At 68.0% G+C, this 56,922-nt stretch carries 50 protein-coding genes and 1 tRNA gene (2 of these 51 only partly in view); 24 read left to right on the top strand and 27 right to left on the bottom strand.

The genetic code is table 11. The features are described from left to right. Positions 1–178, top strand: partial view of a carboxymuconolactone decarboxylase family protein gene (locus M1D55_RS16225; protein WP_006576349.1) — the end only. It extends 344 nt beyond the left edge of the window; the window shows 178 of its 522 coding nt (coding positions 345–522); its start codon lies beyond the left edge, outside the window; its stop codon occupies positions 176–178. Positions 179–359: 181 nt separating this feature from the next. Continuing rightward, complete coding sequence (locus M1D55_RS16220; protein WP_064573347.1) at positions 360–935, top strand: GNAT family N-acetyltransferase; 576 nt, start codon at positions 360–362, stop codon at positions 933–935. 95 nt (positions 936–1,030) lie between these two features. Here M1D55_RS16220 and ispF read toward each other — a convergent pair whose 3' ends face one another. Together ispF and ispD are read right to left on the bottom strand one after the other, a co-directional pair. Continuing rightward, the gene (gene ispF / locus M1D55_RS16215; protein ID WP_456282597.1) at positions 1,031–1,540 is read right to left on the bottom strand and encodes a 2-C-methyl-D-erythritol 2,4-cyclodiphosphate synthase; all 510 of its coding nucleotides are present in this window, start codon (positions 1,538–1,540) and stop codon (positions 1,031–1,033) included. Then, positions 1,537–2,328, bottom strand: a complete 792-nt coding sequence (gene ispD / locus M1D55_RS16210; protein WP_456282596.1) for a 2-C-methyl-D-erythritol 4-phosphate cytidylyltransferase — start codon at positions 2,326–2,328, stop codon at positions 1,537–1,539. Before ispD ends, ispF begins: the two co-directional genes overlap by 4 nt. A 116-nt stretch (positions 2,329–2,444) precedes the next feature. On the opposite strand from ispD, the gene mfd reads away from it, so the two are divergent. The 8 genes from mfd to M1D55_RS16170 all read left to right on the top strand — a co-directional run bounded on the left by mfd (position 2,445) and on the right by M1D55_RS16170 (position 15,128). After that, on the top strand, positions 2,445–6,020 hold the full coding sequence (mfd, locus tag M1D55_RS16205; protein WP_156526377.1) for a transcription-repair coupling factor: 3,576 nt from the start codon (positions 2,445–2,447) through the stop codon (positions 6,018–6,020). Between the two features lie 255 nt (positions 6,021–6,275). Next, positions 6,276–7,490 carry an acetylornithine deacetylase gene (argE, locus tag M1D55_RS16200; RefSeq protein ID WP_064573343.1) on the top strand — a complete coding sequence of 405 codons (1,215 nt, stop codon included), beginning with the start codon at positions 6,276–6,278 and terminating at the stop codon, positions 7,488–7,490. 183 nt (positions 7,491–7,673) lie between these two features. Beyond that, positions 7,674–9,116: an amidohydrolase gene (locus M1D55_RS16195; protein ID WP_456282595.1), complete on the top strand. Its 1,443-nt coding sequence runs from the start codon at positions 7,674–7,676 to the stop codon at positions 9,114–9,116. Between the two features lie 196 nt (positions 9,117–9,312). Continuing rightward, a complete protein-coding gene (serB, locus tag M1D55_RS16190) occupies positions 9,313–10,167 on the top strand; it encodes a phosphoserine phosphatase SerB (RefSeq protein ID WP_456282594.1) in 855 nt (284 codons plus the stop codon). A 317-nt stretch (positions 10,168–10,484) separates the two neighbouring features. Beyond that, positions 10,485–10,760, top strand: coding sequence for a hypothetical protein (locus tag M1D55_RS16185; protein ID WP_456282593.1), 276 nt, complete (start codon positions 10,485–10,487; stop codon positions 10,758–10,760). Continuing rightward, positions 10,757–11,041 carry a hypothetical protein gene (locus M1D55_RS16180; protein WP_006576342.1) on the top strand — a complete coding sequence of 95 codons (285 nt, stop codon included), beginning with the start codon at positions 10,757–10,759 and terminating at the stop codon, positions 11,039–11,041. Before M1D55_RS16185 ends, M1D55_RS16180 begins: the two co-directional genes overlap by 4 nt. Positions 11,042–11,051: 10 nt before the next feature. Further along, positions 11,052–12,683 (top strand): PepSY-associated TM helix domain-containing protein, encoded by a 1,632-nt coding sequence (locus M1D55_RS16175; protein WP_456282592.1) that lies wholly within the window; start codon positions 11,052–11,054, stop codon positions 12,681–12,683. A 210-nt stretch (positions 12,684–12,893) separates the two neighbouring features. Continuing rightward, positions 12,894–15,128: a TonB-dependent siderophore receptor gene (locus tag M1D55_RS16170; protein ID WP_456282591.1), complete on the top strand. Its 2,235-nt coding sequence runs from the start codon at positions 12,894–12,896 to the stop codon at positions 15,126–15,128. A gap of 96 nt (positions 15,129–15,224) precedes the next feature. On the opposite strand, the gene M1D55_RS16165 is transcribed toward M1D55_RS16170, so the two are convergent. The 9 genes from M1D55_RS16165 to phaC all read right to left on the bottom strand — a co-directional run bounded on the left by M1D55_RS16165 (position 15,225) and on the right by phaC (position 26,003). Next, positions 15,225–16,160 (bottom strand): Rpn family recombination-promoting nuclease/putative transposase, encoded by a 936-nt coding sequence (locus M1D55_RS16165; RefSeq protein WP_456282590.1) that lies wholly within the window; start codon positions 16,158–16,160, stop codon positions 15,225–15,227. Positions 16,161–16,326: 166 nt separating this feature from the next. Continuing rightward, the gene (locus tag M1D55_RS16160) at positions 16,327–17,568 is read right to left on the bottom strand and encodes a cystathionine beta-lyase (protein WP_456282718.1); all 1,242 of its coding nucleotides are present in this window, start codon (positions 17,566–17,568) and stop codon (positions 16,327–16,329) included. 133 nt (positions 17,569–17,701) lie between these two features. Further along, entirely contained in the window at positions 17,702–18,079 is a 378-nt protein-coding gene (locus M1D55_RS16155) for a hypothetical protein (RefSeq protein WP_456282589.1), read from the bottom strand. A 2-nt stretch (positions 18,080–18,081) separates the two neighbouring features. After that, on the bottom strand, positions 18,082–19,266 hold the full coding sequence (bktB, locus tag M1D55_RS16150; protein ID WP_456282588.1) for a beta-ketothiolase BktB: 1,185 nt from the start codon (positions 19,264–19,266) through the stop codon (positions 18,082–18,084). Between the two features lie 132 nt (positions 19,267–19,398). Beyond that, positions 19,399–20,811: a 30S ribosomal protein S12 methylthiotransferase RimO gene (gene rimO, locus M1D55_RS16145; RefSeq protein WP_456282587.1), complete on the bottom strand. Its 1,413-nt coding sequence runs from the start codon at positions 20,809–20,811 to the stop codon at positions 19,399–19,401. A 175-nt stretch (positions 20,812–20,986) separates the two neighbouring features. Then, the gene (phaR, locus tag M1D55_RS16140) at positions 20,987–21,556 is read right to left on the bottom strand and encodes a polyhydroxyalkanoate synthesis repressor PhaR (RefSeq protein WP_023264416.1); all 570 of its coding nucleotides are present in this window, start codon (positions 21,554–21,556) and stop codon (positions 20,987–20,989) included. 433 nt (positions 21,557–21,989) lie between these two features. Beyond that, positions 21,990–22,730 (bottom strand): 3-ketoacyl-ACP reductase, encoded by a 741-nt coding sequence (locus M1D55_RS16135; protein ID WP_006577377.1) that lies wholly within the window; start codon positions 22,728–22,730, stop codon positions 21,990–21,992. A 98-nt stretch (positions 22,731–22,828) separates the two neighbouring features. After that, on the bottom strand, positions 22,829–24,007 hold the full coding sequence (locus tag M1D55_RS16130; RefSeq protein ID WP_456282586.1) for an acetyl-CoA C-acetyltransferase: 1,179 nt from the start codon (positions 24,005–24,007) through the stop codon (positions 22,829–22,831). A 178-nt stretch (positions 24,008–24,185) separates the two neighbouring features. Continuing rightward, positions 24,186–26,003 (bottom strand): class I poly(R)-hydroxyalkanoic acid synthase, encoded by a 1,818-nt coding sequence (gene phaC, locus M1D55_RS16125; RefSeq protein WP_456282585.1) that lies wholly within the window; start codon positions 26,001–26,003, stop codon positions 24,186–24,188. A gap of 312 nt (positions 26,004–26,315) precedes the next feature. Here phaC and M1D55_RS16120 point away from each other — a divergent pair, with 312 nt between their 5' ends. Then, complete coding sequence (locus M1D55_RS16120; protein ID WP_006577374.1) at positions 26,316–26,552, top strand: hypothetical protein; 237 nt, start codon at positions 26,316–26,318, stop codon at positions 26,550–26,552. Between the two features lie 71 nt (positions 26,553–26,623). Here M1D55_RS16120 and pgeF read toward each other — a convergent pair whose 3' ends face one another. Together pgeF and M1D55_RS16110 are read right to left on the bottom strand one after the other, a co-directional pair. Continuing rightward, entirely contained in the window at positions 26,624–27,484 is an 861-nt protein-coding gene (gene pgeF / locus M1D55_RS16115; RefSeq protein WP_456282584.1) for a peptidoglycan editing factor PgeF, read from the bottom strand. Next, positions 27,471–28,694 carry an RluA family pseudouridine synthase gene (locus M1D55_RS16110; RefSeq protein ID WP_456282583.1) on the bottom strand — a complete coding sequence of 408 codons (1,224 nt, stop codon included), beginning with the start codon at positions 28,692–28,694 and terminating at the stop codon, positions 27,471–27,473. Before M1D55_RS16110 ends, pgeF begins: the two co-directional genes overlap by 14 nt. 16 nt (positions 28,695–28,710) lie before the next feature. Between M1D55_RS16110 and M1D55_RS16105 the strand changes: the two genes are divergently transcribed. Then, positions 28,711–29,544, top strand: a complete 834-nt coding sequence (locus tag M1D55_RS16105) for an outer membrane protein assembly factor BamD (RefSeq protein WP_023263940.1) — start codon at positions 28,711–28,713, stop codon at positions 29,542–29,544. A gap of 130 nt (positions 29,545–29,674) precedes the next feature. Here M1D55_RS16105 and M1D55_RS16100 read toward each other — a convergent pair whose 3' ends face one another. From M1D55_RS16100 to M1D55_RS16090, 3 genes are all read right to left on the bottom strand, one after another. After that, a complete protein-coding gene (locus tag M1D55_RS16100; protein WP_456282717.1) occupies positions 29,675–31,849 on the bottom strand; it encodes an ATP-dependent DNA helicase in 2,175 nt (724 codons plus the stop codon). Positions 31,850–31,919: 70 nt separating this feature from the next. After that, positions 31,920–32,123 (bottom strand): DUF465 domain-containing protein, encoded by a 204-nt coding sequence (locus M1D55_RS16095; protein WP_006580152.1) that lies wholly within the window; start codon positions 32,121–32,123, stop codon positions 31,920–31,922. A gap of 35 nt (positions 32,124–32,158) precedes the next feature. Next, positions 32,159–32,965, bottom strand: a complete 807-nt coding sequence (locus M1D55_RS16090) for a hypothetical protein (protein WP_456282582.1) — start codon at positions 32,963–32,965, stop codon at positions 32,159–32,161. Positions 32,966–33,126: 161 nt separating this feature from the next. On the opposite strand from M1D55_RS16090, the gene M1D55_RS16085 reads away from it, so the two are divergent. Both M1D55_RS16085 and M1D55_RS16080 read left to right on the top strand, forming a co-directional pair. Then, positions 33,127–35,481, top strand: coding sequence for a Tex family protein (locus M1D55_RS16085; protein ID WP_456282581.1), 2,355 nt, complete (start codon positions 33,127–33,129; stop codon positions 35,479–35,481). A 183-nt stretch (positions 35,482–35,664) separates the two neighbouring features. Beyond that, positions 35,665–37,815 carry a hypothetical protein gene (locus tag M1D55_RS16080; RefSeq protein WP_456282580.1) on the top strand — a complete coding sequence of 717 codons (2,151 nt, stop codon included), beginning with the start codon at positions 35,665–35,667 and terminating at the stop codon, positions 37,813–37,815. A 63-nt stretch (positions 37,816–37,878) separates the two neighbouring features. Here M1D55_RS16080 and M1D55_RS16075 read toward each other — a convergent pair whose 3' ends face one another. The 10 genes from M1D55_RS16075 to M1D55_RS16030 form a co-directional block, all read right to left on the bottom strand. Continuing rightward, complete coding sequence (locus tag M1D55_RS16075; RefSeq protein ID WP_456282579.1) at positions 37,879–38,568, bottom strand: DUF799 domain-containing protein; 690 nt, start codon at positions 38,566–38,568, stop codon at positions 37,879–37,881. Continuing rightward, a complete protein-coding gene (locus M1D55_RS16070) occupies positions 38,569–38,970 on the bottom strand; it encodes a DUF4810 domain-containing protein (protein ID WP_456282578.1) in 402 nt (133 codons plus the stop codon). A gap of 21 nt (positions 38,971–38,991) precedes the next feature. Beyond that, on the bottom strand, positions 38,992–39,636 hold the full coding sequence (locus tag M1D55_RS16065) for a CsgG/HfaB family protein (protein WP_456282716.1): 645 nt from the start codon (positions 39,634–39,636) through the stop codon (positions 38,992–38,994). 286 nt (positions 39,637–39,922) lie between these two features. After that, on the bottom strand, positions 39,923–41,821 hold the full coding sequence (locus M1D55_RS16060) for a potassium transporter Kup (RefSeq protein ID WP_456282577.1): 1,899 nt from the start codon (positions 41,819–41,821) through the stop codon (positions 39,923–39,925). 390 nt (positions 41,822–42,211) lie between these two features. Further along, a complete protein-coding gene (locus tag M1D55_RS16055) occupies positions 42,212–42,913 on the bottom strand; it encodes an ABC transporter ATP-binding protein (RefSeq protein WP_043437435.1) in 702 nt (233 codons plus the stop codon). Positions 42,914–42,918: 5 nt separating this feature from the next. After that, positions 42,919–43,776, bottom strand: coding sequence for an ABC transporter ATP-binding protein (locus M1D55_RS16050; protein ID WP_456282576.1), 858 nt, complete (start codon positions 43,774–43,776; stop codon positions 42,919–42,921). Continuing rightward, positions 43,773–44,846 (bottom strand): branched-chain amino acid ABC transporter permease, encoded by a 1,074-nt coding sequence (locus tag M1D55_RS16045; protein ID WP_006575834.1) that lies wholly within the window; start codon positions 44,844–44,846, stop codon positions 43,773–43,775. Before M1D55_RS16045 ends, M1D55_RS16050 begins: the two co-directional genes overlap by 4 nt. A gap of 4 nt (positions 44,847–44,850) precedes the next feature. Next, a complete protein-coding gene (locus M1D55_RS16040; protein ID WP_064573315.1) occupies positions 44,851–45,717 on the bottom strand; it encodes a branched-chain amino acid ABC transporter permease in 867 nt (288 codons plus the stop codon). Between the two features lie 102 nt (positions 45,718–45,819). Then, on the bottom strand, positions 45,820–47,019 hold the full coding sequence (locus M1D55_RS16035) for an ABC transporter substrate-binding protein (RefSeq protein WP_064573313.1): 1,200 nt from the start codon (positions 47,017–47,019) through the stop codon (positions 45,820–45,822). A 240-nt stretch (positions 47,020–47,259) separates the two neighbouring features. Then, complete coding sequence (locus M1D55_RS16030) at positions 47,260–48,921, bottom strand: benzoate-CoA ligase family protein (RefSeq protein WP_456282575.1); 1,662 nt, start codon at positions 48,919–48,921, stop codon at positions 47,260–47,262. Between the two features lie 313 nt (positions 48,922–49,234). Here M1D55_RS16030 and M1D55_RS16025 point away from each other — a divergent pair, with 313 nt between their 5' ends. From M1D55_RS16025 to M1D55_RS16010, 4 genes are all read left to right on the top strand, one after another. After that, the gene (locus M1D55_RS16025; protein WP_043439160.1) at positions 49,235–50,164 is read left to right on the top strand and encodes a helix-turn-helix transcriptional regulator; all 930 of its coding nucleotides are present in this window, start codon (positions 49,235–49,237) and stop codon (positions 50,162–50,164) included. 228 nt (positions 50,165–50,392) lie between these two features. Then, positions 50,393–50,788 (top strand): antitoxin Xre/MbcA/ParS toxin-binding domain-containing protein, encoded by a 396-nt coding sequence (locus tag M1D55_RS16020; protein ID WP_370639503.1) that lies wholly within the window; start codon positions 50,393–50,395, stop codon positions 50,786–50,788. Then, complete coding sequence (locus tag M1D55_RS16015) at positions 50,748–51,506, top strand: RES family NAD+ phosphorylase (RefSeq protein WP_023264174.1); 759 nt, start codon at positions 50,748–50,750, stop codon at positions 51,504–51,506. The genes M1D55_RS16020 and M1D55_RS16015 overlap by 41 nt, the downstream gene beginning before the upstream one ends. A 78-nt stretch (positions 51,507–51,584) precedes the next feature. After that, positions 51,585–51,661 (top strand) — tRNA-Met (locus M1D55_RS16010). A gap of 136 nt (positions 51,662–51,797) precedes the next feature. On the opposite strand, the gene M1D55_RS16005 is transcribed toward M1D55_RS16010, so the two are convergent. Further along, positions 51,798–52,178: a tautomerase family protein gene (locus tag M1D55_RS16005; RefSeq protein ID WP_456282574.1), complete on the bottom strand. Its 381-nt coding sequence runs from the start codon at positions 52,176–52,178 to the stop codon at positions 51,798–51,800. A gap of 82 nt (positions 52,179–52,260) precedes the next feature. Between M1D55_RS16005 and M1D55_RS16000 the strand changes: the two genes are divergently transcribed. The 6 genes from M1D55_RS16000 to M1D55_RS15975 all read left to right on the top strand — a co-directional run. After that, complete coding sequence (locus tag M1D55_RS16000; protein ID WP_456282573.1) at positions 52,261–53,118, top strand: LysR family transcriptional regulator; 858 nt, start codon at positions 52,261–52,263, stop codon at positions 53,116–53,118. A gap of 87 nt (positions 53,119–53,205) precedes the next feature. Next, positions 53,206–53,790, top strand: a complete 585-nt coding sequence (locus M1D55_RS15995; RefSeq protein WP_006577459.1) for an NUDIX hydrolase — start codon at positions 53,206–53,208, stop codon at positions 53,788–53,790. Between the two features lie 89 nt (positions 53,791–53,879). Beyond that, positions 53,880–54,629 (top strand): leucyl/phenylalanyl-tRNA--protein transferase, encoded by a 750-nt coding sequence (gene aat, locus M1D55_RS15990; RefSeq protein ID WP_064573309.1) that lies wholly within the window; start codon positions 53,880–53,882, stop codon positions 54,627–54,629. Positions 54,630–54,675: 46 nt separating this feature from the next. Next, a complete protein-coding gene (locus M1D55_RS15985; protein WP_006577461.1) occupies positions 54,676–55,428 on the top strand; it encodes an arginyltransferase in 753 nt (250 codons plus the stop codon). Between the two features lie 194 nt (positions 55,429–55,622). Then, on the top strand, positions 55,623–56,657 hold the full coding sequence (locus tag M1D55_RS15980; protein WP_456282572.1) for a quinone-dependent dihydroorotate dehydrogenase: 1,035 nt from the start codon (positions 55,623–55,625) through the stop codon (positions 56,655–56,657). 87 nt (positions 56,658–56,744) lie between these two features. After that, a protein-coding gene (locus M1D55_RS15975) for an aldo/keto reductase (protein ID WP_456282571.1) crosses the window boundary here: on the top strand, positions 56,745–56,922 show its 5' end (the start). Its footprint extends 881 nt past the window's final position; the window shows 178 of its 1,059 coding nt (coding positions 1–178); it begins with the start codon at positions 56,745–56,747; the stop codon falls past the right edge of the window.

The raw sequence follows: 56,922 nt of genomic DNA, 5'->3' as shown, positions 1-56,922 counted from the left end.
GCGCCGCTTCGAGATGTACGCGCTGGCCGCGTCGATCGTCGGCAAGTGCCATTTCTGCATCCGCTCGCACTACGAGCTGCTGAAGAACGAGCAAGGCATGACCTCGCAGCAGTTGCGCGATGTCGGCCGGATCGCGGCCGTGATCACCGCCGCGGCGAACGTGATCGCAGCCGAGTAAGGTCGGACCGCGAGTCCTGACCGGGTCCCGCGCACGCGGGCATCCCGGATGATCGATGGCCGCCCCGCGCGGCCATCGTCATTTCCGGCGCGCCGACGCCACCGCGCGTCCGCATTTCTCCGACTGCATTTGTGCACGGTCCGGCCTACAATCGAGGCAGATTCTGCTTCGCGGACCGTCCATGAGCCAACTGCCCTCGCCCTCCTCGCCGCATTTCCACTATCGCCTCGCCACCGCTTCGGACTGGGGCCAGATCGCCGCGGTCACGCAGGAAGCGTATGCGCAGTACGAGCTCGAGATCATGGAAGACTGCCGCGCGTCGTTCCAGCAGGGCATGCGTTCGGTGCTCGCGACCAAAACGTCCGACATGGAATGGTGGGTCGCCGAGGCCGATCACGGCATCAGCGGCGCGGTGCTGTTCTGCCATCCGGGCGCGACGCTGCAGGCGCTGGACGGCAGCACGGTGACACTGGCCCTGCCCGAGGCGCGACTGCTGTCAGTCAGCCCGCAGGCACGCGGGCTGGGGCTCGGGCGGACGCTGATGCAGATCTGCATCGAGCGTGCGCGCGATATCGGCGCGCAGGCGCTGGTGGTGCGCACGATGCCGGAAATGGGTGCCGCCAACCGCCTGTGCCAGCAGATGGGCTTCGTCAAGCGGACCGAGGCCGGGGCGCGTTCGGGGCCGCTGGAACGGTTGGTCGACTACGTCTACGCGATCGAGCCGAAGGAAGCCGACGCGCCGCAGCCGGGCCTGTAGCGGCACGCATCGCGCCGAAACCACGACGCCGCGCTCTCGCCGCGCTCTCGCCGCGCTCTCGACGCGCTCTCGACGCGCTCTCGACGCGCCGGCGCTCAGTCCTGCGGCGCGACGATCGCGCCGCGCCACAGCAGCACCACCGCCTGCGCGACAATCCCCTCCTGGCGCCCTTCGAAGCCCAGCTTCTCGTTGGTCTTGGCCTTGACGTTGCAGCGGCCGGCCGCGATGCCCAGATCCTCGGCCAGATTGGCCACCATCGCGCCAATATGCGGCGCCAGCTTCGGCGCCTGGGCGATCACCGTCGCATCGACATTGCCGACCTCATAGCCGGCCTCGCGCACTCGTCGCACCGCCTCGCGCAGCAGCGCGCGGCTGTCGGCGCCGGCAAAGGTGGGATCGGTATCGGGGAAATGCCTGCCGATATCGCCCAGGCCCGCGGCACCGAACAAGGCGTCGGTGATCGCATGCAGCAAGGCATCGGCATCGGAATGGCCGAGCAGGCCGCGGTCGTGAGGAATCTCCACGCCGCCGAGCACCAGCTTGCGGCCCGGCACCAGCGCGTGCACGTCGTAGCCTTGTCCCACGCGGATATCGAAGGGCATCATCGCGATCGGTCTCCAGAATAACCAGAAGAAGCGGCGGCGGACGGGCCGCCGAGCAGGACTTCGGCCAGCCCGAAGTCCTCGGGATAGGTCACCTTGAAATTGCGCAGCGAGCCGTTGACCAGCCGTGGCTTCAGGCCGAGCCGCTCGATCGCGCTAGCCTCGTCGGTCACGACCGCGCCGCTGACAAGCGCGTCTTCCAGCGCCTGGCGCAGAACGCCGACGCGGAACATCTGCGGGGTCTGCGCCTGCCACAACCCTTCGCGCGGCACCGTGCCGCCGATGCGGGACGGCTGCGAGGGATGCAGCGGTTCCGCCTCGGCACGCTTGAGCGTGTCGGGTACCGGCACCGCCAGGATGCCGCCGATCGCCGCGTCGGGCCCATCGCCATCGTCCCCTTCGACCGCGCGGATCAGCGTATCGATCATCAGCGGCGTCAGGCCGGGGCGGGCGGCGTCGTGGACCAGCACCCAGTCCTGATCCTCGGCGCCCAGCTGGACCAGATGTCGCAGCCCGTTCAGCACCGATTCATGGCGCGACTGGCCGCCGACGAAGGCCGTATCGAAGCGCAATCCGGCAAAGGCCGCCGAGCCGAAGCGCGCCTCCAGCGGCAGGTCGTCGGGCGCCAGCACCAGCGCGGTGGCGCTGATCGACTCGCACGCCGAGAACGCGGCGAGCGCGTACCAGATCATCGGATGGCCGGCCAGCTCGCGATATTGCTTGGGCAGGCCCGCGCCCGCACGGCTGCCGCTGCCGGCACAGGGAATCAGGGCAAATCGTCGTTCGGACATGCGGCGGACTGGCGGAACAAGGCGGATAACGCGGATAACGGAATGGGGCGGCACCAATTGGGCCACCGACTGCGGCACCGACTGCGCCACCGAAGGCCGCATCAAAGCGGCACCCGATGGCCGGGCGCTGCGCATTCTATAATACGACCCTCTTCTCGACACCCCCGCCCGCGCTGCCGGCGGGGCGTCGTCGTTTGATCCGAACCGCTTTTATGTCCGACGCCAACTCGCTTTCCGCGCTTCCCGTTTCCACTCAGCTACCGCTGATCAAGGCGGGCCAGCGCCACCAGATCGCCGGCCTGCACGGCTCGGCCGATGCGCTGGCGCTGGCCGCCTATGCCCGCGCGCATCACGACAAGGGGCAGATGCCGATGCTGGCGGTGATCTGCGCCAACGCGGTCGACGCGCAGCGGCTGGCCGACGAGATCCCGTGGTTCGCGCCGGAGCTGCGCGTGCGCGTGCTGCCCGACTGGGAGACGCTGCCTTACGACAGTTTCTCGCCGCACCAGGACCTGGTGTCCGAACGCCTCGCGACGCTGCACGATATCCAGACGGGCCAGTGCGACGTGATGCTGGTGCCCGCGCAGACCGCGCTGTACCGGCTCGCGCCGCCGGCCTTCCTGGCCGCCTACACGTTCTTCTTCAAGCAGGGCGAACGCCTCGACGAGGCCGCGCTGAAGGCGCAGTTCACGCTGGCCGGCTACGAACACGTCAGCGCGGTGATGCGGCCCGGCGAATACAGCGTGCGCGGCGGCCTGATCGACCTGTTCCCGATGGGCTCGGCGCTGCCCTACCGGATCGACCTGTTCGGCGACGAGATCGAGACGATCCGCGCGTTCGATCCGGACACGCAGCGCAGCCTGTATCCGGTCAAGGAGGTGCGCCTGCTGCCCGGCCGCGAGTTTCCGCTGGACGAGGCCGCGCGCACCGCGTTCCGCGGCCGCTGGCGCGAGGTGTTCGAGGGCGACCCGAGCAAGTCGCCAATCTACAAGGACATCGGCAACGGCGTGCCGTCGGCCGGGATCGAGTACTACCTGCCGCTGTTCTTCGAGTCGGCCGCGACGCTGTTCGACTACCTGCCGGCCGGCACGCAGCTGGCCTATGTCGGCGCGATCGACGACGCGATCCGCCGCTTCTGGACCGATACGCAGCAGCGCTACGACTTCATGCGGCACGACCGCGAACGGCCGCTGCTGCCGCCCGCGCAGCTGTTCCTGAACGAAGAGCAGTTCTTTACCGCCGCCAAGCCGCTGGCGCGGCTGGTGCTGCAGCAGGGCCCGGCCGGCGCCGATGCAGCGCCGCTGTCGGCCGCGCTGCCCGACGTCTCGGTCAATCGCCGCGCCGAGGACCCGCTGGTCAACCTGGAGGCGCTGCTGCTGCGCAAGCAGGCACGCGTGCTGATGTGCGCCGACTCGGCGGGCCGCCGCGAGACGCTGCTGCAGCTGTTCGCCGACAGCGGCCTGCGTCCGCACCCGGTCGAGGACTGCGCGGCCTTCCTCGCCAGCGACGCGACGTTCGCGATCGCGGTGGCACCGCTGCAGAGCGGCTTCGTGCTGCCCGGTGCCGACGGCCATCCCGATCTCGCCTTCGTCACCGAGGCCGAGCTCTATGCGAATACCGCGCGCCGCGCCGGCCGCCGCAAGCAGGAGCAGGCCAGCAGCGTCGACGCGATGGTGCGCGACCTGGCCGAGCTGAAGATCGGCGATCCGGTCGTACACAGCGAGCACGGCATCGGCCGCTACCAGGGCCTGGTCACGCTCGACATGGGCCAGGGCGATGAGGAATTCCTGCATCTGGACTACGACAAGGGCAGCAAGTTGTATGTGCCGGTCCACCAGCTGCATGTGATCTCGCGCTATTCGGGCGCCGACCCGGAGACCGCGCCGCTGCATTCGCTCGGTTCGGGCCAGTGGGAACGCGCCAAGCGCCGCGCCGCGCAGCAGATCCGCGATACCGCCGCCGAGCTGCTGAACCTGTACGCGCGCCGCGCGCTGCGCGAAGGCCATGCGTTCGCGCTGTCGCCGAAGGACTACGAGACCTTCGCCGAGAGCTTCGGCTTCGAGGAGACGCCGGACCAGGCCGCGGCGATCGCGGCGGTGATCGCCGACATGACCTCGGGCAAGCCGATGGACCGGCTGGTCTGCGGCGACGTCGGCTTCGGCAAGACCGAGGTGGCGCTGCGCGCGGCCTTCGTCGCGGTGATGGGCGGCAAGCAGGTCGCGATGCTGGCGCCGACCACGCTGCTGGCCGAGCAGCATTTCCAGACGCTGTCGGACCGCTTCGCCGACTGGCCGGTGCGCATCGTCGAGCTGTCGCGCTTCAAGACGAAGAAGGAGGTCGAGGCCGCGATCAAGCAGATCAACGACGGCACCGTCGACATCGTGATCGGCACGCACAAGCTGCTGTCCGACGACGTGCGCTTCCAGCGGCTGGGCCTGGTCATCATCGACGAGGAGCATCGCTTCGGCGTGCGACAGAAGGAGGCGTTGAAGACCCTGCGCGCCGAGGTCGACGTGCTGACGCTGACCGCGACGCCGATCCCGCGCACGCTCGGCATGGCGCTCGAAGGACTGCGCGACTTCTCGGTGATCGCCACCGCGCCGCAGAAGCGGCTGGCGATCAAGACGTTCGTGCGGCGCGAGGAAGACGGCGTGCTGCGCGAGGCGATCCTGCGCGAGCTCAAGCGTGGCGGCCAGGTCTACTTCCTGCACAACGAGGTCGAGACCATCGAGAACAAGCGCGCGCGGCTGGCCGAGCTGGTGCCAGAGGCCCGCATCGCGGTCGCGCACGGACAGATGCACGAGCGCGAGCTCGAGCGTGTGATGCGCGATTTCGTCGCGCGGCGCGCCAATATCCTGCTGTGCACGACGATCATCGAGACCGGCATCGACGTGCCGTCCGCCAACACGATCCTGATCCACCGCGCCGACAAGTTCGGCCTGGCGCAGCTGCACCAGCTGCGCGGCCGCGTCGGCCGCTCGCATCACCAGGCCTATGCCTATCTGCTGGTGCACGATCCGGAAGGCTTGACCAAGCAGGCACAGCGGCGGCTCGAGGCGATCCAGCAGATGGAGGAACTGGGCTCGGGCTTCTACCTGGCGATGCACGACCTCGAGATCCGCGGCGCCGGCGAGGTGCTGGGCGACAAGCAGTCGGGCGAGATCCACGAGATCGGCTTCCAGCTGTACACCGACATGCTGAACGCCGCGGTCAAGGCGCTGAAGGCCGGCAAGGAGCCGGACCTGATGGCGCCGCTGGCGGCCACCACCGAGATCAACCTGGGCACGCCGGCGCTGCTGCCGAACGACTACTGCACCGACGTGCACGAGCGGCTGTCGCTGTACAAACGGCTGGCCAACTGCGAGCGGCCCGAGCAGGTCGACGACATCCACGAGGAACTGGTCGACCGCTTCGGCCGCCCACCGGCGCAGGCGCAGGCGCTGATCGAGACGCACCGGCTGCGCATCGCCGCGGTGCCGCTGGGCGTGCGCAAGATCGACGCCGGCGAGGCCTCGATCAGCGTGCAGTTCGTGCCCAACCCGCCGATCGACGCGATCCGCATCATCGACCTGGTGCAGAAGAACCGGCATATCAAGCTGGCCGGCCAGGACAAGCTGCGCATCGAGGCGAAGATGCCGGACGTGGCGGTGCGCGCGCAGACGATCAAGCAGACGCTGCGGCAGCTGGCTTGAGCGGATGATGGGCTGTGGGATGACGGGCGGCGGTTGCCCTGTCCCCCACCCTCTCCCGTAAGGCGGGAGAGGGAAGCGTCCTGCCTGCAATCGGGCGCAGGAGTTCTGCAGCGAAGGCCGCAGCTGAAGCGCTCGCGTTCGGCCCCCTCTCCCGCTTGCGGGAGAGGGTTGGGGAGAGGGCCGCCCACTGGGCAAAGTGGACCCCACCACATATCCGGGTGTAGGATCGGACATCCAACAGCGTGATCCTGCCGCATGCCTGCCCATACCCCTGCCCCCGCCGACGCCCTCGCCGATGCCCCCGAACACTCCGCCCTCGACTGGACCCGCCGGCTGATCGAGTTCGACACCACCAGCCGCGAGTCCAATCTCGGCCTGATCGAAACGGTGCGCGACCACTTCGTCGCGCAAGGCCTGAAGCCCCACCTGAGCTACAACCCGCAGCGCAACAAGGCCAATCTGCATGTCATCGTGCCCGCCGCCGACGGCAGCGAGCAGCGCGGCATCGTGCTGTCCGGGCATACCGACGTGGTACCGGTGGACGGCCAGGACTGGAGCACCGATCCGTTCCGGCCCGCGCTGCGCGACGGCCGGCTGTACGGCCGCGGCGCCTGCGACATGAAGGGCTTCATCGGCACCAGCCTGGCGCTGCTGCCCACGCTGCTGCAGGCGCGGCTGCGCGAACCGGTGCACTACGCGCTGTCGTTCGACGAGGAAGTCGGCTGCATGGGCGCCCCCTATCTGATCGACGACCTGCGCGAGCGCGGCATCCAGCCCGCGGGCTGCATCGTCGGCGAGCCGACCAGCATGCGCGTGATCGTCGCGCACAAGGGCATCAACGCCTATCGCTGCTGCGTCAAGGGCCAGGCCGCGCATTCCTCGCTGACCCCGCGCGGCGTCAATGCGATCGAATACGCGGCGCGGCTGATCTGCTTCATCCGCGACCTCGCCGACGAGTTCCGCGCCAAGGGGCCCTACGACGATGCGTTCGACGTGCCCTTCACCACCGCGTCGACCGGCACGATCCAGGGCGGCATCGCGCTGAACACGATTCCCGCGCTGTGCGAGTTCGTGTTCGAGTACCGCAACCTGCCGGGCGTCGATCCGGAAGCGATCCGCGCGCGCATCGAGGCCTATGCCAACGATGTGCTGCTGCCGCGCATGCGCGCCGAGCATGCCGACGCGGACCTGAGCATCACGCGGATCGCCGCGGCACCGGCGCTCGACGCCGCCGAGCGCGATGCGATCACGCAGTTGGTGCGCGCGCTGACCGGCGACAACGCGATCAGCAAGGTGGCCTACGCCACCGAGGGCGGCCTGTTCCAGCGCGCCGGCATCCCGGCCGTGGTCTGCGGCCCCGGCGACATCCAGCAGGCCCACAAGGCCGACGAGTTCGTCGCGCTGGAGCAGCTCGCGCAATGCGAGGCCTTCCTGCACAAGGTCGTCGACAGCCTTCGCCTCGCGGCCTGACGGCTCCCGTCCAACGCCAGGACACCGAAGACACCAGTCCCCGGAAGCGCATCGCGCTTCCTCACCGATGGCCTGAACGGCCGGGCCGCGCATGGTCCGGCCGGATCGACAAGGGGCACGCAGAGGCCCCGTTGCAGCATGCACCGCAACACCAACCACAACGACACCAAAGGAGAACTCGACATGGCAGCACGCCGCTCCCCCGCTCCCGCCCGCACCCAACGCTTGCTGACGCTGCCAGCCGCCCTCTCGGCGCTGGCAGCGGCCACCGGCCTGCTGTGCGGCTCGGCCCTGCTTTCGCCGTCAATGGCGCAGACCGCATCGCCGGCCCCGTCTTCAAACACGGCAAGCGCGACAAGCACCGGCGACCCTGCGCTGCACGCGCAGATCGAGACGCGCGCCAAGGCCGCCGAGGCGCGGCTGATCGCCTGGCGGCGCGACATCCACCAGCATCCGGAGCTCGGCAACTACGAGACGCGCACCGCGAAGCTGGTCGCCGACCATCTGCGCAAGCTCGGCATGGACGTCAAGACCGGCGTCGCCAAGACCGGCGTGGTGGGCCTGCTCAAGGGCGGCAAGCCGGGACCGGTGGTGGCGCTGCGCGCCGACATGGACGCGCTGCCGGTCAAGGAGCGCGTCGACGTGCCGTTCGCCTCGAAGGCCAAGGGCAAGTACCTCGGCAAGGAGGTCGACGTGATGCACGCCTGCGGCCACGACACCCACGTCGCGATCCTGATGGCGACCGCCGAGGTGCTGGCCGGCATGAAGGACCAGCTGCCCGGCACCGTCAAGTTCATCTTCCAGCCGGCCGAGGAAAGCCCGGCCGATATCGAGCCGGACGGCACCAATATCTGGGGCGCCAAGCAGATGGTGGCCGAGGGCGTGCTGGAGAACCCGAAGGTCGATGCGATCTTCGGCCTGCATGTCAGCAGCGGCATCGAGTCGGGCAAGCTGGCCTGGCGCAGCGGTCCGGCGATGGCCGCGGCCGACCAGTTCTGGATCGACGTCAAGGGCCGCCAGACCCATGGCGCGCGCCCGTGGGGTGGCATCGACCCGATCGTGGTGTCGTCGCAGATCGTGCTCGGTCTGCAGACCATCCAGAGCCGGCAGGTCAATGCGATGCTGGAGCCGTCGGTGATCACGGTCGGCACGATCCACGGCGGCAACCGGATGAACATCGTGCCCGAGAAGGTCGAGATGATGGGCACGATCCGGACCTACGACGAAGGCATGAAGAAGGACATCCATGCGCGGATGAAGCGCACCACCGAGTCGATCGCGGCCAGTTCCGGCGCCGAGGCGACCTTCCGCGTGGTCGAGCTGTACAACGCGACCGTCAACCAGCCCGCGCTGACCGAGAAGATGGCGCCGACGCTCAAGCGCGTGGCCGGCGACGGCAACTGGATGCTGGCGCCCAAGGCCACCGCGTCGGAGGACTTCTCGTTCTACCAGGAAAAGGTGCCGGGCCTGTTCTTCAATCTCGGCGTGACGCCGAAGGGCACCGATGTCACCAAGGCGCCGTCGAACCACTCGCCGGAGTTCTACGTCGATGAGCCGGCGCTGATCCATGGCGTGCGGGCGCTGTCGAACCTGACGGTCGACTACATGACCATGGCGCAGCGCTGATCGGCATGGCGCAGGGACAGGCGCGGGACGATTACAATAGCGTCCTTTCACCGCCGCCCCTGCCCCGGCACCGTCGGCCCCGCGCGTTCCTGTCGCCCCCCGCGCACGCGGGGGCCCAGCGGCCTCCTGGCCGCTGCCGGTTCAACAAGCCGCTGGGTCCCCGCCTTCGCGGGGACGACGCAAGACTTGATTTCCCATGCCCCTGATCGTCCAAAGCCTCCAACCCATCGCCCCTCAGGATATCGACGCGCTGCGTTCGCTTGCCGACGCGCCCGGCCTGAGCCTGCGCGGCGACACCGTCGCCACCGCCGAGGCCTGCGCGCCGCTCGACGACCGGCTGCGCGATGCGCTGGAGGCGTTTTGCGAGCCGCGCCGGCTCGACTGGGCGGTGCTGCCGACGCACCGGAAGCTGTCCGACTTCCGGCTGGTGGCGATGGACATGGATTCGACGCTGATCACGATCGAGTGTATCGACGAGATCGCCGATTTCTGCGGGCTGAAGGCCGAGGTCTCGGCGATCACCGAGGCCGCGATGCGCGGCGAGATCACCGACTTCAACGAAAGCCTGCGGCGCCGCGTCGCGCTGCTGAAGGGTCTCGACGCCAGCGTGCTGGACCGCGTCTACGAGGAACGGCTGCGGCTGTCGCCGGGCGCGGAGCGGATGCTGCAGGCCGCGCGCGCCGCGGGCCTGCGGACGCTGCTGGTATCGGGCGGCTTCGTGCACTTCACCGAGAAGCTCAAGGCCCGGCTGGGCCTGGACTTCACCCGCGCCAATACGCTCGAGATCGTCGACGGCAAGCTGACCGGCCGCGTCGAAGGCGAGATCGTCAATGCCGAGGTCAAGGCCCGCACCGTGCGCGAGACCTGCGAAGCGATCGGCGCCGACCCGCGCCAGGCCATCGTGATGGGCGACGGCTCCAACGACCTGAAGATGATGGCGATCGCCGGCCTGTCGGTCGCCTTCCGCGCCAAGCCGGTGGTACGCGCGCAGGCCAGCGTGGCGTTCAACCATGTCGGACTCGATGGGTTGTTGAATCTGTTCGCGGGTTGACGCTTCTCGGCGGGCTTCGCTGCCGGCCAGCCTGGCGTCTGTAGTTCTCCCAGGCCGCATTGCCCTCTCCCCAACCCTCTCCCGCAAGCGGGAGAGGGAGAACGCCGTTGGTGTCGGCGAACCGATCTCGTGTCCGTAACACTCCCCGCCTGCGCCAACCGGCTCCCCTCTCCCGCTTGCGGGAGAGGGGCTGGGGGAGAGGGCAAGCCGCCCCTCTCACCCGACTATCAATACATTGCAAACAATATCAATAACTTGCATCGTCAAATACGAATCATTACCATTTGTGTTTTGAATTCGGTAACAAAATATTGGCGATGCAACTCTTTGCCGCTCTACTCGGCCTGGCGGGCGCTGCCTGCCTGTATCTGGCCGGTCCCAACCAGGTGCTGCTGCGCCAGCCTTCCCAACGCCGGATGATGGTTTGGCTCGGCGTCGTGCTGACCTCGGCCGGTGCGGTCGGCTGGTCGGCCGAGCACAGCTGGCCCTCCTCCATCGCCGCGACGCTGGCCACGCTCGGCACCGGCCTGTCGCTGTGGCCCTTTCTCGGCTGTTATCTGCACAAGCGCCGCGGCGGCGAGGAGGCGGCATGAACGGCGGCATCGGCACCAAATGGCTGGCCGGCACGCTGCTCGGCTTTCCGCTGTCGCTGGCGGTCTGCACGCTGGCCATCCTGTGGCTGCCGGGCGGCTGGCAGAGCGGCATCATCGGCGCGGTGACCGCCAGCCTGCCGCTATGGGTCGCGATCATCAGCACCAGCCTGCTGTTTTCCAGCAGCCGCGCCGCCTGGCTCTGGCTGGGCGCGGCCAACCTGATCTGTTTCGGTGCGTTGTGGGGATGGCGGCTGATGGCCGTGCCCGGCGCGGCCGCGTAAGGAGTCCCCCATGAAGGCTGCAACGCTGCGCGTTTATCAGACGCTGCATACCTGGGTCGGCCTGATGGCCGGCTGGGCCCTGTTCATCGCGTTCTTCGCCGGCGCGATCACCGTGTTCCACCACGAGCTGCACGAGTGGCAGTCGCCGGCGCGTATCCGCGGCGAGACCCACGCCGCCGCCAAGTCCTCGCCCGAGGACCTGGACCGCTTCGTCGCCACGCTGGTCAAGGCCCATCCCGAGGCGGCGGCCAGCGTCTATATCGGCCTGCCGACCGAAGGCGAGCCGCACACCACCGCCTACTGGATGGACGCCAAGGGCGAGTGGCAGACCACCAACGAGGAAAAGCTCGGCGCCGGACGCACCTCGCCACAGGACACCTCGCTGGACGGCGTCCGCGGCGAGCTGTCGAACTTCCTGAACGCGCTGCACTACACGCTGGGCCTGCCGATGCAGGTCGGCATGCATTTCATGGGCGTGGTGTCGGTGCTATACGGGCTGGCGCTCGTTTCCGGCGTGCTGCTGCACCTGCCGCGGCTGAAGAAGGACCTGTTCGCCGTGCGCCCGGGCCGCAACCTGAAGCGCTTCTGGATGGACGCGCACAACGTGATCGGCCTGTTCAGCCTGCCCTTCCACTTGGTCATCGCGATCACAGGCGCGCTGTTCTGCGTGTCGATGACGCTGGCGATGGCCTTCAACGTGCTGACCTTCGACGGCAAGCTGATGTCGGCGCTGCCGACCGCGATGTCGTCGGTGCCCGAGGTGCAGGCGGCCGGCAAGCCGGCCCCGCTGATGCCGGCACGCGAACTGATCGAGATCGCGCAGCGCACCGCCGGCGAGGGCTTCAAGCCCAATTCGGTGCGCTACCAGCGCGTCGGCGACGCCAATGCGCTGATCGAGGTGCGCGGCGACAGCGAGCGCGCGCTCGGCAACTTCGGCTCGGTCGGCATCCACGCCGCCGCGGGCCAGCCCGACAGCGGCCGCGTGATCGCCAACCAGACCGCCAGCGGCCGCGACGCGAACCACGGCCTGTACAGCGCGCTGTTCGCGCTGCATTTCGGCACCTACGGCGACCTGGCCCTGCGGCTGGTCTATCTGATCGCCGGGCTGGCCGGGGCCTTCCTGTTCTACTCGGGCAATCTGCTGTGGATCGAGTCGCGGCGCAAGGCGCGCCAGGCCGAGCAGCCGCGCGTGCACCGGCTGCTGGCGCAGGCGACCGTCGGCGTCTGCATCGGCTGCTGCGTCGGCGTGGCGGTGGCCTTCACCGGCGCGCTGCTGTGGCCCGAGCGCCCGTCGTCGTTCGTCTACTTCCCGGTGTTCTTCGCCGCGCTGGCGTGGGCACTGCTGCGCCCGCCGGTGCGCGCGGCAATCGAGCTGCTGTACGCGGCGGCGCTTGCCTATCTGGTGGTGCCGGTGGCCAACGCGATCCTGACCGGCGACCATCTGCTGCGCAGCGTGCAGCACGGCGAATGGGCCGTGGCGGGCTTCGACATCGGCGCGCTGGTGTTCGCGGTGGGCTTCGTCGCGCTGGCGCGCGCCACGCAGCGCCGCGCCCGCACCGGCCCGGCGGACTCGGTATGGGCGCCGCGCCCGAGCCGCGGCGATCCCGGGCCGTCGGCGCCGCCCGTGGTCGACACGCCGTAATTCCCTTCGCGCCCAACCGGGCGCGCCAGGGCTGATCGTCGCCATTCCGCAGCGTCCCGGCCCCACAAGACACACCCCCACCCGATTTGCACTGCTCCGAGGCGCATGCGGTTCTCCGCGGCGTCCGCGGAGCCGTGCGCGTTCGCATAACGAGTTCGCACAACAAGTTCGCACAACACGTTCGCATAACACCGAAGAGGAAATCGAGCCATGCCCAACCCTCGCCGCGGCCGCCCCGCGCTGACACCGCTGGCGCGCCAGCTGGCCCTGATCGTCGCCGTCGGCGGCGTCACGCCGGCGCTCGCGCAGAACGCCACGCCCACCGCCTCCGCTCCGGCCGCACCCGCCGCCACACCCGCCGCCACACCCGCCGCCGCACCCACCGCCACCGCGCAGGCCGAACTGCCGACCGTCCACGTCACCGCCGGCAGCGAGCCCGCCTATCGCGCCCGCGACGCCAGTACCGGCGCCCTCGGCGACAAGCCGCTGCAGGACACGCCGTTCTCGGTCTCGGTGGTGCCGCAGGAGCTGATCGAGAACCGCCAGGCGATCACGCTGGGCGACGTGTTCCGCGGCGATCCGTCGGTTGCGCCGATCGGCGACGGCTATATCGGCGAGTCGGCGGGTTTGACGATCCGCGGCCTGCATCTCGATCTGCTCGAGGGCTACAAGATCGACGGCCTCGCGATCCCGAACTGGGGCAGCGACGTGCCGCTCGAACACTTCGAACGCGTCGAGCTGCTCAAGGGCTTGGGGGGCTTCATGTACGGCTTCGGCGCGCCGGGCGGCATCGCCAACTTCGTCACCAAGCGTCCCACCTCGAAGTTCGCCGGCAACGCGACGCTCGGCTATGTCTCCGACGGCGTGCTGCGCGAGTCGATCGACGTCGGCGGCCGCTTCGGCGCCAACGACATGTTCGGCGCGCGCGTCGGCTTTGTGCACGAGGAAGGCGACACCTTCGTCGACGGCGGCCATATCAAGCGCGACTCCGCGTCGGTGGCGCTGGACGCCAGGCTGACCCGCAACCTGCGCTGGTCGCTCGACGGCCTGTACCAGCAGCGCAACGTCAAGGGCGCGTACTACGGCATCATCCCCGGCCAGGACTTCGGCGCGCCGGTGACCGAGTTCGTCAACACGCCCCGCACGCTCGACGGCAGCCAGCGCGTGGCGAGCAAGGGCACGTACTACGAGACCGAGATCAAGAGCATCGGCACGGAGCTGAACTGGGGCTTCGCCGACGACTGGAACCTGCGCACCTCGTACCGCTTCACGCAGCAGAACCGCGGCAACGCCGACAGCGCGATCCTGCTGCTGGACAACGCCGGCAACTACGCCGAGAACCAGTACAGCTCGTATTCGCGCTACCACTATCAGCACGCGCAGACGCTTGCGACCGGCAAGGTCCGCACCGGCAGCATCGAGCACGATATCGCCGCCGGCCTGTCGTGGCAGAGCCTGGTGCAGAACTGGGGCAGTTTTGCCGGCGGCGGCATCATCGGCTACGGCAATCTGTACGATCCGGGCCAATTCGTGCCGACCGGCCTGCCGCTGTCGCGCGTACCGTCGTCGGACGTGTTGTACCGCGCGTCGAAGATCGAGCAGAAGTCGGTCTTCTTCAGCGACACGATCAAGTTCAACGAGCAGTGGTCGGTGCTGGCCGGCCTGCGCTACACCCGCTACGACCAGACCGGCTACACGCCGGAGGGCGCGATCTCGAGCACGTACAGGAAGTCGCCGCTGACGCCGACCGTCGCGCTGATGTACAAGCCGGTGCAGCCGCTGACGCTGTACGGCAGCTATGTCGAATCGCTGGAAGCCGGTGGCTCCGCGCCGCTGACCGCGCGCAACGCGGGCGAGGTGTTCGGCCCGCTCAAGAGCCGCCAGTACGAGATCGGCGCCAAGGCCGAACTCGAGGACTGGACCATCCATGCGGCGTTGTTCCAGATCCAGCGCGGCCTGAACTACCTGCGCAACGACAACGTCTACACGCAGGATGGCGAGACCCGCTATCGCGGCATCGAACTGTCGGCGCGCGGCAAGCTCGCGCGCGACTGGACGCTGATGGGCGGCGTCACGATGCTCGATTCGGAGAATGTCGAGGCCTCGCCCGACGTGCTGGGCAAGCGCGCCTACAGCGCGCCGACCTTCAAGGCGACCGCGTATGTCGAGTACGCGGTGCCGCCCGTGCCGGGTCTGGTGCTGAGCGCCGGTGGACAGTACGTGTCCAAGATGGCGCTGGAGGCGAACAACAGCAACTGGGTGCCGGCGTACCACACCTTCGATGCGGGCATCCGCTATTCGACCAAGCTGGGCAAGACGCCCGCGGTGTTCCGGCTGGTGGTCGACAACCTGACCAACGAGAAATACTGGCTGCCCAGCTACGGCTTCATCCTGACCCAAGGCGCGCCGCGTACGGTGCGGGCCAGCGCGACGTTCAGCTTCTGACGTGGTGCCGTCGCGGCAGCAAGACGCAAGCTGAAACGAGAAAGGCGGACCGGTGGGTCCGCCTTGTTGTCGAGCTGGTCCTTGGCGAGCGTCGCGTCAGGCCCGGAAAACGTCCTCGATCACTTCCGCGCGCAGAAGCTGAATGCCCCAGCGCTCGAGTTCTTCAGGGGTCGCGATCTCGATCCGCTGCACGACGGACGCGTGCAGCGAGCCGAAGCGCTCGGCCAACTGCTTTTGCAGCATGCGGGCCTCCCCTTCCTGCCGAGCCTCCTCGCGGAGCTTGTGGGTGAAACGTTGAAGATTGGCACCTACCACTTGCATGTCGACCTCCATCAATTGAAACACCTGATCGGGTGTCAGGACGCTGCCCCGTTGGCCGCACGGCAGTGCCGCGAAGGTATTGGCGAACGCCAGCTTGAGTTTCGGCTCATGCCGCAAGCGCGTCCTGCATTCGATCATCAGCGACACGACAGTATCGTAATCGGCTGCCCGCTCAATGCGAAACAGCAGCGACGCTAGATTGTCATCGGGCAACTGCGCTTCGCTCAATCGGTTGATGTCCAGCAACGTATGTTGCTGGTGCAATTGACACGCTGCCAAGCCATTGGGCAGCGACACAACGACATCGCGGATGTTCGTACATGCGCTCCATGGCGTATCGCCGTTATACAGGACGATCGACAGCGCCGCGGGCACCCTGCGATCCGGCAACACCTGGCCCGCGCGAACAAGCTCCTGGTGCAGCAAAGCCGTATAGGTCGCCATGCGCGGCGCCATGTAGCGATCGATGGTGCTCTGGAATTCGAGCAGCACGTACAGGTGGCCCCATGGATCGCCGGCATCGACACGCCACACCATGTCGCTGGCACGCTGCCGCATGTTGTCGGCGACGTAGTTGCCGGAAACCCGTTCCAGCGTCGAGTAGTCCAGCGCGCGAAGCCAGTCGCTGCGAATGAATTCGCGCAAGAGGTCGCGCATCATTTCCGGCATGGCGAACAACAGCTTGTAGCCGGCGTCGTAGTCCCTGGCCATTGCTTCGTTCAGCGTTGTTGAGATGCCGCAAAGAATGCCTTTGCACGGGACCTCGTGCTGACGAAAAGATGTGCCGTACTTTAGGTTGCAGACGGGATGGGGCGAGCCAGCTTCGCCACGGCGTGATCCGGCTTCCGGACCCTGCATGCAACGGAACGAGGCCCGCTCAACCGACCAGCTTCGCCTCCATCGCCGCCTTCAGATCCGCGATCAGATCGCGCGTATCTTCGAGCCCGATATAGAGCCGCACCAGCTCTCCGGCATCCTGCCAGCCGGCGGGCGGCCAGCTGCCCGCCGGACGCATGGTGGGCACGTGGTATGGCACGGCCAGGCTGTGCGCCCCGCCCCACGACCAGCCGATCGAGAACAGCCGCAGCGCTTCAACGAAGGCATCGACCTGGGCGCGCGGATAGCGCGCGCGCAGCACCACCGCGAACAGGCCGCTGGCCCCCGAGAAATCGCGGCGCCAGAACACATGGCCGGGGCAGTCGGGCAAGGCCGGATGCAGGACTCTCGCCACCTCGGGCCGCTGCGCCAGCCACTCGGCGACCTCGCGCGCGGCGCGGTCATGGGCGGCGAGCCGCACCGGCATGCTCGGCAGCGAGCGCAGCACCAGGTAGCAGTCGTCGGCCGACACGCCCCAGCCCATCAGCATGCGCACGCGCGCGATGCGCTGGTAGAGCTTCTCGTCGCGGCACAGCACCGCGCCCATCAGCACGTCGCTGCCGCCGGACTGGTACTTGGTCAGCGCCTGCACGGACAGGTCGATGCCCTTGTCGAAGGGTCGGAAATAGATGCCGGCCGACCAGGTGTTATCGATCGCGGTCAGCACGCCGCGCGCCTTGGCGGCGGCGACGATCGCCTCGCTGTCTGGCACCTCCATCGTCACGGAGCCCGGTGCCTCCATCCAGATCAGCCGGGTATTGGGCTGGATCAGCTCGGCGATGCCGGCGCCGATCATCGGGTCGTATGGCCGCACCGTGATGCCGAAATCGCGCGCCAGCCATTCGCCGTGCTCGCGATTGGGACCGTAGACGTTGTACGGCACCAGCACGTCGTCACCGGCCTTCAACAATGCGAAATAGACCAGCGAGATGGCGCCGAGACCGGATGGCAGCAACAGCGCGTGGTTGGCTCCCTCCAGCATCGCCAGATGCTGGCACAGCGCCTCGCTGGTGGGGGTCGCGTGGATGCCGTAGCGCCAGTAGGTGGTCGCGCCGTCGCCATGCGCGCGCAACTCGGCGAGATTGCGGAACACCACGGTGGAGCCGCGCTGGGTCGGCTGGGAGAAGGAGGCGAAACCGGGAGGAACCTGCAGCGGCGGCTGCACCGCCAGCGTCTGCACGTAGCAGTCGGGCGTTGCGGAGGGATCGTGGTCGTTCGGGGAAGCGGCGTTCGTATCGGTCAGGGGACGGTCGGACACGGCGGATTCCTTGTCTGGCGAGTGCGGATAGAGTCTCCGAGCTTACCAGCAATGGCGGCCGCGCCGCCATGAAACGGGTGGCCGCTGCGCGGCCCTCCCCGCTTAAGCGCTTGCGCGCTCAGCGCTTCCGGTCTTCGACGATTCCCGAGCGTGGGGGCGGCGGCCCGTAGACCACGCCGCTATTGGGCGTCATGTCGATCGATGGCACCGCGACCACGCCGTCGGGGCCGACGTAGACAGGCATTTGCGCGCCGGAGGGATATGGCTGGGGCGGCGGCGTGGCAGGAACGGCGGGCATGCCGCGTGCGGCGTCGCGGTGGCGTTGCGCCGGCGCATGGCCGGTGCCGCTGCGATCGCCATTGCCGGCGCGAGCTGGCGACGCGGTCGACAGGACCGTGTCGCCTGCCGCGGCGGCCGGCACCGGCGAGACCAGCGTGGCCCCCGCCACGACCGCGCCGATCGCTGCAACGAAGCCTGCCCCGCGCCGCCGTTCCATGGTCAGATCCGCTCGAAGATCGCGGCGATGCCCTGGCCGCCGCCGATGCACATCGTCACCAGTGCATAGCGGCCTTGCACCCGCTGCAGTTCGTACAGCGCCTTGACCGTGATCAGCGCGCCGGTGGCGCCGATCGGGTGGCCCAGCGAAATGCCCGAGCCGTTCGGATTGACCTTCAACGGGTCCAGCCCCAGCGCCTTGTTGACCGCGCAGGCCTGCGCGGCGAACGCCTCGTTGGCCTCGATCACGTCCAGGTCCGACACCGACAAGCCGGCGCGCTCGAGCGCCTTGCGTGTGGCCGGCACCGGGCCGATGCCCATGGTCTTCGGGTCGACGCCGGCATGGCCGTACGACACCAGCCGCGCCAGCGGCTTCAGGCCGCGCCGCTCGGCGACGCTGCGCTCCATCAGCACGACCGCTGCGGCGCCGTCGTTCAGGCCCGACGCATTGCCGGCCGTCACGGTGCCGTTCTCCTTGACGAAGACCGGCTTGAGCTTGGACATGTCCTCGGCCTTGGCGTCGTGGCGCACATGCTCGTCGGTATCGAACACGACGTCGCCCTTGCGCGACTTCAGCGTGACGGGAAGGATCTGGTCCTTGAAGCGCCCTTCGCGGATCGCGGCCGACGCGCGGCGATGCGATTCCAGCGCGGCCTCGTCCTGCTGCGCGCGGCTGATGTCGTATTCGCGCGCGACGTTCTCGGCGGTCACGCCCATGTGGATCGAATGGAAGGGGTCGTGCAGCGCGCCGAGCATCATGTCGAGCAGCTTGGCGTCGCCCATGCGCGCGCCCCAGCGGGCAGCGGGCGCCAGATACGGCGCGCGGCTCATGCTTTCGGCGCCGCCGCCGATGGCGACATCGGCATCGCCCAGCATCACGGTCTGCGCCGCGCTGACGATGGCCTGCAGGCCCGAGCCGCACAGCCGGTTGACCGTCAGCGCCGGGGCGTCGATCGACACGCCGCCGTCCACCGCCGCCACGCGCGCCAGATACATGTCGCGCGGCTCGGTCTGAATCACGTTGCCGAACACCACGTGGCCGACCTCGTCGCCCTGCACGCTGGCGCGGGCCAACGCCTCGCGCACCACCATTGCGCCGAGCTCGGTCGGCGACAGGTCCTTGAGGCTGCCGCCGAAGGTTCCGATCGGGGTCCGTACGCCGCTGACCACCACCACTTCACGGGTCATGTCTGTCTCCATTGGGTAATGTTGCACCGCAAAGTATAGCCCTGCGGTCCATTTTCCGAACGATCGTACTTTTACCTAATGTCAGTGTGGCGATCGGTGCGGCGGCCGGCCCCGGCCGGCATGCCGGCAGCGTTACACCACCGCCTCGCCCCACAGATCGTGGCCGTCGGCGCCGGTAATGCGGACCGAGACGAACTCGCCGGTCTTGTAGCGCTGGTACGGCTTCGCGGGCGGATCGATATAGACCAGGCCGTCGATCTCGGGCGCATCGGCGGCCGAGCGGCCGATGCCGCCGTCCTGGTTGACTTCGTCGACCAGCACGCGCAGCGTCTGGCCGACCTTGCGCTGCAGGCGGCGGGCCGAGACCTCCTCGGCGACTTCCATGAAGCGCGCACGGCGCTCCTCGCGGACCTCGTCCGGCAGCGCGCCGGGCAGGTCGTTGGCGGTGGCACCCTCGACCGGCGAATAGGCAAAGCAGCCGACGCGATCCAGCTCGGCCTCGGCGATGAAGTCGAGCAGCGTCTGGAACTCGGCCTCGGTCTCGCCCGGGAAGCCGGCGATGAAGGTGCTGCGGATGGTCAGGTCCGGGCAGATCTCGCGCCAGGCGCGGATCCGCTCCATCGTCTTCTCGGCGTTGGCTGGGCGCTTCATCCGCTTGAGCACATCCGGATGCGCGTGCTGCAGCGGCACGTCCAGATACGGCAGCACATGGCCGTCGTTCATCAGCGGGATGATCTCGTCGACATGCGGATACGGATAGACGTAGTGCAGCCGCACCCAGGCACCGTACTCGCGCGCCAGTTCGCCCAGCGCGCCGACCAGTTCGGTCATCCGCGTCTTCAGCGGACGGCCGTTCCAGAAGCCGGTGCGGTACTTGACGTCGACGCCGTAGGCGCTGGTGTCCTGCGAGATCACCAGCAGTTCCTTGACGCCGGACTTGAACAGGTTCTCGGCCTCGAGCATCACCTCGGCGACCGGACGCGACACCAGGTCGCCGCGCATCGAGGGGATGATGCAGAACGAGCAGCGGTGATTGCAGCCCTCTGAAATCTTCAGGTAGGCGTAGTGCTTGGGCGTCAGCTTGATGCCGGCGGGCGGCACCAGATCGACGAAGGGGTCGTGCGGCTTGGGCAGGTGCGTGTGCACCGCCTGCATGACCTCACCCAGCGCATGGGGGCCGGTGACGGCCAGTACCTTCGGATGCACGCTGGTGACGATATCGTTGCCACCGGCGTCCTTCTTGGCGCCAAGGCAACCGGTGACGATGACCTTGCCGTTCTCGGTCAGCGCCTCGCCGATCGCGTCCAGGCTCTCCTGCACCGCCTCGTCGATAAAGCCGCAGGTATTGACGATCACCAGATCGGCACCGTCATAGGTGCCGCTGATGGCATAACCCTCGGCACGCAGCTGGGTGATGATCTGTTCGGAATCGACGAGGGCCTTGGGGCAACCGAGTGATACGAAGCCCACCTTCGGCGTGGTGGCGGCCGCGCCAGTGACGGCGCCGGCGGGAGACGAGGACGGAGAGGACGACTGAGACGACATGGATTTCGCGGTGTGGGGGGCCGCGCCTTCTGGTGGCGCGCGCGGTCTTGGGCCGCGACCTGCCATCCCGAAGACGGCCGTGGCGGCGGAACGACCGCGATTCTACCCCGAGACCACCGCGTCGGCAGGCGGGCGCTCTGGCCCGCCGCGAGTGCAGTTCAACGACAGGCGGCGTTCAGCCCTGGCCGGTCTTCTTGTTGTTGTCCGGCTGGTTGAACGGGAAATTGCCGAACATGTTCTTGGCCTGGTTCTGCATCTGCTCCTGCATCTGCACGAACAGGTTCTTGCTCTGCTCGATGTAGTTGCTCATCATGCCCTGCATCATCGGCGCCTGCATGTTCATGAATTGCGACCACATGTCCGGGCTGAAGGCTTCGCCCGAATACAGACCCTTCGAGTTCTCGGCCAGCTTGTTCTGGATGTCGATGAAGGCCTGGATGTTCTTCTCCAGGTAGGTGCCCATCATGCCCTGCATCGCGTGGCCATAGAAACGGATGATCTGCGACAGCATCGCGCTGGAGAACATCGGCACGCCACCGGTTTCTTCCTCGAGGATGATTTGCAGCAGGATGCTGCGGGTCAGTTCGTCGCCCGACTTGGCGTCGACGACCTTGAACTCCTCGTTGTCCATCACGAGCTGCTTGACATCGGCCAGGGTGATATAGGTGCTGGTCTGCGTGTCGTAGAGCCGGCGATTGGGATATTTCTTGATCAGTCGCTCTGCGCCTTTCTTGGTGGTGGCCATCGGTGCTCTATCCTTTTGTAGTCCGCTGCCGGTGCGCTGACGCCGCGGCCCGTGCTCGTGCGGCACGGTCGATCGGTTCGCTGTTGCACCGCATGCCGTGCGGTGCGCAATCCGGCAACGCTTGCGGCGCGGGGCCGATCCGCCGGCCAAGGCGCGATCCGCGTCGTATTTCTCGATGTCCCAAATTGGTGCCGGCGGCGTTGATGCCCTGATTCTATGCTTAACAAGGCACTGTGAAAAGGCGCGGGCGCTAAGGAAAACCCGCAAGCAAACGCGCGAAATCGCCGGGTAAAAGCGGGAAAAACGAAGTATCGGCGCGCGACGCGAGCGGGCGCCGGCACCGTGCTGCGGCGCGTCCAACGCAGCGCAGCACCGCCCGGCGCCATGTCGGCGTCGGGCGGGCAGCGGGCCGGAGCGGTGCCGGCCCGCTCGGTCAGCCCATGTGCAGGCCGCCGTTCAGCGAGAAGTCGGCACCGGTGGCAAAGCCGGATTCCTCCGACGCGAGCCAGGCGCAGATCGAGGCGATCTCCTCCGGCTGGCCCAGGCGCTTGACAGGGATCGTGCCGACGATCTTGTCGAGCACGTCCTGACGGATCGCCTTGACCATGTCGGTGGCGATATAGCCGGGCGACACCGTGTTGACCGTCACGCCCTTGGTCGCGACTTCCTGCGCCAGCGCCATCGTGAAGCCGTGCAGGCCGGCCTTCGCCGTCGAGTAGTTGGTCTGGCCGAACTGCCCCTTCTGCCCGTTGACCGACGAGATATTGATGATCCGGCCCCAGCCGCGATCCGCCATGCCGTCGATCACCTGCTTGGTGACATTGAACAGCGAGGTCAGGTTGGTGTCGATCACCGCGTCCCAGTCGGCGCGCGTCATCTTGCGGAACACCACGTCGCGCGTGATGCCCGCATTGTTGATCAGCACGTCGACCTCGCCGACCTCCGCCTTGACCTTGTCGAACGCCGCCTTGGTCGAATCCCAGTCGGCCACGTTGCCCTCGGAGGCAATGAAGTCGAAGCCGAGCGCCTTCTGCTGTTCCAGCCAGCGCTCACGGCGCGGCGAGTTGGGGCCGCAGCCCGCGATCACGCGAAAGCCGTCCTTGGCCAGGCGCTGGCAGATCGCGGTGCCGATGCCGCCCATGCCGCCCGTTACGTATGCAATGCGCTGAGTCATATCCACTCCTGATCAGATTCTTGTTATCGACGCCGGCGCGCCGGTCGGACGGCGCCATGCCGTCCGCATTGAAACCGCGCGTGCCGGCCCACCCCTCCTCACCGTTCCACGGCGAGCGCCACCCCCATGCCGCCGCCGATGCACAGCGACGCCAGGCCCTTCTTCGCATCGCGCCGCTTCATTTCGTGCAGCAGCGTCACCAGAATGCGGCAGCCCGATGCGCCGATCGGATGGCCGATCGCGATCGCGCCGCCATTGACGTTGACCTTGTCGGTGTCCCAGCCCATCTGCTTGTGCACTGCCAGCGCTTGCGCGGCGAACGCCTCGTTGATCTCCATCAGGTCCAGGTCCTGCACGCTCCAGCCGGCGCGCGACAGGCAGCGCTGCGAGGCCGGCACCGGGCCCATGCCCATGACCTTCGGATCGACGCCGGCGTTGGCGAACGCGCGGATCGTGGCGAGCGGAGTCAGTCCCAGCTCGCGCGCCTTGGCGGCCGACATCACCACCACGGCGGCGGCGCCATCGTTGATGCCCGAGGCATTGGCCGCGGTCACGGTGCCTGCCTTGTCGAAGGCCGGCTTCAGGCCGGCGATGCTCTGGAGCGTCGCGCCGTGGCGAACGAACTCGTCGGTGGCGAACGCCACCGGTTCACCCTTGCGCTGCGGGATCATCACCGGAACGATTTCCTCGTCGAAGCGCCCGGCCTTCTGCGCGGCCTCGGCCTTGTTCTGCGAGCTGACCGCGAACTCGTCCTGCGCCTCGCGCGAGATACCGTATTCCTTGGCGACGTTCTCGGCGGTGATGCCCATGTGGTACTGGTTATAGACGTCCCACAGGCCGTCGACGATCATCGTGTCGATCAGCTTGGCATCGCCCATGCGGAAGCCGTCGCGCGAGCCGGGCAGTACGTGCGGCGCCGCGCTCATGTTCTCCTGGCCGCCGGCCACGACGATCTCGGCATCGCCGGAGGCGATCGCATTGGCGGCCAGCATCACGGCCTTCAGGCCCGAACCGCACACCTTGTTGATCGTCATCGCCGGAACCATATGCGGCAATCCGGCCTTGATCGCGGCCTGGCGCGCGGGGTTCTGGCCCGAGCCGGCGGTCAGCACCTGGCCCATGATCACTTCGCTGACCTGCTCCGGCTTGACGCCGGCGCGCTCGAGCGCGGCCTTGATGACGATGGCGCCCAGCTCGGGGGCCGGCACCTTGGCCAGCGAGCCGCCGAATTTGCCTACCGCGGTGCGCGCGGCCGATACGATCACAACGTCAGTCATGTTCAGTCCTCTCAATGGAATGCGGATACTGCGGATTCAGGTTGTCGATGCGGATGTCGATGCGAGGGTGCGGAAGAGGCAGCGGCCGGGTCGGTCTCCCATGAAGGGTTCGCCTTCGGTGACGGTTGAGCTCGTTGGCAGCCCGGCGCTCTCCCCCCTCTCGCGTTGCCCCGGTTGTCTAAGCCTTGGCCTTGACGTAGCGGCCAGGCGCCGGCTCGATGGCCGGAAAGTCGCGGCTGCCGTACTGCGTCGGTGCCGCCTTTTTCGCGCCGGCGTGCTTGCCGAGCCAGGCAAACCAGTCCGGCCACCAGCTGCCGGGCGCCTCCGTCGCGCCGGCCAGCCAGTCGTTCGGGCTGTCGGGCAGGTCTTCGTTGAGCCAGTGGCTGCGCTTATTCTTCGCCGGCGGATTGATGACGCCGGCGATATGCCCGGACGCGCCCAGCACGAAGCGCAGGTCATTGGACAACAGCCGCGTCGACGCATACGCCGCGGTCCACGGCACGATATGGTCCTCGCGCGAGCCGTACAGATAGGTCGGCACGTCGATCTTGCCGAGGTCGACCGGCACGCCGCAGACGGTCAGCTTGCCGGGCACCTTCAGTTCGTCCTGCAGATAGGTGTGGCGCAGATACCAGCAATACCAGGGTCCCGGCAGATTGGTCGCGTCGCCGTTCCAGAACAGCAGGTCGAACGGCACCGGCGTGTTGCCCTTCAGATAGTTGTCGACCACGTAGTTCCAGACCAGGTCGTTCGGCCGCAGGAACGAGAACGTGTTGGCCAGCTCGATGCCGCGCAGCAACGCGCAGGGCGCACCAGCCGCGCCGCCGAGCGTGGCTTCGCGCAACTGCACGTGGGCTTCGTCGACGAAGACGTCGAGCACGCCGGTGTCGGAGAAATCGAGCAGCGTGGTCAGCAGCGTCAGGCTCTGCGCCGGACGTTCGCCGCGCCCTGCCATTACCGCCAGCGCGGTCGACACGATCGTGCCGCCCACGCAGAAGCCCAGCACATTGATGCGCGGCTGCCCGCTGATCGCGCGCGCGACCTCGATCGCGCGGATCGCACCGTGCTCGATATAGTCGTCCCAGGTACGCGCCGCCATGCTCGCATCCGGATTGCGCCACGACACCAGGAACACGGTATGGCCCTGCTCGACGATGTGGCGGACCAGCGAGCTCTCCGGCTGCAGGTCGAGGATGTAGTACTTGTTGATGCACGGCGGCACCATCAACAGCGGCCGTGCATGGACCTTGGCGGTCAGCGGCTTGTACTGCAACAACTGGAAGTATTCGTTCTCGTAGACCACCGCGCCCTCGGTGACCGCGACATTGCGGCCCACTTCGAAGGCCGACTCGTCGGTCTGCGAGATCTTGCCGCGCGTCAGGTCCTCGAGCATGTTGCGCAGCCCCGCGCGCAACGATTCGCCGTTCGATTCGATCAGGCGCCGCTGCGCCTCCGGGTTGGTCGCGAGGAAATTGGCCGGCGACATCGCATCGACCCACTGCGTCACCGCGAAGCGGATGCGCTGCCGCGTCTTCGCATCGGCCTCGACGGCATCGGCCATCTCGCTCATCGCGCGCGCGGTCAGCAGATAGAAGGCCGCGGCGTAGCGATACGGCGCGTTGCTGCGCCAGGCATCGCCGGCGAAGCGCCGGTCGGTCAGCTGCACCTGCTGCTGGTCGCCGGCCGCCATCGCGCGCCACAGGTCGGTGAAACCCTGCATGAAGCGCTGCTGGATCTCGGCGAGCTGCGCCGGGGCAATCTTGATGCCGGGAAATGCAGCGCCGGGGAATCCGGCACCAGGAAAGGCGCCGCCGGGAAAGCCGCCCAACGCCGCGAACGCTTCCGCGCCCGGCATGCCGCCGGCCGCGCGGCCATTGGCCTGGACCTGCCTGGACCACTCCAGCCATGTCGCTGGATCGAATGGCCCCGGCGTCGATGAAAACGGTGTGGTCTTTTCTTCCTGTCCGGAAGCTGCCGCGCCTTTGCCGGTCGCCATGATGTCGTGTCTCTCTGCCGTCTGATGGTAAGCCGGCCCGGAACGCGTTCAGCGATTCGCTCCGGGAGAACCGGCACGCGTCGCGCTCCTCCGGCCACGGAGCGCGTGCGGTATGCTTGCCGAATGACGGCCAGCGCGCTTTCCACGGCATACCGTGGTGCGGGGCGCTGCGGGCCGCACAGTGACTCGCCGTCCGGGGCATTGTTGCCTTGCAACGATGACGCTGTCAATGCGGGAAACGTCTTGACGCAAAGGCGCTGCGCGACCGCCGAGTTCGGCCGCGGCAGTGTCCACGAAGAGGATGAAATTCCGATGTATATCGTCGCGATCGGCTGGCTCTACGTCGCGCTGATGATGGCCATTACCGAACACACGGTGGTGGCGGCGATCGCCACCTTCCTGCTGTATGGCGTCGGGCCGGTCGCGTTGCTGCTCTACATTCTCGGCACGCCGGGACGCCGCAAGCGGCGGCGGGCCGCCGAACAGGCAGAAGAACAAGCGGCACGGCAGGCGAAGGCAGCAACGCCGCCGGACGGCGGCGCTGCATGAAGCCAAATGTCATGTCGTTCGGACAATAGAGCAGCAGAACCGCCTCGCCGCCCTGCCACTTGGCTCACCGCTTATCTTTCCTTCGCGGCCGGCTCCAGCCAGACCAGGCTCGCCATCCGCCCGGTCACGCCATCGCGCCGGTACGAATAGAAGCGCTGCGGATCGCTGACCGTGCAGGCATCGCCGCCATGGACGTCGACACAACCTGCGCGCGCGAGCCGGGTGCGGGCCAGCGCGTACAGGTCGGCGAGGTACTTCCCGGCCGCGGCCGGCCGGAACGCTCGCACGACGGCATCGTGCTCGTGCGGCAGGGCCTGCTCGAGAAATGCCGCACGGACTTCGGCGCCGACCTCGAACGCATCCGGGCCGATCGCCGGACCCAGCCATGCAAGCCATTGCGGTGGCGATCCCGCGTCCTTGCGTTGCGCGTCCATGCGGGCCAGCGTGGCCTCGATCACGCCGGCACACAGGCCGCGCCAGCCTGCGTGCGCGGCACCGACCACCGTGCCCACGCGATCGCACAGCAGCACCGGCAGGCAGTCCGCCGTCATCACCGCGCAGACCTGCCCCGGCGTGGCGGTGATGCTGGCATCGGCGCGCGGCGGCACACCGTTCGCCAAGCGATCGACATCCTCGACGTCATCGGCACCGTCGGTCCCCTCGTCAGTCACCACCGCGCAGCCGTGCACCTGCTCCAGCCATCTGGGCGCCGACGGCAGCCAGGACTGCAGGCGCCGCCGGTTCTGCGCGACCGCTTCGGCATCGTCGCCAACATGAGTACCGAGATTGAGCCCGCCGGGGCTGCCGTCGGCAAGACCATACGGACCGCGGCTGACGCCGCCGATGCGCGTCGTCGACAGCGCCCGTACCCGCGCCGGCGCGGGCCAGTCGGGTACCAGCTGCGAGAGCCTGCCGGCATCAACGTTGGTCATCGTCATCGTCGTCATCGCCCTCGTAAAGGATGGCGCCATCCCATGCCTCACCGTCGCCATCGTCCTCATCGTCGTAGCGATCGCGCTCTTCCAGCGTGGTGAACTCCAGCGCGTCGATCAACGCCTGCAGGTCGTCCGGGGCCGGCGCGCGCCACGACATCGCCTTGCCGGTGACCGGATGCACCAGACCGAGCCGATAGGCATGCAGCGCCTGGCGTTCGAACGGCACCGGCAACGGCGCCTTGATGGCCGGACGCTGGCCGCGCTGGGTAGCGCGGTGATAGACCGGGTCGCCCAGCAGCGGATGGCCGATCGATTCGAAATGCACGCGGATCTGATGCGTGCGGCCGGTCTCGAGCTGGCACATCACCATCGACACGCAACCGCGTCCGAGCGGCGCCACGCCCAGCGTGCGGAAATGCGTGCGCGAAGGCTTGCCGCTGGCGGTATGGACCACGCCCATCCGGGTACGCTCGCGCGGATCGCGGCCGATCGGCGCATCGATGGTGCCCTCGTCGGGGGCCTCGCCCCACACCAGCGCCAGGTAGGTCCGCTTGACGGTGCGCGCCTGCAGCTGCCGCACCAGATCGGTCTGCGCCGTCAGCGTGCGCGCCACCACCATCAGGCCCGAGGTCTCCTTGTCGAGCCGGTGGACGATGCCCGCCCGTGGCAGTGTCGCCGCGGCCGGGTCGCGATGCAGCAGTCCGTTGAGCACGGTGCCGCTCCAGTTGCCGGCGGCGGGATGCACGACCAGGCCGGCCGGCTTGTCGATGACCAGCAGCGCGGCGTCTTCGTAGACGACCTGCAGCGGCACCGGCTCGGGCGTGAAGGCCAGCGTTTCGGGCGCGGCCTGCGGCCTGACCTCGATGCGCTGCCCCATCTGCACGCTGTCGCGCGGCCGGCGTACGGCACCGTCGACGGTCACGGCGCCGCTGTCGATCCACTGCTGGATGCGGCTGCGCGAGAATTCGCTGAACTGCCGCGCCAGTAATTTATCGAGGCGTTCTCCGTGTGCGGCGCTGTCGACTTCCAGCACCAGCGGGACCATGTCGGCGCCGCTTTCCGCCTCGACAAGTGCGGCCGCGGGCAGCTCGTCGAAATCCTCCAGCTCGGTTTCCACCGCCGCATCGCGTGCGGGCTGGCCGTCGAAGGCCATTTGCGGGCTGGCGACCGAGGGGCTTGGGCTATAATGCTTGACGCTTTTTTTCATCCGGAATAGGTTGCCCATGCAATCGATGAGCATGAGACGCGCCAGTTGGCGCGCAAGATTTGGAGCGATTCTGCTCGCGGGCGGCTGCGTCATGCTGTCGGCATGCGGCCTGCTCTCGGAACAACCCGACGAAACCGCGGGTTGGTCAGCCAACAAATTATATTCGGAAGCCAAGGACGCCCTCGACAGCGGCGACTATCCGCGCGCGGTCAAGCTGTACGAAAAGCTCGAGGGCCGCTACCCGTTCGGCCGCTTCGCGCAGCAGGCGCAGATCGATACGGCCTACGCGAACTACAAGGACGGCGAGACCGCCGCGGCGCTGGCCTCGGTCGACCGCTTCATCCAGCTGCACCCGAACCATCCGTCGGTCGATTACGCCTACTACCTGAAGGGCCTGATCAACTTCAACGACAACCTGGGCTGGCTCGGCCGCTTCTCGGGCCAGGACCTGAGCGAGCGCGATCCGAAGGCGGCACGCGCGGCCTACGACGCGTTCCATACGCTGGTCACGCGCTTCCCCGAGAGCCGCTACACGCCGGACGCCGCGGCGCGGATGCAGTACATCGTCAACTCGCTGGCCCAGCACGAGGTCCACGCGGCGCGCTACTACTATCGCCGCGGCGCCTATCTGGCGGCGGTCAACCGCGCGCAGCAGGCCCTGAAGGAATACGATGGCGCGCCGGCCAACGAAGAGGCGCTGTACATCATGATCCGTTCGTACGAGGCGCTCGGCATGAAGGACCTGCGCGACGACACGGCGCGCGTGATGGAGATGAACTTCCCCAACAGCGACTTCATGAAGTACGGCGAGCGCCGCGAGAAGGACAAGCCGTGGTGGAAGCTGTTCTGATGCCACTGCGACAGGCATAGGAAGCATAAGAAAAGCCCGGTTCGATCTACCGAACCGGGCTTTTTGTTTTGGCGGCTTGTTTTGGCGGCTTGTTTGGCAGCGATCGCGGGCCCACCGGACCGCTGTCGCGCTACGCCTTCTTCAACCCTTCCAGAAACGCCACCACCGTGTCCCGCTCGCGCGTGCGCTTGAACGGAGGCAAGCTTTGCCAGATCTGCCGTCCATAGGGCTTCTCGACCAGCCGCGTGTCGCAGATCACCAGCACGCCGCGGTCGGTCTCGGAGCGGATCAGCCGGCCGGCGCCCTGCTTCAGCGTGATCACCGCATGCGGCAGCTGGTGCACGGCGAACGGGCTCAGGCCCTTCTTCTGCAGCGCCTCCATCCGCGCGGCCAACACCGGATCGTCGGGCGGCGCGAACGGCAGCTTGTCGATCACCACCAGCGACAACGCTTCGCCGCGCACATCGACGCCCTCCCAGAAGCTCTGGCTGCCGACCAGCACCGCGTTGCCCAGCTCGCGGAAGCGATCGAGCAGTTCGGTACGGCTGGCCTGGCCCTGCACCAGAATCGGCAGCTGCAGCCCGCGCTCGGCGAACGCCTCGTACAGCAGATCGGAGGCGCGCTGCACCGCGCGCAGCGTGGTGCAAAGCACGAAGGTACGCCCGCCGGCCGCCTCGATCAGCGGCAAGGCGGCCGCCACCACCGCGTCGGTGAACTGTGGCGACTGGGGCGCCGGCAGGTCGCGCGGCACGTACAGCAGGCCCTGCTCGCCGTAATCGAAGGGGCTGGGCAGCGACAGCGAGCGGTCCTTGTCGAGCCCCAGCTGCGCGGCATAGTGGCCGAAATTGCCTTTGACCGACAGCGTCGCCGACGTGAAGATCCACGCGCGCGGATGTCCCGCACGCTGGCGCGAGAAGATCGGCGCGATCGACAGCGGCGTGCGGTGCAGCTGCACGGTATGCGAGAACACTTCGACCCAGCGCACCGTTTCGGGCGGATGGAATGAGGGCGCGGTGTCGGCGGACACGGCGCCCGCCGACTCGGCGCTCGCCTCGCCGGACTCCGACAACGCCGCCAGCGCGGGCTGCGCTGCCTCGGCGCCGGCGCCACCGGCATCGACCGCCGGCTGCGGCGCCGCATTGTCGTCGCGCCAGGCCGCCAGCCGCTGCGCCAGTTCCTGCGCGCGCCGATGGCACTGCTCCAGCGATTCGGCGCGCTCGGCCTGCCCCTGCAGCAGCGCGACCACGTCGCTCAACGCCTTCTCCAGCGCATCGAGCGTGTCGAAGAACGGCTCGCCGATGCGCGCATCGGCCTCGATCTGTCCCAGCGCCAGGCGGACGTTGTCCTTGCCGAAGGCCAGCCGCAGGTCGCGCGTGGCGCGCTCGAACGGCGCGACGATGCCAACCCAGTCGGCCGCATCGCGCGCGTGCGACAGGCCCTCGGCCACCGTATCGCGCGCCAGCTCCAGCAACTGGCTGGTCGACAGGCTGTCGCCGAAGAACAGCGTCGCGGTCTCCGGCAGCTGGTGCGCCTCGTCGAAGATCACCGTATTCGCCGCTGGCAGCAGCTCGGCCATGCCGGTATCGCGCAGCACCACGTCGGCGAAGAACAGATGATGGTTGACCACCACCAGGTCGGCCTGCTGCGCTTCCTTGCGCGCCCGCATCACGAAGCATTCCTTGTGGTGCGGGCATTCGGTTCCCAGGCAGTTGTCGCGGGTTGAGGTCACCAGCTGCCATACCGGCGCGTTCTCGGGCACGCTGGCGAGCTCGGCCTTGTCGCCGGACGACGTGGTCTTGGCGAAGTTCGCGATCTCGCGCAGCCACGCCGCGTCCTGCTTGGACGCCAGCCGCCCGTTCATCTGCGCGCGCTCCATGTGGTAGTGGCAGACGTAGTTGGCGCGGCCCTTGAGCAGCGCGACCGAGACCGGCACATTGAGCGCGCGGCGCACGGTCGGGATGTCGCGCAGGAACAGCTGGTCCTGCAGGTTCTTGGTGCCGGTCGACAGGATCACCTTGCCGCCCCACAGCATCGCCGGTACCAGATAGGCAAAGGTCTTGCCGGTACCGGTGCCCGCCTCGACGATTACCGTGTCGTTCGCCTCGATCGCATCGGCCACCGCGGCGGCCATCTTCGCCTGCGCATCGCGCGGCCGGTAGCCGTGGATGGCCTGCGCCAGCGTGCCGCTCGGCGCGAAGATGCGCGCCAGCGCCGCGGCGCGCGCGTCAGCGGCGTCCGGCTGGATGGCGGGACCGGCGGCATCGTCGCCGGGATGGGAAAGATCGGAATCGGACAAGGCTGGCAGGAATTCGGTGCGCCACCGGCGGTGGCCGGCGGCGCTGGCGTGGCGGCCCGCGGCATCGCGGACCGGGACATCAGGCGGGAACGTCGGGTTCGAGCTGCAGCTGCAGCAGCGTGATGGCGTCCTTCAGCTTCAGCCGGCGCTTCTTGAGCCGGCGCAATTGCAGTTCATCGTGGCTGGCCTCGGCGGACAGCCGGTCGATCAGATAGTCCAGATCGCGGTGCTCGATCTGCAGCTCGATGATCTGGCGTGCGACGGTGTTCAGATCGCGGTCCATCGTCCATTGGCCTCCCCCACCGGCGACGTCCATCATCAGAAGCCGAACGGCCGCGGCGACTCGCCGCTGCCCTGCTTTTCCTTGGCCTTGGCGCGGCGCTCCTCGACCTCGCGCTGGCGCTGGATCGCCTGCTGCTGCTTGGCCTCGTACGCCTTGACGTTCTCGGCGCGCTGGCGGGCCTGCTCGGCGCCGCGTTCGCGCGCCTCGCGCATCCGCGCGTCGTAGTCGGCCTGCTTCTGCTGGTATTCGGCGGCATTGGCGGCACGTTGGGGCGCCTCGGCCTGGCGCTGCGCGTCGCGCAGCTTCTGCTCCTGCTGCTTGCGCTCGAACTCGGCGCGGTTGGCCTGTTCCTCGGCCGCGCGCTGCGGCTGGCTGGCCTCGTACTCGGCCTGGCGCAGCGCCTGCTCGCGATCGCGCTTCGCGGCCTTGAAGGCACGCTCGGCCTCGCCGATCTCCAGTTCGCGCTCCCGCAGCACGGCCAGCTCGGTGCGCTGGGTTTCCTTGGCGCGCTCGATGCAGTTGGTGACGAAGAACTTGTCGTAGCAGGCGCGCTCGGCGGTGGCGAAGCGGTAGTGGGTCCAGGCCCGGGAATCGGCCACGGCCTTGCGCTCCGCATCGAAGTCGCGCGGCGGCTGCAGGTCGGCGGAGCCCGAGGTGGCCGCGGCCGGGGCGGCAGCCGCGCCCTGCGCCAGCGCCGCGGGCAGCGGCACGGTCAGGCACGCCAGCGCCAGCGTCAGCGCCAGCATCGGGCCCCTGGCCGGCCCGGCGGCGACCGTCGTTGCCGCGCGATCGGCGGCCGGAAAACTTGCCGGCAAAGCGGCCCGTTGTGGCTTGAGGTTCATGGGCGGATTCTACCATCGGGGCATGCCGCCGCGCCCACGCGCGGCCCGTGTGTGGCCTGTCCGTCAAGGCGATTCAGAATCGAACCCGTACGTACCGCATGCCGGGGGAAGCGCCCGTTGCTTGTGGCAAAATGCCCCGCTTTCGACTGAGTGTTTCTTCGATGTCCAACCTGCCAGCTTCCGTCACGCAAAAGATCGTGTCGCTCATCGCGGCCGAGCTGTCCGTCCAACCCCGCCAGGTGGCGGCGGCCGTCGAACTGCTCGACGAAGGCGCCACCGTGCCGTTCATCGCGCGCTACCGCAAGGAAGTCACCGGCAACCTCGACGACACGCAGCTGCGCACGCTCGAGGAACGGCTACTGTACCTGCGCGACATGGAGGAACGCCGCACCGCGATCCTGGCCTCGATCGAGGAACAAGGCAAGCTGACCCCCGAGCTGCGCACCGCGATCGAAGCGGCGGTCACCAAGCAGGCGCTGGAAGACCTGTACCTGCCCTACAAGCCCAAGCGCCGCACCCGCGCCCAGATCGCGCGCGAATGCGGGCTGGAGCCGCTGGCGCACGCGCTGCTGGCCGACCCGACGCTGGATCCCCAGGCCGAGGCGGCCAGGTACGTCAACGGCACGCCCACCGCCGACGGCGGCGTGCCCGACGTCAAGGCCGCGCTGGATGGCGCGCGCGACATCCTGTCGGAGCAGTTCGGCGAGACCGCCGAGCTGCTGGGCAAGCTGCGCGAGCATCTGTGGTCCAACGGCGTGGTCACCTCGTCGGTGGTCGATGGCAAGGAAACCGCCGAGGAAGAGAAGTTCCGCGACTACTACAACTACAGCGAGACCATCCGCACGATCCCGTCGCACCGCGCGCTGGCGCTGTTCCGCGGCCGCAATGCCGGCGTGCTGATGATCAAGCTCGGCCTGGGCGAGGAACAGGACGCGCTGGTGCCGCACCCGTGCGAGGCGATGATCGCGCGCCATGTCGGCATCCAGAACCTGAACCGCCCGGCCGACAAGTGGCTGGGCGACGTCTGCCGCTGGTGCTGGCGCGTCAAGGTGCAGCCGCATCTGGAGACCGAGCTGCTGACGCAGTTGCGCGAGAGCGCGGAAGGCGAGGCCATCAAGATCTTCGGCCGCAATCTGCACGAACTGCTGCTGGCCGCGCCGGCCGGCCCGAAGGCGGTGATGGGCATCGACCCGGGCATCCGCACCGGCTGCAAGATCGCGGTGGTCGATGCCACCGGCAAGCTGCTGGAGACCGCGACGATCTACCCGCACGAGCCGCGCCGCGACTGGAACGGCTCGCTGGCCACGCTGGCGCGCCTGGCCAAGCAGCACGGCGTCTCGCTGGTGTCGATCGGCAACGGCACCGCCAGCCGCGAAACCGACAAGCTGGTGCAGGACCTGATGCGCCAGGCGCCCGAACTGAAGCTGACCAAGATCGTCGTCAGCGAAGCTGGCGCCTCGGTCTATTCCGCCTCGGAGCTGGCGGCCAAGGAATTCCCCGAGCTGGACGTGTCGCTGCGCGGCGCGGTCTCGATCGCGCGCCGGCTGCAGGATCCGCTGGCCGAACTGGTCAAGATCGATCCGAAATCGATCGGCGTCGGCCAGTACCAGCACGACGTCAACCAGCGCGAGCTGGCGCGCACGCTCGATGCGGTGGTCGAGGACTGCGTGAACGCCGTGGGCGTCGACGTCAATACCGCGTCCGTGCCGCTGCTGGCGCGCGTGTCGGGCCTGAACAGCGTGCTGGCGCGCAATATCGTCGAGTTCCGCGATGCCAATGGCGCGTTCCCCAATCGCGACGCGCTGAAGAAGGTGCCGCGCCTCGGCGACAAGACCTTCGAGCAGGCGGCGGGCTTCCTGCGCATCAATGACGGCGACAATCCGCTGGACCGCTCGTCGGTCCACCCGGAGGCCTACCCGGTCGTCAAGCGCATCCTCGACCATATCAAGAAGGACCTGCGCGACGTGATGGGCAATCGCGACGCGCTGCGCGGCCTGTCGCCGACGCAGTTCACCGACGACACCTTCGGCCTGCCGACCGTGCGCGACATCCTCAGCGAACTGGAAAAGCCGGGCCGCGACCCGCGTCCGGAATTCAAGACGGCGACCTTCCAGGATGGCGTCGAGGACATCAAGGACCTGCAGCCCGGCATGGTGCTCGAGGGCGTGGTGACCAACGTCGCCGCCTTCGGCGCCTTCGTCGATATCGGCGTGCACCAGGACGGCCTGGTCCATATCTCGGCGCTGTCGAACAAGTTCGTCAAGGACGCGCACGAGGTCGTCAAGGCCGGCCAGATCGTCAAGGTCAAGGTGATGGAAGTCGACGTCAAGCGCAACCGCATCGGCCTGTCGATGCGCCTGGACGACGAGCCCGGCCAGAGCGGCAATCGCGCGGCCGGCGGCGAGCGCCAGGAGCGCGGCGGCAATCGCCCGAGCCGCGGCTTCCAGGGCGGCGGCCGGCGCGAAGCCGAACCGGCCGGCGCGATGGCGGCGGCGTTTGCCAAGCTGAAGCGGTAAGCAGAGACCGGCGCGACCCGGGGCGGCCGCAGTGCCGCCCCGGTGCCGCCCGCCATCGAGCGGGATCTCAAAGCCCGCGTTGGTTTTTCGATATCCCCCTGGCTGGTACGGTCGAGACTTCCGGCACGCGTTACGGCGGCAAGCCGGCCGACGTCGTGCACCATTGCCAGGAGGAATCGACGCATGCAGGCAGCCCGCAGTCTTGCCTCGTCCGCGCCCGCGCGGCCTACTTCGAACCATCCCGAACCGGCCGCTGCCAGCGGCATGCGGGAGTCGCCGCACGCCTCGGATGCAGGCGACGGGATGCCCGCCATCTCGCCCTTGCGCCCGCAAGCCGATGCACAGCCCGGACAGCCCGGCCAGACACTGCTGGCTCGGTGGCTGTCATGGAGCCGTCGGCACCTCGGCCAGGTGGCGACGTGGCGGGCCATGGATGCCGCCGCCTGGTCGGTTCGCGGCCCCAGCCCCGCGGCGCGCGCCTGGCCCCGCGGGCTCGGTTTCGCGGCATTGCCTGAACCCATCGTGATGCAATTGGCCGGTTATCTCGGCCCGCGGGACATCAGCGCGCTGTCTCGCGTGGAGCCGCATTGCCGTCGCCTGCTGGCACCGATGGCGTTCCGGCACGGTATCGACGTGCGCAGCGATCGTGCGGTGACACCATCGAACCTCGATGCGGTATTGCACGACAGCGTTCGCCTGCTGCCCGGGCCCCGCGCCGAGGTTCTGGCACGGCTGGGCCGATCGATTTGCCGGATGCCGCCCGCGCTGTGGCTGTCCGCCGCCGGTTCGCTGCTCGGCGCGGTGGAGCGTCTGCCGGAGGCGGCGCGGCCCGCACCGCTCGGCATGGTGGCGCTCGTGATGCTGGCGTGCGACGACTTGCCCCCGTCATGCGCCCTGGAGTCGCGCAGGCAGCTGTATCGACGTGTGCAGGACGCGCTGATGGACCTGCCCGTGTCATTGCGGGTGGATGCCCTGTCAGTCGTGATGCGCGACCTCCCGTCGCAGCGAATGGCCGAGCCCCCGGTCAACCACTGTCTGGCCGCGATGGTGGCGTCCACTTTGGAGGTGGAACAAATCTGGACGCTGCGCAGCGCGGCACGGCGGACATTCGAAGCGCCGCCGGCCTTTCGGCACGCCGACAATGCCTTGCGCCGCGCCATCGCGGCGTTGTCGGCCGATACGCCCGAGGCATTGCTGATCGCGTTCGCCATGCCGACGCGAGCGATGCAGACGCAGACCGTCACGCAGCACTACGAACGCTTCATCGAGTTCGCCGCCTCCCACGAGGGATCGTCAGCCGCGCTCGGTCATATCGCCGCTGCACAGCTGCTGCCGTTGCTACCGCCGGAGGACTGCCTGGTGGGCTGGCATGGCGCGATCTACAAGCTCGGCGAACTGCCGCCCGATTTGCATTGCTGGCTGCTGGAGGCGCTGGCTGACGCACTTCCCGGACTCCCACCAGAATTGCAGGCGGATTACTGGCTGACCCTGTATACCCTGGCCATGGTCCACCTGCGGTCATCCGGCGAGCGCTACATCGTCCTGCGGCAGCTTTGTCGGGTCCAGAACGGGATCGTCGGCGAGCACAACATCGATCTCGTGACCACGCTGATCGACGCTAGCGCCGTGCAAGCGCTGCCGTTCCGTCTCATTCTGCTGCCCCTGGCACTGGTGTCCGGCGAGCCGAGGGTGCAGGCGTGGAATACGGTCCTGGACCATGCCGAGGCGCTTGAACCTGAACAGCGCAATCAGGTGCTGCCGGCACTCGCGTTGACACTGGACAGGGCGCCCGACTGCGGCGCCGCATGGGACGCGATTCTCGCCATGACGCTTGAACTGCCTGTCCACGAACAAGGCGCGGCCCTGTCGGCCCTGGCGAATGCCATGGCTCACCTGCCCCGTGAGCAGGTGGATTCGGCGCTGGATCGCCTGCTGGAAGCCGCCGGCCGCTTGCCTCGCCGGGACCGCATCGACCTGCTGGCGCTGCTATCGCGGCTGGTGGTCGACAGCGGGCTGTGGCAGCAGGTATTTCGCGCGATCCAGGCGCTGCCGCGCCTGGATCGACCGTTGCCGCTGTCCAGTCTGGCTGACAATATCGAACGGCTGCACACGGCAACGGAGATGACGGCGGCCTGGCAACGGATATGGGAGGCCACGCTGGCGTTGCATCCCAACGATCGACTGCTGCCGTTGATGGCGCTCGATTCGACCCGGAACAGGCTGCCGGCGCGGGGCGGCTGGCTGGCGGATTGGCAATGGAAACGCCAAACGGCGGCGTTGCCGCGGACGGACGCGATCTGGCTGGACGGGTCCGCCTTTCGTGCCCGCCCGTAGCCGGCGGCACCGTCCGCGGCAGAACCGCACGCATGGGCGGCCCACATGGATGCCCCCGCCGGATCAGTCCGCGTTGTACTTCGGCGAGCGCGGGCCGTACAGGATGCCGCCGGGCTGTCCGGCCGTCAGCAGGCGGCTGGTCGTGACACCCGCGACGGTGTGACCGGCATCGGTGGCGCTGTTGATAATCTGCTTGACCGCCGCCGCGATCAGCATGCCGACCAGGCCGCCGCCCGAGCTGTTGCCGCCCTCGTTGCTCGACGCCGAAGCGGAGCCCGTCCACAGCTGCGTGCCGGTCTTCAGGTCGACCAGCTTGGCCTTCGCCGTCACCACGGTGGCGCTGTCGATCACGTAGTACTTGGTGCCGTAGCTGGTGATGTCGATGTACAGCGCGGCGTCCGCACCGAAGATCTCCTTGAGCTTGGCCGGCGCCACCGCGTGCATTTCGCCTGGCTGGGTGATGCCGTTCTGCTTGAACGTCTCGTCGACCAGGGTCACCGGCAGCACGTAGTAGCCGGCCTCGGCCAGCGGATACGTGGCCTGCGACAGCACGCTATAGGTCGCCTGCACTTCGGGCGATTCGTTCTGCGGCGGCAGCACGAGGATGGTGCGCGGACGCGCCTGCTTGAACGCGGCGTAGTCGATCTGCTTCGGCGCGGCACAGCCGGTGGCGAGCGCGGCGACGGCCGCCAGCGGAAGCAGCCGCGAGAGCAGCGTGCGAGAAAACGGCGTGCGGGAAAACAGCGTCTTCATTTACTTGACCTCCGCCTTGTTGCCGCCGGCGTCGGCCTTCTTCTGCGGACGCTTGATATTGCGCAGCAGGAAGTCGACATAGGTGCCCGACTCCGGGAACAGCGCCTTTTCGGTCTGGAATTCGCGCACCATTTCGTCGTCCTTGCCGAGATCGGCGTACAGCAGCCCCAGATGGGCGTGGTAGCCGGGCGGCGGCAGCTTGCCGGCGGCCTTGATCTTCTCGAGATCGCGCTCGAGCACGATCACCTGCTCCTGCTTCGGCTCGCCCTTGAAGTAGTTGTAGACCTGGGGCTGATACCCCTCCCACTGGTACAGCGTGTTCTGGCTGGCGCAGCCGGCAAGCAGCGCGCCACACGCCGCGGCCGCCAATGCCAGCCGCGACGTTTGCAACGTCGTTTTCATGACCCGTTCCTCGAAGAGGTGTTATTGGATGGCGGGCTTCCAGGCTCCGCTCTCGATACCGCCGACCAGCTTGGTGACCGCCTCGCGCATCGCAAGGTCGAGCACCTTGCCGTTCAGCGTCGAGTCGTAGCTCTGCGTGCCGCCGAAGCCGATGATCTCGCGGCTCGACAGCTCGTATTCGCCGGCGCCCTGGGTCGAGTAGACGACTTCGGACGTGCTGATATTGACCACGTTCAGCGCGACCTTGGCGTAGGCGACCTGCGACTTGCCACGGCCAAGCAGGCCGAACAGCTGGCGATCGCCGACTTCCTTGCGGCCGAATTCGGTCACGTCCCCGGTGATCACATAGTCGGCGCCCTTCAGGTTCTGCTGCTGCTTCTTGATGCCGGCTTCGCGCTTGATCTCTTCCATGTTGTCGCGGTCGAGCACGTTGAAGCGGCCGGTCTGCTGCAGATGGGTGATCAGGATGGTCTTGGCCTGGCCGCCGAGGCGGTCCACGCCATCGGAGAACACACCGCGCATGTAGCTGGAGCGGTTGTCGAACTTGCCGACCGCGATCGGTGCGCGCACGCCCTGGTACGGGCGGCTGGCGCTTTCGACCTGCTGCACGGGCAAGGCCCGCGACGATTCCGTGGCGCATCCCCCTGCGGCGAGCAGCGCGAGCATCCCGATCAGGGAAACTGCATGGACTTTCTTCACTACCTGTTCTCCTGGTTGAACGACATAGAGCGACATGCGCCGAAGGCCTGCATGCAGGCAAGCCGGGGCCTGCGTGCGGCTCGGGCGGACGTCCCCGAGGAGTTTACGGTGCCGCCCTACGAAAGTTGACACTTCGGCACGTCACTCCCCTCGTCAGTAGGGCAAGAGGCAACAAAAAAGCCTGCAAACGGCGGTGCCGCATGCAGGCTTCCTGGTGGTGCGACGGGCGGCGCCCGCAGGCGCGCCGCCGCGCTCAGATCTCGACCTTGGTCCCCAGCTCCACCACCCGGTTGGCCGGGATGCGGAAGAAATCCGACGGCTTGGCGCCGTTCTGATGCATCCACGCGAACAGCGTCTCGCGCCACATCGGCATGCCGGGCAGGCGCGACGGGATCACCGATTCCCGGGCGATGAAGAACGAGGTCTCCATCAGCTCGAATTCCATGTTCAGCTTGCGCTTGGACAGATCGAGCACCTTGTGCACGTCGGGGGTTTCCTTGAAGCCGTATTCGGACTTCAGGATAAAGACGCCGCCGCCGAGGTCCTTGCAGCTGAGCCGGTGATCGTCGTCGACATACGGAATGTCGCGCGTGACGAAGCTCAGGAACACCACGCGCTCATGCAGCACGCGGTTGTGCTTCAGGTTGTGCAGCAGCGACACCGGCACGAATTCGGTGTTGCCGGTCAGGAAGACCGCGGTGCCCTCGACGCGGTGCGGCGGATGGGCCAGCAGCCCGGCCATGAAAGGCTCCAGCGGAATGCCCTCCTCCAGGCTGCGCGCGCGCAGCAGCTTGCGGCCGCCGTACCAGGTCATCAGCAGGAAGAAGGCGGCGCTGCCCAGCAGCAGCGGGAACCAGCCGCCCTCGGCAATCTTGAGCAGGTTGGCCGAGAAGAACGACAGGTCGATCACCAGGAAGGCCGCGCCCGCGGCGGCGACCACCGCTGGCGGCCATTTCCACACATGGCGCATCACGACGATCGACAGCAGCGTGGTGATCACCATCGTGGTGGTTACCGCGATGCCGTAGGCGGCGGCCAGGTTCTCCGACTTCTTGAAGGCCAGCACCACCAGTACCACGGCCACCAGCAACACCCAGTTGATCACCGGCAGATAGATCTGGCCGATCTCGGCTTCCGAGGTGTAGCGGATGCGCATGCGCGGGATGAAACCGAGCTGGATCGCCTGGCTGGTCAGCGAGAACGCGCCCGAAATCACCGCCTGCGACGCGATCACCGCGGCGCAGGTGGCCAGCAGCACCATCGGGATCAGCAGCAGCTCGGGCACCATCAGGTAGAACGGATTGCGCACCGCGCTGGGGTCGCCCAGCAGCATCGCGCCCTGGCCGAAGTAGTTCAGCATCAGGCAGGGCATCACGATCGCGAACCAACCGCGGCGGATCGGCGCGGGACCGAAATGACCCATGTCGATGTACAGCGCCTCGGCGCCGGTCAGCACCAGGAACACCGCGCCGAGCACGATGAAGGCCTGCAGCGAATGCTCGAGCAGGAAGCGCACCCCGTACACCGGGTTGATCGCGGCGAGAATGGCCGGCGACTCGATCAGGTGATAGATGCCCAGCGCGCCGAGCGACAGGAACCACGCCACCATGATCGGCCCGAACAGCTTGCCCACCGAGGAGGTACCGCGCCGCTGCAGCAGGAACAGCACCAGCAGGATCGCCAGGGTGATCGGGATCACGTAGTGCGACAGTGCCGGCGTCGCGATCTCGATGCCCTCGACCGCCGACAGCACCGAGATGGCCGGCGTGATCACCGCATCGCCGTAGAACATGCAGGCGCCGAAGATGCCCAGCATCATCAGCAGCTTGGCCCGGCGCGAGCGCGGTGCGGCGCTGCGCAGCGCCAGCGCCATCAGCGCCAGCACGCCACCCTCGCCGTCGTTGTCCGCGCGCATCACGAACACCACGTACTTGATCGACACCACCAGGATCATTGCCCAGAACAGCAGCGAGATCACGCCCATCACGGCTTCGGGACTGAACGGAATGCCATGCTCGGCGCTGAAGCACTCCTTCAGGGCATACAGGGGACTGGTGCCGATATCGCCGAAGACGACACCGATCGCCGCGAGTACCAGCATGCGCATGCTGGGCGTCTCGACGAAGTAATGGCTCGTGGTGGGTTGTGTCATGGATTCGCAGCGGGAGGCCCGTCATGCCGCGGCCGGCCGCATCGTTCGAGAATTTTTTTGCAATGCACAATCGGGCGCCATTCTAGTGGAAACGGGCCGGCAGCGTCATCAGGAATCTTTTTGGGACCGTTCCGAGGCTCTTCCGGAGCCGTTTCGGCACGCGCTGCGGTTCGAGCGCGACAACGTCGCTGGCCGGCGATCGCCCTCCCCAGGAACGCAAGGATGCGAGCGAAGCAGCGCTCGGTCAACCCTTGGGTGTGGCGCGCCCGCCATAGAAAAACGGCGCGACAAGCGGTATTCGCGCCGTTCCATGTCTGCTATGTCTTCTACGAGTTCGCCGATATCACCGCGCTGGATCAAGGCACCGAATGCGGACGAACTTCGAGGCGCTCAGACGCCGAGATACCGCTCGAGCAGGCCCGGCGTGGCCGCCAGTTCGGCCGCCGCGCCACTTGCCGCGACCAGTCCCTTCTCGAGCACCACCACGCGGTCGGCCTGCGCCAGCACCGCGCGATAGTTGCGGTCGACCACCACGGTCGAAATGCCGGTGGCCCGCACCGCGGCGATCACGTCCCAGATCTCGCGGACGATCTTCGGTGCCAGTCCTTCGGTCGCCTCGTCGAGGATCAGGCAGTCGGGATTGGTCATCAGCGCGCGGCCGATCGACAGCATCTGCTGCTCGCCGCCCGAAAGCTGCTGGCCGCCATGGTCGAGCCGCTCCTTCAGACGCGGGAACAAGTCGAGCACCCTCGCCTCGTCCCAGTCGTTACGCCCGTTGCAGCCCTTGCGCGCGGCCATCAGCAGATTCTCGCGCACCGACAGGTTCGGAAAGATGCCGCGGCCCTCCGGCACGTAAGCGACGCCGAGGCGCGCGACATCGTAGGGCCGCGCGCGCGAGACGTCGCGGCCGGCGACGACGATGGTGCCGGCGCGCTGCGTGACGTGGCCCAGCAAGGTCCGCAGCAGCGTGCTCTTGCCCATGCCGTTGCGCCCCAGCAGGCCGACGGTTTCGCCGGCGTCGACGCGGAAGTCGACACCGCGCAGCACATGGCTGGTGCCATACCAGGCCTGCACGCCGGTGGCTTCGATCATCGGCTTCACGCTGCGCACTCCTTGCGCGTGCCGGCGGCCGCGCCTGCGCCATGGGGATGGGAATCGGCGTCGGCCGCGACATCGGCAAGCTCGCCCGCGCCTTCGTCGTCGCCCAGGTAGGCTTGTTGCACCTCTCGGTTCGCGCGAATCGCGGCCGGCTCCCCCGAGGCGATCACCACGCCGTTGACCATCACGGTGATGCGGTCTGCCACCGCGAACACCGCATCCATGTCGTGCTCGACCAGCAGGATCGCATGGCCCTCGCGCAGATCGCGCAGCAGCGACAGCATCCGCGCCGATTCCTCGGCACCCATGCCGGCCAGCGGCTCGTCGAGCAGCAGCGCGACCGGCTGTGTGGCCAGGCACATCGCCACCTCCAGCTGGCGCTTCTGCCCGTGCGACAGCGCCATCGCCGGCAGCGCCGCGCAGTCCGCCAGACCGGCCCTTTCCATCGCCTCGTCGCCAAGCGCGCGCGCGGTGCGGCACGATTGCGCGCTTTCCCACAGGCGCCAGGCACGCTGCGCGCGCGACTGCGCCGCCAGCCGGCAGTTCTCGCGCACGCTCAGCGGTGCGAACACGTTGTTGCGCTGATAGCTGCGTCCGACGCCGGCGCAGGCCAGCCGCGGCTGCGGCCAGCCGGTGACGTCGGTGCCGTGCAGGAACAGCTGGCCCGCGGTCGGCGCAAGTTCGCCCGACAGCAGATTGATCAGCGTCGATTTGCCGGCGCCGTTGGTGCCGATCACGGCGTGGATCTGATGCAGGTCCAGCGCCAGATCGACGCCGGACACCGCGGTCAGGCCGCCGAAGCGGCGCGTCAGTCCGGCCGCGCGCAGCACCGGTTCGTTGCCATGGCGCGCGTTCATCGCCGCTCTCCTCGCATGCCAACCCCGCGGCGATCCGCGCCACCACCGAGCCGGCGGCGCAGCAATGCCGCCAATCCGACCAGCCCGCCCGGCAGCAGCGCCACCGCGCCAATGATGAAGCCGCCCATCAGCAGCTGCCAGTGCTTGGTCAGCGTGCTGAACCATTCGGCCAGCAGCACGAACGAGAACGCACCGATCACCGCGCCGGCGAGGCTGCCGACGCCGCCCAGGATCACCATCAGCATCGCGTTGCCCGACTGGTGCCACGACGCGATCTCCGGATTGACGAAGCCGAACTGGATCGCATACAGATAGCCGGCCAGCCCCGCAAAGGCGCCGCCGGCGACAAAGGCGCCGAGCTGGTAGCGGTAGGTGGCGAAGCCCGCCGCGCGCATGCGTTGCTCGTTGTGGCGGATGCCGATCAGCGCATGGCCGAAGCGCGAACGCAGCACCATCGCCAGCGCCGCCACCGTGAAGATCAGCGCGCCCAGCACCAGCCAGTAGAAATGCACGGGATCGTCGATGCCCAGCGGCCGCGCGCCGAACACGCCGAACTCGGGCCGGAAATAGATGTAGGTGCCGTCGCTGCCGCCGGCGATCTTGGTGTCGTGGAAGATGAAATAGACCATCTGCGCGAACGCCAGCGTGACCATGATGAAGTAGATGCCCCGCGTGCGCAGCACCAGCATGCCGACCAGCAACGCCAGCACCGCCGCCGCGGCAACCGCCGCCACCAGCAGCCACCAGCCATTGCCGGGCTCGGACTGCGGCGCCAGCATCGCGGTCGCATAGGCCGCGGTGGCGAAGTACGCGGCATGGCCCAGGCTGACCAGGCCCGTATAGCCGATCAGCAGCTGCAGCGACAGCGCGAAGATCGCCATGATCATCACCTTGCTGAGCAGGTCGATGTAGAACTTGTTGCCCTCGCCGCCGAGTGCCAGCGGCAGCGCGGCCAGCGCCGCGAAGGCGATCGCCCACGCCAGCGTGGTCCAGCGCAGGCTGGCGCGCCGCTGCAGGTCGAAGGCCGCGCCGATGTCGGCGCCGAGGTTGGTCGGAGGTGTCGATGCCATCGCGCTAGCCCGCCTTGAACAGGCCCTGGGGTTTCCAGAGCAGAATGATCGCCATCAGCAGGTAGACCAGCACGCCGGCCGCCTCCTGCCAGAACACCTTGCCGAAGGTATCGACGAAGCCGAGCAGCAGCGCGGCGACCATCGCACCCTTGACCGAGCCGATGCCGCCGATCACCACCACGACGAAACAGACGATCAGCACCTGGCTGCCCATGCCGGGATAGACCGACGAGACCGGCGCGGCGATCATGCCGGCGAGCACCGCCAGCGCGACGCCGAGCGCGAACACCAGCCGGTACAGCCGGCCGATATTGACGCCCAGCGACTGCACCATCTCGCGATTGCTGGCGCCCGCGCGGATCGTCATGCCCAGCCGCGTGCGGCGGATCACGTAGTACATCGCCGCGGCCACCAGCAGGCACACCGCCGAGATGAACAGCCGGTAGACCGGATAGGTCATCTCGTTGCCGATCGGCAGCGCGCCGTCGAGCAGCGGCGGCACCGGCACGCCATGCACGTCGTCGCCGACCAGGATGCTGCGCATCTCCTCGAACACCAGGATCAGCCCATAGGTCATCAGCACCTGCTGCAGGTGATCGCGTTCGTACAGATAGCTGAAGAACACCCACTCGAGCAGATAGCCGAACGCGACCGCCAGCACGATGCCCAGCGGCAGCGCGATGAACAGGCTGCCGGTCATGCTCGCCAGCGTGAAGGCCAGGTAGGCCCCCAGCATGTAGAAGCTGCCGTGGGCGAGATTGATCACGCCCATGATGCCGAAGATCAGCGTCAGGCCGCTGGCGACCAGGAACAGCAGCAGACCGTACTGCACGCTGTTCAGGCACTGGATCAGGAAGGAGACGAAGTCCATGCGAGGCGATCGGTCGTTGACGAGGCCGCGGCCGGCAAGCGCCGGCATGCCGCGGCCGGTGACGCGCGCAAGGCGCAGGCGATGGGCGTTGGCGGCCTCGCGTTACAGGCGGCAGCCGCGCGCGGGATCGGCAAGCGCCTTGACCGCGATGCCGGCGACCTTGTTCTCGCGGCCCTCGACCTTGCGCAGATAGAAGTCCTGCACCGGGTTATGGGCACGCGACAGCGTGAAGGTGCCGCGCGGGCTGTCGATGCGCGCGGCGGCGATGGCCTTGTAGACGTCCGCCTTGCGGCTCATGTCGCCCTTGACGGCGGCGGCGCCGGCGGCCAGCATCTGCGCCGCGTCGTAGCCCTGCACCGCGTAGACATCGGGCTGCAGCTTGTAAGCCTTCGCGTAATTGAGCCGGAACTGCTTGTCGCGCGGATTCTGCAGGCCGTCGGCGTAGTGCAGCGTGGTCTCCAGGCCCTGCGCCGCGGTACCCTGCGCCTCGAGCGTGCCGTCGGTCAGGAAGCCCGATGCATAGAGCGGAATCTTGTCCTTCAGGCCCGCCGCGGCCCAGTCCTTGACGAACTTGACGGCGCCGCCGCCGGCGAAGAAGACGAATACCGCATCGGGCTTGAGCGACGCGATCTCGGTGATCTGCGCCTGGAATTCGACGTTCGGGAACGGCAGGCTCAGTTCCTTGACGATCTTGCCGCCCTTGGCCTCGAACGCCTCCTTGAAGCCGCGCACCGACTGCTCGCCCGCCGCGTACTTCCACGTCAGCGTGACGACCCGCTTCATGCCGCGTTCGGCCACCACCTGCCCCATCGCATAGCCGGGCTGCCAGTTCGAGAACGACGAGCGGAAGATATTGGGCCCGCACAGCGGACCGGTAGCCTCGTCGGCGCCCGCGTTCGGAATGATCAGCAGCGTGTTGCTTTCCTTGGCCACCTTGACGATGCCCATCTGCACGCCCGAGTGCACGGTGCCGATCACCACGTCGACCTGGTCGCGCTTGACCAGCTTGTTGGCGTTCTCCGGCGCCTTGGCCGGATCCGATTCGTCGTCGACCTTGAAGAATTCGACCTCGCGCCCGCCCAGCCGGCCGCCCTGCTCCTGCACGTACATGCGGAAACCGTTCTCGATCGCCGTGCCGAGCGCCGCATAGGTGCCGGTGTAGGGCAGCATGAAGCCGACCTTGATCTTGCCGGCGGCCGCCGATGGCGCGGGCTGCGCCGCGGCGGTGCCCGCCAGCGTCAGCGCCAGCGCGGCGGCGGCAACACAGGTCGGCGCCAGGCGGCGCGAGATGAAGCGATGCATGGATGTCTCCTCCTGGTGGTTCAAGCGGTTCGCTCGCTCGACGGTGCGGCGGCGCCGGCTGCCGAGGCGGTGCGGCGCCAAATTATTTTAGGTTTGAAGTTTTCGCCGTTATAAACCCGGCCATGGATGGCGTCAATGCAGTGGAACCCGGCGCCGGCCCTGCCTGGCTTGCCCCGGCCACCGGCTCGCGCCCGAGTGTAATGACGCGTGGGCCTCGGGGATATCGCGGCTTACCCTGTCTCATGACGTGGATGGCGAAGGGATGGCGCCCGCCGTGTCCGACGCGCCCGCCGCGTCCGACGCGGCATCGCGCGCCTGTTGCTCCCGCTGCCGCAGGCGGAAGCGCTGGATCTTGCCGGTGGCGGTCTTGGGCAGCTCGGCCACGCATTCGATCCGGCGCGGGTACTTGTACGGCGCCAGGCTGCTCTTGACGAAGGCCTGCAGCTCGGCCTCCATGCCTTCGTGCCAGGCATGGCCCGGCCGCAGCACCACGTAGGCCTTGGGCTTGACCAGGCGATCGGCATCCTCGACGCCGATCACGGCGGCCTCCAGTACCGCCGGATGCCGCGCCAGCGCCGCCTCGACCTCGAACGGCGACACGTAGATGCCGCCGACCTTCAGCATGTCGTCGCTGCGCCCGGCATAGACGTAATAGCCGGCGGCATCGCACAGATACTTGTCGCCGCTGCGGGTCCATTCGCCGACGAATGTATCGCGGGTCTTGTCGCGATTGCCCCAGTACATCAGCGCGGCAGATGGGCCCTTGATAAACAGATCGCCGATCTCGCCCGCGGCGCAGGGCCGGCCGGCGTCGTCCAGCAGTTTCAGTTCGTAGCCGGGCACGGGCTTCCCTGTGGTGCCGTAGCGCACGTCGCCGGGACGATTCGACAGGAAGATATGCAGCATCTCGGTCGAGCCGATGCCGTCGAGGATGTCGCAGCCGAAATGGGCGCGGAACCGTTCGCCGATATCGCGCGGCAAGGCCTCGCCGGCCGAGGTGCAGACGCGCAGCGCGACCGCCTCGCGCGACGGCAGGTCAGGCGCGGCCAGCATGCCGGCGAACAGCGTCGGCACGCCGCAGAACACCGTCGGCCGCTGTTCGGTCAGGCGGCGGAATACCGCCTGCGGCGTCGGGCGCTCCGCCATCAGCACCGTGGTGGCGCCGACCGACAGCGGAAAGGTCAAGGCGTTGCCGAGCCCGTAGGCGAAGAACAGCTTGGCGGCGGAGAACACCACGTCGTCCTCGCGCAGGCCCAGCACCTGGCGGGCATACAGATCGGCGGTATGGAACAGGTTGCCGTGGGTATGGACGGTTCCCTTCGGCCGTCCGGTCGAACCGGACGAATAGAGCCAGAACGCCATGTGGTCGGGCCCCGTTGCGGCAGCGTGCGCGAGCGGCGTACCGCTGCCCGCCAGGCCCGCCACGGTCGCCGCCGCCGGCTCCTCGCCTAGCGGTAGCTGCCCATCGGCGGGCAGCGGCGCCGCGACGATCCACAGCGGTTCGACCCCGGCGCGCTGCGCCGCCTCGCGCAAGGCCGGCAACAGCGGCGCGGAGACCACCACGGCGCGCGCGCCGCTGTGCTCCAGCATGTAGGCGTAGTCATCCACCGTCAGCAGCGTATTGACCGCCACCGGTACCACCCCGGCCAGCAGGGAGCCCAGAAACGCTACCGGAAAATCGATCGTGTCGAGCGCGCACAGCAGCAGCCGCTCCTCGGGCCGCACGCCGGCCGCCAGCAGCGCGCCGGCGAAGCCCCGGCTGCGCGCATCCAGCTCGGCAAAGGTCAGCGTGGCGGCGTCGTCGCGATAGGCCAGCTTGTCGCCCCGGCCGGCATCCAGATTGCGCGACAGCAGATCGGCGGCGGCGTTGTAACGCGCCGGCAAAGCGGTCGAGGACGTCATGTCTCACTCCTTGGGCGGCCCGAGGGCGGCCTCTTGTCGGCCGTTGGCGCGTGCGCCGGCGCCGGTTGTGGAGCGCTGATGTGGCGCTGATGTGTCGCTGATGTGGCGCTGGTCTGGCAGCTGTGTGGCGGCTTGGCTGCAGCACCTTGTCGTTGTTGATGCATTTTATTGCACATCGACTAAGATGCAAGCTCAGGAATGCACTATATGGCAGTGAAACAGGCTCGGGGTCTACCCGGAGTTTGCGATTCGTGTGCCCTATAATGCCGCACCCAGCGCCCGTCGCTGCCCTTCCATCGAACCCATGTCCGAGATGCGCCGCGCCACCGAAGCTACTGCGCCCTTGTCCGACGCCGAGCCCCGCCAGCCCGGCGAGCGCGATCCGTATCTGACCCAGCTGGGCGAGCGCATCCGTTCGCTGCGCGCGGCCCGCGGCATGTCGCGCAAGGATCTGGCGCGCGGCGCCGGCGTCTCCGAGCGCTATCTCGCCAATCTCGAAACGGGTACCGGCAATGCCTCCGTGCTGCTGCTGCGCCAGGTGGCGGCCGCACTCAACGTGCCGCTGCCGGTGGTGCTGGCCGAGGCCGATGGCGGCAACGGCGCGCGCGCCGCCGAGTTCGGCCAGCTGCTGCAATGGCTGGCGCAACTGCCGCCGGCCGATCTGGCGCGCGTGCGCGAGGCCTGCCGCAATGCGCTGGCGCCGTCGGCGCCGTTCGACGCCCGCCATCAGCGGATCGCGCTGATCGGCCTGCGCGGCGCCGGCAAATCGACGCTGGGCCGGGCATTGGCCGCCGCGCGCGAGCTGCCATTCGTCGAGCTGAACGGCGCGATCGAACAGGAGGCCGGCGCGACGCTGTCGGAAATCCATTCGCTGTACGGCCAGGCCGCCTACCGCCGCTACGAGTTGCGCGCGCTCGAGCGCGTGCTGCGCGAACACGAGCGGCTGGTGCTGGCGACGCCGGGCAGCCTGGTGTCGGAGCCGGCCACCTTCAATCTGCTGCTGGCCAACTGCTACACGGTCTGGGTCAAGACCTCGCCCGAGGAGCACATGGCGCGCGTGGTCGCGCAGGGCGATATGCGGCCGATGCAGGGCAACAGCGAGGCCATGGCCGATCTGCGCCGCATCCTGCAGGCGCGCACCCCGCTCTACTCGCGGGCCGACGCCATCATCGACACCAGCGGCCAGAGTCTCGACGCCTCGCTGCAGGCGCTGCAGACGGTGCTGCAGGACGCCGGCGCCTGATTCCTGGTCGCTCCGGCCGTGCGAGGCCTTCCCCGGCCGGGATCGCACTCTATTTCATCGCCGGTGGCGGCCCTGCCGGCAAGTCGTTTCGGCCTGTCCCGGGCAGCCCGGGAACGGCTTGCGAACGCCGGCTGTCGAACCGGCGTACGCAAGGAATCCCGGCAAACGTGGTTTTCCTGCTTCCCTTGCGAAACAAGTGGCCTATAATGTTTCCAAGGAAACAGGAGCATGGCGATGCAGACCAAGCAACTTCGGCAGCAGCTTCCCGCCGGCGCCCCGGATGCCGGGGCGACCCTGACCAAGGCCGTGATGCGCGCGGCCGGCTTCCTCGGAATCAGCCAGGCCGTGGTCGCCAGCGTGCTCGGCATCAGCACGGCCTCCGTCTCGCGCATGGCTTCGGGCCATTACGTACTGGACAACCACCGCAAGGAATGGGAGTTCGGCGTGCTGTTCGTGCGACTGTTCCGCTCCCTCGACGCCATCCTCGGACATGGCGACCAGGCCCGGCTGTGGCTGGCCAATGACAACCTCGCGCTGGGCGGCAAGCCGCTCGAACTGATCCGCACTACCGAAGGCCTCGTTCGTGTCGTTCACTACCTGGACGCCACCCGCGGTCGCATCTGAGCGCAAGCCGTTTGCGCTCACGTTGTGGCGGGCGGTGGAAGCCCAGCATGTGGTTTCCACGATGCCGCTGGTCGACAGCCTCGAAGAGCAGGCTGTGCTGGAAGCCGTGCTCGATGCCGGCAAGCCGGCAGTCCCCTCCTACGCCCGCCATCTTCACTATCTGCTGTTCACGCCGTTCCGCTATCCGCCGTCGCCGTGGGGCTCGCGCTTTCGCGCGGCCCACGATCCCGGCGTGTTCTATGGCGCGGACGAGATCCGCACCGCCTGCGCGGAACTGGGCTACTGGCGCTGGCGCTTCCTGCGCGACAGCCCCGCGCTGCCGCGCATCGATGCGCGCGCGCAGACGTTGTTCCAGGTCGGCGTGCGTACCGAAGGCGTTGCGCTGGACGAGGCGCCGTTCGCACGCGACGCCGCGCAATGGCAGGACCCGGTGCACTACGACGGCTGCCAGGCCTTTGCCCGTGTCGCGCGCGAGGCCGGACTCGGGCTGATCCGCTACCGCTCGGTGCGCGATCCCGGCCAGGGCCACTGCGCCGCAGTGCTGACGCCGCTGGCCTTCTCCGCGCCGGCGCCGCTGGTCACCACCACCTGGATGCTGACGGTGCGGCCCGACCGCGTGATCTGGCAACGGGACGATCTGCTGCAACGCGAGAATTTCGAGTTCGAGGCGGCGATGTGGGAACGCCCGAACGGCAATGCGGCGCCCGTGACCGCTTGAAATGCGGCACGCGATACTTTGGTCAAAGCTGCTGTTGCATTGCGAAAGCGTTTGCCATATAATCACTTCTTCGACGGACGCGGGGTGGAGCAGTCTGGCAGCTCGTCGGGCTCATAACCCGAAGGTCGCAGGTTCAAATCCTGCCCCCGCAACCAACCGATCGAAGCCGGCGACAGCGTCGCAAGAATCCACCGCCCCCGAGGCGGTTTTTTTACGCCCTTCGCTTGCCCCTCGCCCTCAAGGTCCTGCCCCCTCGGGCACGTTACCGCCGGCGCCCTTGCCGCAAGCGGCTCAGGCGTATTGCGCGAGCCCGTGGCCCAATGACCAGGCCTCCTTCGCCACCTCGACCAGGCTGACGAACACATCCTCCGGCCGGATACCGGGGCGATCGCCGAGCAAGTCGGCGGTGCGCCGGAACAGCGCCTTCTTCTGCTCCAACGTGCGCGTGTTGTTGGCCGTGATCTGGATGAAGACCAGGTCGTCGCTGCGCGCGACGCCGAGATAGGACGCGCCATAGCGAAAGTTCGCCGGCTCATGCTCGGTGATGGTCATGAATTGATCGTCTTCGGGCACATTGAACGTTTCCCGCAGTGCGCGATAGACGCTATCGAAGATGGCCTGGCGATACGCGTCCGGCTTTCCGGCACGCATCGCGATATGGACGAGCGGCATGGCGGCTCCCCGGTGGTTTCGTGCTGCCATCCTATTTATTTCGCTATGCTATGGACAGTTATTTCATCGATAAGAGATTGAAATGAAGAGCCGGCCTCTGGATCTCGATGCCGTCCAGGCCTTTGTCCGCATCGCCGAGCTTGGCAGCTTCACGCTGGCCGCCGAAGCGATGCAAACCACGCAGGCCGCGGTCAGCCTGAAACTGAAACGGCTGGAAGACAGGCTGGGCTTCCGGCTGATCGAGCGCACGCCCCGCTACGTCGAGCTTTCCGCGAGCGGAGCGGCGTTTCTGGAACACGCCCGCGAACTGCTGGAAGCGCACGATCGCGCGTTGTCTGTTCTGGCCGGCGGGCGCCAGCGGCTGACCATCGGCATCAGCGACCATGTCGCCGGGCCCGAGCTGCCCACGCTGATCGCCCGCATGAATGCCCAGGATCCGGAGTTGCTGATCGAGATCCGCATCGGTTCGTCGGGCGAACTGCTGCAGAGCTTCGACCGCCGCGAACTCGATACGGTGATCGTCCGGCTGCATGCGGGGCGCAGCGACGGGCAAGTGCTGGCCGAAGAGAAATTCGGCTGGTTCGCCGCTCCGGGCTGGCAGCATCGGGCAGACGAGCCGCTGCCGCTTGCCACGCTGGCCGAGCCGTGCGGCGTGCGCGCGATGGCGGCGCAGTGCCTCGATGCGGCAGCCGTGCCCTGGCAGGAGATCTTTGTCGGCGGCGGCGTCGCGGCCGTGGGCGCGGCGGTGATGGCGGGGCTGGGCGTGGCAGCGCTGGCGCCGCGCATGCTTCCGTTCGGCGCGCTCGAGGTAGGCGCCCGCCTGGGTTTGCCCGAGTTGCCGCGTTTGCCGATCGTGCTGCATTCGCGCGTCAGGGACGGCCGGCCGCGGGATGCGCTGGCCGCGCTCGGTGCCGCGTTCCGCAGCGCGGTGCGCGGCTAGGCTGCCTGTGCGGCGCCGTCGTTCGGGATCGCCCTGACGCCCCCGGGCCCGGTGATAAACTGCGCCCATTCCTCCCGGACCGAATCCATGAAATTCTGCTCGAACTGCGGCCATGCGGTCGTGCTGCGCATTCCCGATGGCGACAACCGGCCGCGCCATCTCTGCGATCAATGCGGCACCATCCATTACGTCAATCCGCGCAATGTGGTCGGCACGGTTCCGGTCTGGGAAGACAAGATCCTGCTGTGCAAGCGCGCGATCGAGCCCCGCTACGGATTCTGGACGCTGCCGGCGGGCTTCATGGAGATCGGCGAGACCACCGCGCAGGCCGCCGCACGCGAGACGCTGGAGGAAGCCGGCGCCCGCGTGCAGATCGGCGAGCTGTTCTCGATGCTGAACGTGCCGCACGTGCATCAGGTCCATCTGTTCTATCTGGCCAGGCTGGAAGATCTCGATATCGCGCCGGGCGAGGAAAGCCTCGAGGTCAAGCTGGTCGACGAGGCCGACGTGCCCTGGGACGAGCTGGCCTTCCCCACGGTGATCCACACGCTGCGCTGCTTCTTCGCCGACCGCGCCGCCGGCCGCATCGCCGACGGCAGCTTCCGGCTGCATACGCTCGATATCGACAAGCCGATGCGGCCGCTGTCGGCGCGCGCGACGGTGGAGCCCTGAACGCAGGGCACGCCGCCACGGCCCGCCATGCCCACCAAGGCCGCCCCCTCCCGGTTCAACCGCTGGTTCGCCCCCGCCCCCGCCCGCGCATGATCGCCTGGCTCGACCCGCACGATCCGTTTCCCCCGGTCGATGCCGCGCTGGGCCCCGACTCCGAAGCCCCCGGCCTGCTGGCCGCCAGCCGCGACCTTACCCCGCAGCGCCTGCTGCTGGCCTACCGCCATGGCATCTTTCCCTGGTATGCGCAGGGCCAGCCGGTGCTGTGGTGGAGCACCGATCCGCGCATGGTGCTCGACCCGGCTGCGCTGCGGGTCTCGTTGAGCCTGCGCAAGACGCTCAAGCGCGTGCTGCGCGAAAACGACTGGCAGATCCGCGTGGACGACGATTTCGCATCGGTGATGCGCGCCTGCGCCGAGACCCCGCGCGCGGGCCAGCACGGCACCTGGATCACGCCGGAGATCGTCGAGGCCTATGGCGCGCTGCACGCGCGCGGCATGGCCCATTCGGTCGAGACCTGGTACCGCGGCGAGCGCGTCGGCGGCCTGTACGGCGTGGCGCTCGGCCGCATGTTCTACGGCGAGTCGATGTTCGCGCGCCGCACGGACGCGTCGAAGATCGCGCTGGCGGCGCTGTGCGGCTTCCTCGCCGGCCACGGGGTGACGATGATAGACTGCCAGCAGGAAACCGAGCACCTCGCCTCGCTGGGCGCGCGGCCGATTCCGCGCAGCGAGTTCGTCGCGCATCTGCGCACGGCGACCGCGCAGCCGCAGATCGTGCCCTGGCGGTTCGACAAGACGGTGCTCGAATGGTGGACACGGGCGCGCGACGCTGAACGCTAGCGCCTCGCGCTCCGACCGCGGCAGCACCCGACGGCAGCACCCGATCATGAGCAAGCTCAAGGAATTGCCCCTTTCCGCGCTGCAGTTCTATGCAACGGCGCCCTACGCTTGCAGCTATCTCGAAGGCCGCATGGCCCGCTCGCAGGTGGCCACCCCCGCGCACCTGATCAATGCCGACGTCTATTCCCGCCTGGTCCGCGCCGGCTTCCGGCGCAGCGGCGTCTTCACCTATCGCCCGTATTGCGACGATTGCCATGCCTGCACGCCGTGCCGGCTGGCGGTCGACCAGTTCGAGCCGGACCGCAGCCAGCGCCGCGCCTGGCAGCGCCACCGCCATCTGCAGGCGTTGGTCGCGCCGCTGACCTACGTCGAGGAACACTACGCGCTGTATCTGCGCTACCAGTCGATGCGCCATGCCGGCGGTGGCATGGACCAGGACAGCCGCGACCAGTACGAACAGTTCCTGCTGCAGAGCCGCGTCAATTCGCGGCTGGTCGAATTCCGTGATCCGGCGGACGCCGCCGAGCCGGGCAAGCTGCGGATGGTCAGCATGATCGACGTGCTCGACGACGGCCTGTCGTCGGTCTACACGTTCTACGATCCGCTGCAGCCCAAGACCAGCTACGGCACCTACAACATCCTGTGGCAGATCGAGCAGACCCGCGAACTGGGCCTGCCTCACCTTTATCTCGGCTACTGGATCGCCAACAGCCGCAAGATGGCCTACAAGGCGCGCTTCCAGCCGCTGCAGGTGCTGGTCGGCAACCAGTGGCGGCCGTTCGAGGCCGACGCCGCCTGAAAGCGCACGCCCCCGCGCCGGCCTGGCGCTGGCGGACTGCCGGCGTCCCAAGCGCCGCTGCCGTTACAATATCGCCCTGACCGCGCCGCGATCCGCCCGCGGTGCATTCCGGTACTGCCCGCCGCTCTCCGACAGGTCGCCCGGTACCGGTTCCCTGCCCCGATTCTCTGTCCTTCCCTGCCCCGATTTCCGCCGTGCTCAACGCGCTCTATCCCCTGTTTCGTCCCGCCCTGTTCTCGATGGATGCCGAGGACGCTCACCATCTGACTCTCGACAATCTGCGCCGCGCGCAGCGCCTTGGACTGGCCGGCTGCGTCGGCAACCGCATCGACGACGATCCGCGCACCGTGATGGGCGTGCGCTTCCCGAATCCGGTCGGACTCGCTGCCGGTCTCGACAAGGACGGCGCCTATATCGACGGCCTGGCCGCGTTCGGCTTCGGCTTCATCGAGGTCGGCACGGTGACGCCGCGCCCGCAACCGGGCAATCCGCGCCCGCGCATGTTCCGGCTGCCGAAGGCAAAGGCGCTGATCAACCGGATGGGCTTCAACAACGGCGGCGTCGACGCCTTCGTCGCGAACGTCAACGCGTCGCGCTGGAAGGCCGAAGGCGGCGTGCTGGGGCTGAACATCGGCAAGAACGCCGACACGCCGATCGAGCGCGCGGTCGACGACTATCTGTACTGCCTGGAGCGCGTCTATCCGCATGCGAGCTACGTGACCGTCAACATCTCGTCGCCCAATACCAAGAACCTGCGCCAGCTGCAGGGGGCGAGCGAGCTCGACGGCCTGCTGTCCGCGCTGAAGACCGCGCAGCAGCGGCTGGCCGACCAGCACCGGCGCTACGTGCCGCTGGCGCTGAAGATCGCGCCCGATCTCGACGCCGACCAGATCGGCAATATCGGCGACGCGCTGGTCCGCCATCGCATCGACGGCGTGATCGCCACCAACACGACGATCTCGCGCGAGGCCGTCAAGGGCCTGCCGCACGCCGACGAAGCCGGCGGCCTGTCGGGCCGCCCTGTGTTCGATGCGTCGACCGCGGTGGTGCGCGCGCTGCGCGCGGTGGTCGGCGACGCGCTGCCGATCGTCGGCGTCGGCGGCATCTTCGACGGCGCGCAAGCGCGCGCCAAGATCGACGCGGGCGCGCAGCTGGTGCAGCTCTACACCGGGCTGATCTACCGCGGCCCGGCGCTGGTCAAGGAATGCGCCGCCGCGCTGCGCGCTTGATGTCCGCTCGATGCGCGCCTGACGCGGGCTTGCCGGCCCGCTGATGCGCCCGTCGCTTTCGTCCCGCCCCATTCAAAGGAATACCGCATGGAAACGATCCGACTAGGCCAGAGCGATTTGCAGGTCTCGCGCATCTGCCTCGGCACGATGACCTTCGGCGAACAGAACACCGAGGCCGAGGGCCACCAGCAGCTCGACTATGCGTTCTCGCGCGGCATCAACTTCATCGATACCGCCGAGATGTACCCGGTCAAGCCGCGCGCCG

The organism is Cupriavidus sp. JZ107, from assembly GCF_053903255.1.
Note: the sequence above shows the minus strand (reverse complement) of the source record. Positions and strands in the feature narration are given on the sequence as shown.

What these genes read in the sequence shown, in the direction of transcription:
- M1D55_RS15985 (WP_006577461.1), top strand. Translation starts at nt 54,676, where the DNA reads ATGAGCAAGCTCAAGGAATTGCCCCTTTCCGCGCTGCAGTTCTATGCA.
- M1D55_RS16055 (WP_043437435.1), bottom strand. Translation starts at nt 42,913, where the DNA reads ATGATCGAAGCCACCGGCGTGCAGGCCTGGTATGGCACCAGCCATGTG.
- M1D55_RS16135 (WP_006577377.1), bottom strand. Translation starts at nt 22,730, where the DNA reads ATGACTCAGCGCATTGCATACGTAACGGGCGGCATGGGCGGCATCGGC.
- M1D55_RS16090 (WP_456282582.1), bottom strand. Translation starts at nt 32,965, where the DNA reads ATGAACCTCAAGCCACAACGGGCCGCTTTGCCGGCAAGTTTTCCGGCC.
- M1D55_RS16095 (WP_006580152.1), bottom strand. Translation starts at nt 32,123, where the DNA reads ATGGACCGCGATCTGAACACCGTCGCACGCCAGATCATCGAGCTGCAG.
- phaR (WP_023264416.1), bottom strand. Translation starts at nt 21,556, where the DNA reads ATGGCCACCACCAAGAAAGGCGCAGAGCGACTGATCAAGAAATATCCC.
- M1D55_RS16175 (WP_456282592.1), top strand. Translation starts at nt 11,052, where the DNA reads ATGAAGGCTGCAACGCTGCGCGTTTATCAGACGCTGCATACCTGGGTC.
- bktB (WP_456282588.1), bottom strand. Translation starts at nt 19,266, where the DNA reads ATGACCCGTGAAGTGGTGGTGGTCAGCGGCGTACGGACCCCGATCGGA.
- M1D55_RS16045 (WP_006575834.1), bottom strand. Translation starts at nt 44,846, where the DNA reads ATGGCATCGACACCTCCGACCAACCTCGGCGCCGACATCGGCGCGGCC.
- mfd (WP_156526377.1), top strand. Translation starts at nt 2,445, where the DNA reads ATGGCCGGGCGCTGCGCATTCTATAATACGACCCTCTTCTCGACACCC.
- M1D55_RS16130 (WP_456282586.1), bottom strand. Translation starts at nt 24,007, where the DNA reads ATGACTGACGTTGTGATCGTATCGGCCGCGCGCACCGCGGTAGGCAAA.
- M1D55_RS16120 (WP_006577374.1), top strand. Translation starts at nt 26,316, where the DNA reads ATGTATATCGTCGCGATCGGCTGGCTCTACGTCGCGCTGATGATGGCC.
- M1D55_RS16105 (WP_023263940.1), top strand. Translation starts at nt 28,711, where the DNA reads ATGCAATCGATGAGCATGAGACGCGCCAGTTGGCGCGCAAGATTTGGA.
- M1D55_RS16050 (WP_456282576.1), bottom strand. Translation starts at nt 43,776, where the DNA reads ATGAACGCGCGCCATGGCAACGAACCGGTGCTGCGCGCGGCCGGACTG.
- M1D55_RS16070 (WP_456282578.1), bottom strand. Translation starts at nt 38,970, where the DNA reads ATGAAAACGACGTTGCAAACGTCGCGGCTGGCATTGGCGGCCGCGGCG.
- ispD (WP_456282596.1), bottom strand. Translation starts at nt 2,328, where the DNA reads ATGTCCGAACGACGATTTGCCCTGATTCCCTGTGCCGGCAGCGGCAGC.
- M1D55_RS16020 (WP_370639503.1), top strand. Translation starts at nt 50,393, where the DNA reads ATGGCGATGCAGACCAAGCAACTTCGGCAGCAGCTTCCCGCCGGCGCC.
- argE (WP_064573343.1), top strand. Translation starts at nt 6,276, where the DNA reads ATGCCTGCCCATACCCCTGCCCCCGCCGACGCCCTCGCCGATGCCCCC.
- M1D55_RS16170 (WP_456282591.1), top strand. Translation starts at nt 12,894, where the DNA reads ATGCCCAACCCTCGCCGCGGCCGCCCCGCGCTGACACCGCTGGCGCGC.
- ispF (WP_456282597.1), bottom strand. Translation starts at nt 1,540, where the DNA reads ATGATGCCCTTCGATATCCGCGTGGGACAAGGCTACGACGTGCACGCG.
- aat (WP_064573309.1), top strand. Translation starts at nt 53,880, where the DNA reads ATGATCGCCTGGCTCGACCCGCACGATCCGTTTCCCCCGGTCGATGCC.
- M1D55_RS16155 (WP_456282589.1), bottom strand. Translation starts at nt 18,079, where the DNA reads ATGGAACGGCGGCGCGGGGCAGGCTTCGTTGCAGCGATCGGCGCGGTC.
- pgeF (WP_456282584.1), bottom strand. Translation starts at nt 27,484, where the DNA reads ATGACCAACGTTGATGCCGGCAGGCTCTCGCAGCTGGTACCCGACTGG.
- M1D55_RS16165 (WP_456282590.1), bottom strand. Translation starts at nt 16,160, where the DNA reads ATGGCCAGGGACTACGACGCCGGCTACAAGCTGTTGTTCGCCATGCCG.
- M1D55_RS16005 (WP_456282574.1), bottom strand. Translation starts at nt 52,178, where the DNA reads ATGCCGCTCGTCCATATCGCGATGCGTGCCGGAAAGCCGGACGCGTAT.
- M1D55_RS15995 (WP_006577459.1), top strand. Translation starts at nt 53,206, where the DNA reads ATGAAATTCTGCTCGAACTGCGGCCATGCGGTCGTGCTGCGCATTCCC.
- M1D55_RS16025 (WP_043439160.1), top strand. Translation starts at nt 49,235, where the DNA reads ATGCGCCGCGCCACCGAAGCTACTGCGCCCTTGTCCGACGCCGAGCCC.
- M1D55_RS16040 (WP_064573315.1), bottom strand. Translation starts at nt 45,717, where the DNA reads ATGGACTTCGTCTCCTTCCTGATCCAGTGCCTGAACAGCGTGCAGTAC.
- phaC (WP_456282585.1), bottom strand. Translation starts at nt 26,003, where the DNA reads ATGGCGACCGGCAAAGGCGCGGCAGCTTCCGGACAGGAAGAAAAGACC.
- M1D55_RS16065 (WP_456282716.1), bottom strand. Translation starts at nt 39,636, where the DNA reads ATGCTCGCGCTGCTCGCCGCAGGGGGATGCGCCACGGAATCGTCGCGG.
- M1D55_RS16195 (WP_456282595.1), top strand. Translation starts at nt 7,674, where the DNA reads ATGGCAGCACGCCGCTCCCCCGCTCCCGCCCGCACCCAACGCTTGCTG.
- M1D55_RS16060 (WP_456282577.1), bottom strand. Translation starts at nt 41,821, where the DNA reads ATGACACAACCCACCACGAGCCATTACTTCGTCGAGACGCCCAGCATG.
- serB (WP_456282594.1), top strand. Translation starts at nt 9,313, where the DNA reads ATGCCCCTGATCGTCCAAAGCCTCCAACCCATCGCCCCTCAGGATATC.
- M1D55_RS16085 (WP_456282581.1), top strand. Translation starts at nt 33,127, where the DNA reads ATGTCCAACCTGCCAGCTTCCGTCACGCAAAAGATCGTGTCGCTCATC.
- M1D55_RS16180 (WP_006576342.1), top strand. Translation starts at nt 10,757, where the DNA reads ATGAACGGCGGCATCGGCACCAAATGGCTGGCCGGCACGCTGCTCGGC.
- rimO (WP_456282587.1), bottom strand. Translation starts at nt 20,811, where the DNA reads ATGTCGTCTCAGTCGTCCTCTCCGTCCTCGTCTCCCGCCGGCGCCGTC.
- M1D55_RS16000 (WP_456282573.1), top strand. Translation starts at nt 52,261, where the DNA reads ATGAAGAGCCGGCCTCTGGATCTCGATGCCGTCCAGGCCTTTGTCCGC.
- M1D55_RS16030 (WP_456282575.1), bottom strand. Translation starts at nt 48,921, where the DNA reads ATGACGTCCTCGACCGCTTTGCCGGCGCGTTACAACGCCGCCGCCGAT.
- M1D55_RS16075 (WP_456282579.1), bottom strand. Translation starts at nt 38,568, where the DNA reads ATGAAGACGCTGTTTTCCCGCACGCCGTTTTCTCGCACGCTGCTCTCG.
- M1D55_RS16110 (WP_456282583.1), bottom strand. Translation starts at nt 28,694, where the DNA reads ATGAAAAAAAGCGTCAAGCATTATAGCCCAAGCCCCTCGGTCGCCAGC.
- M1D55_RS16185 (WP_456282593.1), top strand. Translation starts at nt 10,485, where the DNA reads ATGCAACTCTTTGCCGCTCTACTCGGCCTGGCGGGCGCTGCCTGCCTG.
- M1D55_RS16035 (WP_064573313.1), bottom strand. Translation starts at nt 47,019, where the DNA reads ATGCATCGCTTCATCTCGCGCCGCCTGGCGCCGACCTGTGTTGCCGCC.
- M1D55_RS16220 (WP_064573347.1), top strand. Translation starts at nt 360, where the DNA reads ATGAGCCAACTGCCCTCGCCCTCCTCGCCGCATTTCCACTATCGCCTC.
- M1D55_RS16080 (WP_456282580.1), top strand. Translation starts at nt 35,665, where the DNA reads ATGCAGGCAGCCCGCAGTCTTGCCTCGTCCGCGCCCGCGCGGCCTACT.